Origin of the sequence: Streptomyces sp. MMG1121 (genome assembly GCF_001280015.1) — a bacterium.
In the GTDB taxonomy this organism is placed as follows: Bacteria; Actinomycetota; Actinomycetes; order Streptomycetales; family Streptomycetaceae; genus Streptomyces.
Genome location: NZ_LGDV01000218.1, coordinates 1 through 55,163, shown reverse-complemented (window position 1 = coordinate 55,163; position 55,163 = coordinate 1). Strand labels below are relative to the sequence as shown.

Here is a 55,163-nt window from a genome sequence, read left to right as displayed (position 1 = left end):
TCACGACGGCACCCCGCGTCGGGGTCGTGGACGTCCTCGTGGACCACCACCCAGACCGTCACCTCGCCCCGGACGCCGTCCCGGACGCCCCAGTCGTCGGCGAGAGCCGTGATGATGTTCAGGCCGCGGCCGCCGTGCGCGGTCACCGACGGAGTCGCCGGTGCCGGGCGGGTCGGACCGCCGCCGTCCGTCACCTCGACGAGCAGCCGCCCCCGTGGTTCGACCCGCCACGCGGCGCGCACATCGCCGTCCCCGGCCAGCGCGTCGCCCAGGGGCCGCCCGTGTTTGCAGGCGTTGCTCAACAGTTCGGAAAGAATCAGTACGGCATCGTCGATGACCGACTCCGACACGCCACCGCTGCGCAGCTGCGCGCGCATCCGGTGCCTTGCCTTCCCCACGCCCGCAGGGCCATGGGGTACGGCCATGCTCGACGACGTGGGCACCTCCTGTGCCACCACCAACGCCACCCCCGAGACCTCCTTTGCCCCACGCCACGGTGTGGATGCCCCCTGGACCTGAACCGGAAACCGGCCAATCCCCTTCCGGTGACGCATTCGTAACGCCCCTGTACGGAGCGAACGCGCCGGAGCACACCCTGTGACGGCGGCTCCCTTGTCTGGTCGTCGAGTGGCTGAATTTCATTGGTGCGGCCGAGATCGGAGGATCCAGCAGCCGCACAGCCCGGTCAAGGGATCCGAACAGCTCTTTACCGGCCTCTTGAGGTCACACGGGCATGGCTTCCGGCATCACATGCGGCTCAGCTGTCGCAGCACCGCGCGCGGGCGGTTGGTGATGATCGCGTCGATGCCCAGCTCCACGCAGAGGTCGACGTCCTCGGGTTCGTTCACCGTCCAGACGTGCACCTGGTGACCGGCCCGTTTCAGCCGTTCCACGTACGCGGGGTGGTTGCGCACGATGCGGATCGAGGGCCCCGCGATCCGCACGCCCGCGGGCAGCCGTCCGTCACGCAGCCGGGGCGTGAGGAACTGCACCAGATAGACCGTCGGCAGCGTCGGCGCGGCGGCACGCACGCGGTGCAGGGATCGCGCCGAGAAGCTCATGACCCGCACCGGCGACTCGGCGGCGGAGGCCGGCGCGTCCAGGCCGAACCGCTTCAGCAGCGCCAGCAGCCGCTCCTCGACCTGTCCGGCCCAGCGCGTGGGGTGCTTGGTCTCGATGGCCAGCTCCACCCGTCGCCCGGCGTCCGCGACCAGCTCCAGCAGCCGCTCCAGGGTGAGCACGGAGGTCTCCTCGCGGTCCTCCGGCCGGTGCTCCCAGTCGGGCTCCTCGTCCCGCGCGTGCCAGGCCTCGCGCGTCTTCCAGAAGCCGAAGTCGAGAGCGGCGAGATCGGCCAGCTCCAGGGCGGAGACGGCGCCGCGGCCGTTGGAGGTACGGTTCACCCGCCGGTCGTGGACGCAGACCAGATGGCCGTCGGCGGTCAGTCGTACGTCGCACTCGAGGGCGTCGGCGCCGTCCTCGATCGCCTTCCGGTAGGCGGCCAGGGTGTGTTCGGGCGCGTCGTCGGAGGCGCCCCGGTGGGCGACGACCTGGATGGAGCGCTGTGGTGCGTGGGTCACCGCGACATGGTGTCACCGCCGGGGGGTGCGCGGGGCTGCACAGGTGCCCGTAACGCCCGCTTGTGTAACTCTTGCGCGAAAAGCCCCATGTAAAGACTGGTCATGGACCCACAGCCACCGCTTATGGTGCTCTGACGGCCCATGGGAAAAGCTGACCTCATACAAACGGAACAGTGAGAACTGAGCACAGCACCACGCAGAGCTGCCGAGCGTGACCGAGTGGGACCGAGTGCGACCGACAACAACAGCCGTGGATCGAGGAGAAGAGCTGTGAGCACCGAGAACGAGGGCAACGAGGTACCCCCGGCCCCGTCCGCACCTCCCGTGCCGGTGGCCTCTCCCGCCGCTTCCCCGCAGGGCCCCGCGCCCGAGGGGAACGCGCCGACCACTCCCCTCCCGCAGGTACCCGAGGACGCCCCCGCCACCCCGGCCGGCGCCCCGCAGGCCTCCGGCCCGGCCCCCGACGGCTCCTGGCCGCCCCCGCAGCCGGCCACCCCGCCCCACGCCGAGGCCCCGGCCTATGGCGAGAGCGCGGCGTACGCGGGCGCGGGCGCGGCCGGCGCCGGTGGCTTCGGCGGCACGGGCGGTTACGGCGGTCCGGGCGGCCCGGGTGGTCCGGGCGGCCCCGTCTGGGGAGCGTCGTACCAGCAGCCCGCCCCCAAGCCCCGTGGACGCGGCGGGCTGGTCGCCGCGGTCCTGGTGGCCGCGCTGGTCGCCGGCGGCCTGGGCGGCGGCCTCGGTTACACCCTGGCCAAGGACCACGACGACAGCGGCTCCACCACCGTCTCCGCCTCCGACGGCAACGCCTCGCAGGTCAAGCGCGCGCCCGGCACGATCGCCAACGTGGCCGCCAAGTCGCTGCCCAGCACGGTCACCATCGAGGCCGAGGGCACCAACGGCGACGGCGGCACCGGCACGGGCTTCGTCTTCGACACCCAGGGCCACATCATCACCAACAACCACGTGGTGGCGGACGCCCTCGACGGCGGCAAGCTGACCGCGACGTTCCCGAACGGCCGGAAGTACGACGCCGAGGTCGTCGGCCACGCGCAGGGCTACGACGTCGCCGTCATCAAGCTCAAGAACCCGCCGTCCGACCTCAAGCCGCTCGCCCTCGGCGACTCCGACAAGGTGGCCGTCGGCGACGAGACGATCGCCATCGGCGCCCCCTTCGGCCTGTCCAACACGGTGACGACCGGCATCATCAGCGCCAAGAACCGCCCGGTGGCCTCCAGTGACGGCAGCGCGACCAGCAAGGCGTCGTACATGAGCGCCCTGCAGACCGACGCGTCGATCAACCCGGGCAACTCCGGCGGCCCGCTGCTGGACGCCTCCGGCGCGGTCATCGGCATCAACTCGGCGATCCAGTCGTCCAGCAGCGGCAGCTTCGGCAGCTCCGGGCAGTCCGGCTCGATCGGCCTGGGCTTCGCCATTCCGATCAACCAGGCCAAGTACGTCGCCCAGCAGCTGATCAAGAACGGCAAGCCGGTGTACGCCAAGATCGGCGCGTCCGTCTCGCTGGAGGACTCCTCCGGCGGCGCGAAGATCACCGACCAGGGTGCGGCCGGAGCCGCCGCGGTCGAGTCGGGCGGCCCCGCCGACAAGGCGGGCCTCAAGCCCGGTGACGTGATCACCAAGCTGGACGACATGGTGATCGACAGCGGTCCGACCCTGATCGGCGAGATCTGGACCCACAAGCCCGGCGACAAGGTCACGATCACCTACAAGCGGGGCGGCCAGGAGCACACGGTGGACCTGACCCTGGGCTCCCGGGCGGGCGACAGCTGACCTGGCCGACGGCCACGCGCGCGTAGGGGCGCCCCTTTCGGAGGGGCGCCCCTTTGCCGTACTCGGCGCCCTTTGCCGTACTCGTGGAGGGGGCCGTGCCCCGTCCCCGTCCCGGATCAGCCGCTGCCGAGATACGCGCGCGCCAGCGCACCGACCTCGGCGGCAGGCTCTGCCAGCGAGGGATCCTGTGCGACGGCCGCCCACGCGAGCCGCGCCACGTCGGCGCCCCAGTCGCCGCTCGCCCGGTCCGGCACACCGATCCGCGCGAACCCGCGATCCAGCAGCCCACGGGCCTGCTCCTGCCGCCCCCGGGCGACCGCCTTGACCGCGCCGACGGCGTTGGCCAGCGCACTGGCCGGCCTCGACCACTCGCCCGCGCGGGCCCGCGCGGCCGGGTTCCCGGTGTCGTGGTCCGGGTCGCCGGCGACGGAAGCGCAGCGAATGTCCAGATCCAGCCGCCAGAACAACGGCACGCGCGCGAAGCGCACGAACAGCAGCCGGCGGCGCAGGGACCGGTGGAAGTCCGGGTCGCTGCGCACACTCGTGACCGACCGCACCCGCTCCAGCGCGGCCACGGCACCGGACAGACACGCGGCGAACTCGGCGTCCGGCACGATCCAGAGCAGGTCGATGTCGCTGAACTCGTCGGCGTTCCCGTCCGCCAGCGACCCGACCAGCTCGGTGCGAGACCGGGCACAGCACGCCTGCAACGCCTCCCGCACCTCGGCGGCCAGCGCGTCCCGTCCGGTTCCCGTCCCCATACGGCCCACCGTAGGCCCGCGACATGGCCCACCGTAGGTCCGCGACCGGCTCCCGAGCGCTCCTACCGGACCACGCTGCCCGCCGATCGCGCGATCCCGGTACGCTGTACCCGCTCCGTCCCAGGTGGTCGGGGACCAGGTGGGTTGCCCGAGCGGCCTAAGGGAACGGTCTTGAAAACCGTCGTGGCAGCGATGTCACCGTGGGTTCAAATCCCACACCCACCGCGCGCGTTGGCGGCCCCTGACCAGGTAAACCGGTCAGGGGCCGTCGTGCTACGCCAAGATCAGCCGCCGGTCGGCAGCCAGAACCCGAGACTTCCGTTGCGTTCGTGCTCAAGGACGCCGCCGCGTCCCTTCGACTCGACGCCCGGTTCCGTCGTTACGGCCGGTGTCCCGTCATCCGGGCCGCCGAGGCGATCGTCGCGCGGGCCTCGCGTTCCGTCAGGCCGGTGTTGAGCGCCGCCTCGGTCAGAGGATCGGCCAGGGCGGGGCCGAGGCCGTTCTCGTAGGCGCGGCAGGCCGCCCAGAACAGGCGGGTGTTGCGCTGGCCCTCATGGGCGCACAGGACGAACTGGACCAGGCCTCGACCGTGGTCGCCGGGGGTGGACGGGGCCGGGTGCGGGGTCCGGGGCGGCGGCAGGAGGAGGCGCAGGAGGGATGGCGGGCAGGGGGCCGGAGCCAGGTGCGCGGTGCCCGGGGCGGCCGTGTAGACGCCGTGGTCGGTGCGGGAGCCGGGGCCCACGAGATAGCCGCCGGCGCCCCGGATGTCGATGCCGGGGGCGAGACGGCCGGCCGAGTTCGGTACGACGACGTCCGGCGGGCCGGTGAGCCACACATGGCGGCCGCCGCTCGGGGTGCGGACGACCACCGTCTCCGGGATGGTGAACAGGTGCCGCAGGGCCAGTTCGCGCAGGGCGGCCGAGGAGTCCGTGCCGGACTTGGTGTCGAGGTCGACGCCGATCAGGTGGTACGGCGGCAGCCCGCAGGCGATGCCGTAGCCGGTGGCCCAGGGCGCGGCGGCGAACAGCTCACGGATGCGGACGGGGTCGGTCGAGGCGTCGTACACGCCGTGGCCGAGGCGGCCGCACGCGCCGTGGCAGCGCGGTCCGGCCGGGTCGGGGTCGTCGTGGTGGGGGGAGCGCAGGGCCGGGAGCTTCGTCCGGGACAGGGGGATGACGGCCAGGCCGCGTTCGGCGGCTGACAGCGCGTGTGCGAGGGCCAGCGTCGTGGCCTGCCGGTCGGTGGTGGCCATACCCCCATGTTCGTACGTACGTTCGAAAAAAGAAAGGGGGATGTTTGCGACACGCCGGGAGGCGCGAGCCGGGGCGGGATGTCCGACGGAACGGTTCACCTCTTGTGCCGCTTGAGAGGTGAAAGTACCGGCTCGCGTCCTCTGTGGCGGGAGAGGGCAAAACATGGCGATAAAGGTTTATCGACTTGTCATCACGCTTGCGTGCGAATCAAGGCTTCCAGGCTGGTTCGCCGGGGATTCGGTGGGCAACTCTTGATTCGCGACGTCGTCCACGAGGTCGAGGCGGTCGGCCAACTGCCTTGACATCAGCCGTAGTTCACATACTTCCGGCCCACGGGCCGCTTTCTGGAGGAACAAGATGGCAAGCATCCGTACCGCCCGCGTTGTCGCCGCCGTCGCCGCTCTCCCGCTCGCAGTCGCCCTGTTCAGTGGTGTCGCTGCCGCGGACAACGGCGCCATCGCGGGTCACGGATCGAACGCCGGTGTGGCGAGTGTCGTCGGCAGTGGCGTCGGCGGCGACAACCGCGGAAACTCGTCCACCACGCAGCAGAACGCCGTCGGTGACCGTGCCTCGAACCAGAGCAACACCGCTCAGGTCAACGACTCCGCCTTCACGTCCGTCCAGCAGGGCAACGAGAACACGGCCATCAACTTCATCTGGTGAGCCCAGGGCGAGGCCCCTCCTGGTGAGGGCCCTCGTGGGGTGTGCTTCGGGGTCGTAACACGTCGCGCGGCGGCACTTCGGTGCCGCCGCGCCGGCGTTTTCCGGGCAGGCGCCGGTGCGGCGGCCGACCTTGACACCCCTCGATATCTGACGGACAGTCAGAAACTGTCCTGTCAGGTACGCGAGGCCGGGAGGGCCCGCCGTGCACCTCGCCCCCACGGAGCGACAGCAGCGCCTGCGCACCGAACTGCGCGCCTATTTCCGGACCGTGATGCCCGCACACGGCGCACCGGCCGACGCGCGCGCCCTGCTGCGCCGCATCGGCGCCGACGGCCTGCTGGGGCTCGGCTGGCCCGTCGAGTACGGCGGTCAAGGCCGGGGCGCGGACGAGCAGTTCGTGTTCTTCGACGAGGCCTACCGGGCCGGTGCCCCGGTCTCCATGGTCACGCTCAACACCGTCGGCCCCACCCTCATGCGGTACGGCAGCGAGGCGCAGAAAGCCCGCTTCCTGCCCCGGATCCTCAGCGGGGAGGCCGTCTTCGCGATCGGCTACACCGAGCCCTCGGCCGGCACCGACCTCGCCTCGCTGCGCACCCGCGCCGTCCGGGAGGGCGACGGCTGGCGCATCGACGGGCAGAAGGTGTTCACCTCGGGCGCCCAGCACGCCGACTGGATCTGGCTCGCCTGCCGCACCGACCCGGACGCGCCCAGGCACCGGGGCATCTCGATCCTCCTCGTCCCGACCGACGCGCCGGGCTTCTCCTGGACGCCGATCGAGACGGTGGGCGGGCAGACGACGACGGCCACCTACTACGACGGCGTCCGCGTCCCCGCCGGGAACCTGGTCGGTACGGAGAACGGGGGGTGGTCGCTGATCACCGGCCAGCTCAACCACGAGCGGATCGCGCTCGCCGCCCTCGGTATGCAGGCCGAGGAGTTCCTGGCCGCCGCGCTCACCGCCGCCCGTACACCCGATCCGGTGAATCCGCGCCGCCGGATCGATGAGCCGTGGGTGCGTCTGCGGGCCGCCGAGGCGCATGCCCGGCTGGCGGCAAACCGCCTGCTCAGCTGGCGTTTGGTGGCCGATGTGGCAGCGGGTCGGCTGTCCCCCGGCGAGGCGAGCGGCGTGAAATTCGCGGGAACGGAATCGACTGTCGCGACGTATCGCATGTGTCAGGAGATCGCGGGCGAGGCGGCACTGGTCCGCTCCGGTTCCCCGGGGGTCTTCGGGGACGGCGAGCTGGAGCGGCTGAACAGGGCGGCGCAGATCAACACGTTCGGGGGCGGGGTGAGCGAGGTGCAGCGGGAGATCGTCGCGACGATGCGGCTCGGGATGGCGAGGGCCGAGAGGACGGCGGGGGTGGCGGAGAGGACCGCGACGGCGGGGGCTGCGGGAGCAGCGGGAGTGGCCGGGACGGCGGAGAGGGGGCGGAGGTGAGCGCGAGGGGAGCGGAGCCGGGGGGTGCGGTGCCCGGGGCCGTGGGGGCGGAGGGCCGGATGCGGGGCGGCCCTGGGCCGGGCGGCGCGGAGCCTCGTGCGTCGGGCGGTGCGCAGGCCCGTGCGTCGGCGGTTGCGGAGGCCGGTGGGGCGACAGGCGTGGAGGCCGATCCTCTGGGTGCGCGGCTCAAGGCGTACGAGGGACTGGCGGCCGCCGTCGCCGGAGTCGGGAAGGACCCGGTGAACGCGGCGATGATCCGGCACTGGTGCGAGGCCATGGGCGACACCAACGCGGCGTACACCGGCCCGGACGCCATCGCCCCGCCCACCATGCTCCAGGCCTGGACGATGGGCGGCCTGTCCGGGCACGAGGGCCGCACGGGCGGCTACGACGAACTGCTCGGCCTGCTCGAAGAGTCGGGCTGTACGTCCGTCGTCGCCACCGACTGCGAGCAGGAGTACCGACGGCCCCTGCGCCCGGGCGACGAGGTCACGTTCGACACGGTGATCGAGTCGGTCTCCGGCCGTAAGACGACCAAGCTGGGCACGGGGTACTTCGTCACGACCCGCACGGACATCCAGGTCGGCGGCGACCTGGTGGGCACGCACCGCTTCCGCATCCTCAAATACGCCCCCGCGCAGCGGAAACCGCCGGCCCCGCGCCCCCGGCGCCCGCGCCCGGTGGTCAACCGGGACAACGCGGGTTTCTGGCAGGGCGTGTCCGAGCACCGGCTCCTGATCCAGCGCTGCACGGACTGCGGCACCCTGCGGCACCCCTGGCTGCCGGGCTGCAACGCCTGCGGCTGCCTGGAGTGGGACACGGCCGAGGCGAGCGGCGCGGGCACGGTCTATTCGTACGTGGTCATGCACCACCCGCCCTTCCCTGTCTTCGAACCGCCGTACGCGGTCGGACTGGTCGAACTCGCCGAGGGCGTGCGGATGGTGAGCAACGTGGTCGGGGTGCCGTACGACAAGGTGCGCATCGGGCTGCCGGTCCGGGTGGAGTTCCGGCGGTACGAAGACGACGAGGGCGAGCTGGTCCTGCCGGTCTTCCGGGTCGTCGAGGGCGAGGGCTGACATGGACTTCACGCCCACCGAAGCCCAGGCCGAGGCCCGCGAGCTGGCCGCGCGGATCTTCGGCGACCTGGCCACGCACGAAAGGCTGAAGGCGGCCGGCACCGGCAGCGACCCGGAGCTGTGGAAGGCCCTGTGCGCGGCGGGTCTGGTCGGCGCGGTGACGGACCTGGGGCTGCTCGGGCTGGTGCTGCTCCTGGAGGAACAGGGGCGTACGACGGCCCAGGTGCCGTATGCGGCGAGCTGTGTGTACGGGCTGCTGGCCCTCACCGCGCACGGCAGCGCCGAGCAACGGGACCGGCTGCTCCCGGCGGTCGAGGACGGCTCGGCGGTGGTGGCCGGGGCGTTTCCCGCACAGGGGGGTGTACGGGCGTCGGCGCGGGGTGAGCTGACCGGCACCGTCCCCGTCGTGCCCTGGCTGCGCGAGGCCACCCATGTGCTGGTCGCCGATGCCGATGATGACGCCGGCCGTCGGCTGTGGCTGGCCCCGCTCGGACGGGGCGCCGGCATCACCCCGGTCGAGCTGACGGCCCCCTGGTCGGCGGGCCGGCTCACCCTCGACCGGGCCCCGGCCGAGCCGTTGGGCGGTCCGGACGCCTACGCCGACGTCCTCGCCACCGCCCGTACGGCCTTCGCCGGGCTCCAGGCCGGGGTGTGCGCGGGCTCGCTGGCCCGTGCCGTGGCGCATGTCGGCACGCGGGAGCAGTTCGGTCGCCCGCTGGCCACCCGGCAGGCCGTCCAGCTGCGTGCCGCCGACGCCCACATGGACACCGAGGCGATCCGGGTGACGGCCTACGAGGCCGCCTGGCGCAGAGACGCCGGGCTGCCGTACGCCACGCACGCGCTGACCGCGGCCTGGTGGGCGTCCGAGGCGGGACAGCGGGTCGTGCACAGCGGCCAGCATCTGCACGGCGGGGCGGGAGCCGACCTCGACCATCCGGTGCACCGGCACTTCCTGTGGGGCCGGCAGCTGGACGCGTATCTGGGATGTGGGGCCGAAGTGCTCCAGGAGCTGGGGGAGTTGATCGCGGATGGGGAGTGAGCAGCGGGCCGGGGTGCCGGTGGTGGGCACCGAGCTGCCGCCGTTGGAGATCCCGGTCACGCGGACGCTGATCGTGGCGGGGGCGATCGCGTCCCGGGACTACCAGGACGTGCACCATGACGCGGAGCTGGCCCGGCAGAAGGGCTCGCCGGACGTCTTCATGAACATCCTGACGACGAACGGCCTGGTCGGCAGGTACATCACGGATCACTTCGGCCCAACGGCAGTGCTCCGCAAGGTGGCCATCAGGCTGGGGGCGCCCAACTACCCGGGGGACACGATGGTGTTGTCGGGCTCGATCGAGGCGGTCGACGGCGACACCGCCACCGTGCGCGTCGTCGGCGCCAACGGCATCGGCCGGCACGTGACCGGCACGGTGACCGTCGGCCTCCCGACACCGACACCGACACCGACGCCGGGGGCGGATCGGGAGGGCGTGTCATGAGCGTGCGTACCCGCGAGACACTGAGCGGCCGCGCGGCCGTCGTCGGGATCGGGGCCACCGAGTTCTCCAAGAACTCGGGGCGCAGTGAGCTGCGGCTGGCCGTGGAGGCGGTGCGGGCCGCACTGGACGACGCGGGGCTGGCGCCGGCCGACGTGGACGGCATGGTGACGTTCACGATGGACACCAACCCCGAGATCACTGTGGCCCAGGCCTGCGGGATGGGCGAGCTGACCTACTTCTCCCGGGTCCACTACGGAGGCGGCGCCGCCTGCGGGACCATCCTGCAGGCGGCTATCGCGGTGGCGACGGGCGTGGCGGAGGTGGTGGTCTGCTACCGCGCCTTCAACGAGCGGTCGGGCCGCAGGTTCGGTGCGGGGGTGCAGCACCGGGAGGCTTCGGCGGAGGGCGCGGCGCTCGGCTGGGTGCTGCCGTTCGGGCTGCTCACCCCGGCCTCCTGGGTGGCGATGGCGGCGCGGCGCTATCTGCACACGTACGGGCTCGAGCCGGAGGTGTTCGGGCATGTGGCCGTGGTGGACCGCAGACACGCGGCGACCAACCCGGCGGCGTACTTCCACGGCCGCCCCCTCACCCTGGCCGAGCACGCTGCGTCCCGCTGGATCGTGGAGCCGCTGCGGCTGCTGGACTGCTGCCAGGAGACCGACGGCGGGCAGGCGATCGTCGTCACGTCCGTGGAGCGGGCCCGGGACCTGCCGCATCCCCCAGCCGTGATCGCGGCGGCCGCGCAGGGTGCGGGCCGGGCGCAGGAACAGATGACCAGCTTCTACCGGGACGGTCTGACCGGCCTGCCGGAGATGGGCGTCGTGGCCCGCAGGCTGTGGCGTGCCTGTGGTCTGGGCCCGGCCGACATCGACGTGGGGATCCTGTACGACCACTTCACGCCGTTCGTGCTGATGCAGCTGGAGGAGTTCGGGTTCTGCGGGAGAGGGGAGGCGGCCGGCTTCGTGGCCGAGGAGCGGCTGGCGCTCAACACGCACGGAGGCCAGCTGGGGGAGGCGTATCTGCACGGGATGAACGGCATCGCGGAGGCGGTGCGCCAGCTGCGGGGCACGGCGGTGAACCAGATACCGGGCGCGACCCGGACCCTGGTGACGGCCGGTACCGGGGTGCCCACGTCGGGTCTGGTCCTGACGGCGGACGGCTGAGGGCCCGACGGCGAACGTCTGGGCCAGGGCACGCGGACGCCCGGGCCCGCGAGCCGGCCCTGCCCACGAGCTGGCCCCGCCCGGATCCCGCCCCGCCCGGAGCCCGTCCCGGTCCGCCCTCGGTGTCAGGGTCGGTCGGTCCCCGGATCAAGCCCCACCCCCACTCCGACGCAGGGTCGCCCGATCCCCGACTCGGGGTCGGACCCGCAGACGAGGCGGAGCCGTACTCCACCTCTAGGAGGTGGAGCCTGCCCCACCCCTACAACCTGAGGGGGACGCCGCTTCGGGACCTGCGGGCGATCCGCCGGGGTGGGTGCCGCTCCTAGCGTGGAGCCATGACCACACCCGTCTGCACCAGCGCCTCGGCCGCCGCCGCACCGGCGGGACGGGCCCGCCCCCACACCGGCGTGCGCCCGGGCGGCACTGCCCCCACGTACCCGTCGTTCGCGTCGTACGTCAGGGCCCGTCAGCCGGTCCTGCTGCGCACCGCGCGCTCGCTGACCGCGAACCCCTGCGACGCCGAGGACCTGCTGCAGACCGCGCTGGCCAAGACCTATGTGGCCTGGGACCGGATCGAGGACCAGCGGGCGCTGGACGGCTACGTGCGCCGCGCGCTGCTGAACACCCGGACCTCCCAGTGGCGCAAGCGCAGGGTGGACGAGTTCTCCTGCGACGAGCTGCCCGAGCCGGAGCCCATGCCCGCCGGAGACGACCCGGCCGAGCGGCAGGCGCTGCACGACGCGATGTGGCGGGCGATCATGAAGCTGCCGGCGCGGCAGCGGGCGATGGTCGTCCTGCGGTACTACGAGGACCTCAGCGAGGCCCAGACCGCCGAGGTGCTCGGGGTGTCGGTGGGCACGGTGAAGTCGGCGGTGTCGCGTGCGCTGGGGAAGCTCCGCGAGGATCCTGAGCTGGGCCTCGTCCGCTAGCGGCGAGCCGGTGCGCATCGGGTTTCCCTCGTCTTGGTGACGTACCACCTAGTGACATACCGCGCGGTATGTGAGCAGAATCAGCGCAGCCTCTACTCCCGCGTAGGCAATGTCGCCAGGAGGATCCCGTGCTGAGCACCATGCAGGACGTACCGCTGACCGTCACCCGCATTCTCGTGCACGGGGTGCTGGTGCACGGGCGGTCCCAGATCACCACCTGGACCGGGGAGGCCGAGCCGCAGCGGCGCAGTTTCGCCGAGGCGGGCGTGCGCGCCGTGCAGCTGGCGAACGCTCTGCGGGACGAGCTGGGGGTCCGGGGCGACGACCGGGTGGCGACCCTGATGTGGAACAACGCCGAGCACGTCGAGGCGTACTTCGCGATCCCCTCCATGGGCGCGGTGCTGCACACGCTCAACCTGCGGCTGCCCGCCGAGCAGCTGGTGTGGATCGTCAACCACGCGGCCGACAAGGTCGTCATCGTCAACGGCTCGCTGATCCCGATGCTCGCGCCCCTGCTGCCCAAGCTGCCGACGCTGGAGCACATCGTCGTCTCCGGCCCCGGCGACCGTACGCCGCTGGCGGGTGCGACCGCGCGGGTGCACGAGTACGAGGAGCTGATCGCGGACCGGCCGACGACGTTCGACTGGCCGGAGCTGGACGAGCGCCAGGCCGCCGCCATGTGCTACACCTCCGGCACGACGGGCGACCCCAAGGGCGTGGTGTACAGCCACCGTTCGATCTATCTGCACTCCATGCAGGTCAACATGACCCAGTCGATGGGCCTGACCGACCAGGACACCTCCCTGGTGGTGGTCCCGCAGTTCCACGTCAACGCCTGGGGCCTGCCGCACGCCACCTTCATGACCGGCGTGAACATGCTGATGCCGGACCGCTTCCTGCAGCCCGCGCCGCTCGCCGAGATGATCGAGCGGGAGAAGCCGACCCACGCCGCCGCCGTGCCCACCATCTGGCAGGGGCTCCTCGCCGAGCTGACGGCACGCCCCCGGGACGTCTCCTCCCTCACCCAGGTCACCATCGGCGGCTCCGCCTGCCCGCCGTCCCTCATGGACGCCTTCGACCGGCTCGGCATGCGGGTCTGCCACGCCTGGGGCATGACGGAGACCTCCCCGCTCGGCACGGTGTCCCGCCCACCGGCCCACGCGGTCGGCACCGAGGAGGAGTTCGCCTACCGCCTCACCCAGGGCCGTTTCCCGGCCGGCGTCGAGGCCCGGCTCACCGGCCCCGGCGGCGAACGCCTGCCCTGGGACGGCGAGTCGGCGGGCGAGCTGGAGGTGCGCGGCCCCTGGATCGCGGGCGCCTACTACAACGGTCCGGACGCCGAACCGCTGCGTCCCGTCGACAAGTTCAGCGCGGACGGCTGGCTGAAGACCGGTGACGTCGGGACCATCTCCGCCGACGGTTTCCTCACCCTCACCGACCGCGCGAAGGACGTCATCAAGTCCGGCGGCGAGTGGATCTCCTCGGTGGACCTGGAGAACGCGCTGATGTCCCACCCGGACGTCGCCGAGGCCGCCGTGGTCGCCGTGCCGGACGAGAAGTGGGGCGAGCGTCCGCTGGCCACGGTCGTCCTGCGGGAGGGCGCGGCCGCCGACTTCGCGACGCTGCGCGCCTTCCTCGCCGAGGAGGGCCGCATCGCCAAGTGGCAGCTCCCCGAGCGCTGGACGATCGTCGCGTCGGTACCGAAGACGAGCGTGGGCAAGTTCGACAAGAAGGTGCTGCGCAGGCAGTACGCGGCCGGCGAGCTGGACGTCACCCGCATCTGAACACCGCGTTTCGGGCGCGGACGCCGGGCGGGACCTCCCCGGCCCCTGCCCGGCGTTCCCGCGCTGTCAGCGCAGTCCCCTCCTCGCTCGTCCCCTCCTCGCTCGTCCCCTCCCCACTCGTCCCGTTCCCGCTCGTCCCGTTCCCGCTTGTCCCGTTCCCGTGCGTACCGCCGTGGTCGCCCACCCCAGCACCAGCCACACCTCCGCCACCGCGCACACCCCGGCCCAGCCCCAGTGGCCGTAGGCGGGGCCCGCGGCGGCAGAGGCGAGGGCACCGCCGGCGAAGCCGGAGACGACGTAGGCGGTGTTGGCGGTGTTGGCGGTGGCTGGGGCGGAGGTCGTGGTCAAGGCCAGGGTCTGGTTGGCCGCGTGTGAGGCGACCAGCGCGGCATGGATCGTGACCGCGGCGGCGAGCAGCGCCACGAGGGCATGCCCGCCGAGCCAGAACAGCACCACGAGGGCATGCTTGCCGAGCCGGAACAGCGGCACGGACACGGCCGCCAGTAGATAGGCGGTGCCCGCGACCCGCGCGGCGCCGAACCGGTCCACCAGGCCCCCGGCCAGCGGGGCGACCAGGGTGGAGGTAGCGGCTAGTTGGTGCCGATCCGGGCCAGCAGATCCACGATCCGGCTCTGCACGTCGGTGCTCGTGGACCGCTCCGCGAGGAACAGCACCGTCTCGCCCGAGGCCAGCCGGGGCAGGTCGGCCTGGTCGACGGCGGCGGTGTAGACGACCAGCGGGGTCCGGTTGAGCTGCCCGTTCGCGCGCAGCCAGTCGATGATCCCGGTCTGCCCGGCCTGCCGCCGGTGCACCTGCATCAGGTCCATCACCACGAGGTTCGGCCGGAACTGCCCTGCCAGCGTCACCGCGTCGTCGTCGCTCGCGGCCCGCGCCACCTGCATCCCGCGCCGCTCCAGCGTCGCGGTCAGCGCCAGCGCGATCTCCGCGTGCTCCTCGATGAGCAGCACGCGCGGCGGATGCTGCTCGCTGTCGCGCGGTGCGAGCGCCTTCAGCAGTACGGCGGGGTCGGCGCCGTACGCCGCCTCGCGCGTCGCCTGCCCGAGCCCGGCCGTGACCAGCACCGGCACCTCGGCGGCCACGGCGGCCTGCCGCAGCGACTGCAGGGCCGTACGCGTGATGGGCCCGGTCAGCGGGTCCACGAACAGCGCGGCGGGGAAGGCCGCGATCTGCGCGTCGACCTCCTCACGGGAGTGCACGATCACCGGCCGGTAACCACGGTCGCTCAGCGCCTGCTGGGTCGTCACGTCCGGCGCGGGCCACACCAGCAGCCGACGCGGGTTGTCCAGCGGCTCCGGGGGCAGCTCGTCGTCGAGCGGCTGCGGCAGCGGAGCGTTCGCGATCTCCACGGCCCCGCCGGGACCGTCCAGCGGCTCGGGTCCCTCGGCGGCGTCGGCGTCCGGGGCGCCTATGGCGTACGACCGTCCGGCGCCCTCGGTGACCGGGGCGAGCCGGGACTGCCCGGCGAGCGAGGGCTGCGCCGCGGCCGGCTGCGCGGGCGCCGCCTCGGCCGCAGGGTGCGGCCGGGCCGGCTGCTCCGGCTGCGACTCCGGGCGGTCGGGGGGCGTGCCCAGCTTGCGCCGGCGGCCGGAACCGCCGGGCGCGTGCGGCGGCGGGGTCGCCGTCGGCTGCTGCACCTGCGCGGCCTGGCGCGCGAACGGCACGCCCTGCCCGAGCGTACGGACGCTGATCGCCCGCCCCTGCGTGGAGTTCGGGTCGACCGCGGCCCCCTCGGCGGGCGGCAACGGCTGCGCGGTCCGCTGCGCCGCAGGCAGCGGGGCACCGGCCGGGGCGCTCCGCGGTACGGCCACGGGGGTGCCTGCACCGGAGGTGTCGTCGGCACCGGGCCACTGCTGCGGGACGGTGGCGGCGGGGGTGGGGGCCACGGACTCGGCCTGGGGCGCCTGACCGGCAGCGGCAGCGGCACCGGAACCGGCCTCGGCGGGCAGCGGCTGCGCGGCCGGGGTACCGCCGGGCGGGGTCGCGCCCGGTGCCGCCGGGAGCTGCCGCGCCGGGGCGGGCAGCGGCTGTCCGGGAGCGGCGGGTACGCCCTGGGGCGCGGCCGGTACGGGTCGGCCCGCGGTGCCGCCCCGCGCCGGTGCCGTGGGCGGGGTGCCCGGAGCCACCGGCTGCCCCGGAACCGGCACGGGACCGGCCTGGACGGGGATGCCCTGCCCGGCCGTACCCTGCGCCGGAATGCCGTGAACCGGCGTGCCCTGGCCGGGAGTCGGCGTCCCCGCCGGGTTCGGTACGGGCTGCGCGGGAGTCGGCTGCCCCGCAACGGGCTGGGGCTGGGCGGGAACCGGTTGCGCCGAAGCCGGTTGTGCGGCCTGCGCCGGCGGGGCCACCGCGCGGCGGCGCCGGCCGGTCGGCGCGCTGGTGGGGTGCGGCTGCGGCGGGGTGTGGTCCGCCGCCTGGTCGAGCGGTACGGCGTCGTGCCGGCCGTCGTCACCGGGGGCGGCCTCGGCAGCCGTCGGAAGCTGCGCGGGCAACTGCGCCTGCGGCTGCCCGGTTTCCTGCGGCCGAGCCTGGCTCGCCGAGGCCGCGGACTGCGGTGAGCGGTCCGCCTCGGCCGGCGGCAGGGCGAAGACCGTACGGGGCCCGGCCGCCTCCTGGGCCGCGGCACGCTCGGCCGCGGCGGCCAGCGCCCGCCGGCGCCGCCCGGTCGGCTGCGCACCCTCGCCGGCGGCACCCTCCGTACCCGGACCGCCGTCAGCGGCGGGCGCCGGCTGCCCGGTACCCCCCGCGGGCAGTGCCGGGGGCAGCGCGGCCTGCGGGGCGCCGGAGTCGGGGCGGGCCGGGACGCCCTGGGGCGGCACGGCGGCGCCGAGTCCCGTGGCGGCGGCGGCCGCTCCCGCGGCATGCTCGGCCGCGGTCATCACGGCGCCTTCGCTCACGCCCTCGCCGTCAGCGGCGCCGGGGTCGGCGGGCCGCCCACGGCGCCGCCCGGTGCCGCTGGACGCGCTCTCCGCTTCCTCGGCCGGGACCGCGGCGGCCTGCTCGGCGGGCGCGCCGGCCCGCCGGCGGCGCCGTCCGGTCGGCGCGGGCGCCTCCGCCTCACCGGTCTCGCCCGCGCCGGGCACGTCACTGCCGTCGAGGAAGGCGTCCGTGGAGGCCCGCCGGGCCCGCCGCCGTCCGCCGGCCTGCTCGGCGGCGTCGGCCGCCTCATCTCCGGCCGGCTCCAGCGCGGCCGGAGTCTGCACGGTCTGCACGGTCTGCGCGGCCTGCCCGGCGACCGCCCCCGCACCACCGCCGAGCGGCACCTCGAGGACGTACGCGCTGCCGCTCATGCCCGGCACCTCGTGCGTCTGCAGCACACCGCCGTGGGCGCGCACGATCCCGCGCACGATCGGCTCGTGCACCGGGTCTCCCCCGGCGTACGGCCCGCGCACCTCGATCCGCACGACCTCGCCGCGCTGCGCGGCGGCGACCACGACCGTATTGTCCAGATAACCACCCGCGGAGACGGGGGAGTTGCCGGTGGCGTCGACCCCGGCCACGTCCGCCACGAGGTGCGCGAGCGCGGTGGCGAGCCGCTGTGGGTCGACCTCGGCCTCGATGGGCGGCGCGTGCACGGCGAACTGCACCCGCCCGGGACCGATCAGCTCGACGGCCCCGTCCACACCGGCGGCGACGACGGCGTCCAGCATCACCTTCGTACGGGTGATGTCCTCGGTGCCGGAGTCCAGCGCCTGATAGCCGAGGACGTTGTCGATCAGTGTCGTGATCCGCGCATAGCCGGCCGAGAGGTGGTGCAGCACCTGGTTGGCCTCGGGCCACAGCTGCCCGGCGTCGTCGGCGGCCAGGGCGGACAGCTCGCGCCGCAGCTCGTCCAGCGGACCGCGCAGCGACTGCGCGAGCAGCGTCAGCAACTGCTCGTGCCGGCCCGCCAGAGCCTCGTACCGGTCCTTCTCCCGCTCGGCGAGCGCGGCGTACCGCTCCTCGCCGGCCGCCAGCTCCTCCGCGTGCTTCTCGCGCAGTTCCTCGAGCTCGGCGACGTGCCGCTGGCGCAGCGCGGTCAGATCGGAGGCGTGCTCCTCGGAGAGCCGCTCCACCTCCTGCGTGTGCGCCTTCTCCACCGCGGCCTTCTCCTCGGCCAGGGCGTCGAAGGGCCGCCGGTCGGTGAAGGTCATCACGGCGCCGACGAGCTGGTCTCCGTCGCGCACGGGCGCGGTGGTGAGGTCGACGGCCACCTTCTGGTCGCCCTTGGACCACAGCACCTGCCCGCGTACCCGGTGCTTGCGCCCGGAGCGCAGGGTGTCGGCGAGCGGGGACTCCTCGTACGGGAAGGGGGAACCGTCGCCGCGCGAGTGCAGTACGAGGCCGTGCAGTTCCTTGCCGCCCAGCTCACCGGCCCGGTAGCCCAGTATCTGGGCGGCGGCCGGGTTGACGAGCACGATCCGCCCGTCGGTATCGGTGCCCACCACGCCTTCGGCCGCGGCCCGCAGGATCATCTCGGTCTGCCGCTGCGAGCGCGCCAGCTCCGCCTCGGTGTCCACGGTCCCGGACAGGTCCCGTACGACGATCATCAGCAGCTCGTCGCCGGTGTAGCCGTAACCGTCGTACGCCTGCTGTCCGTTCTCCAGGTTCGCGCTGGTCACCTCGACCGGGAACTCGGCCCCGTCGGTCCGCCGCGCGACCATCCGGGCCGGCTTGGTCCGCCCGTGCGGGTCCATGTGATCGGGCCTGCGCATCGACCCGGGGATGAGCCGCGAGTCGAATTCGGGCAGCAGATCGAGCAGCCCGCGCCCCACCAGTGCCGTACCCGGCGCCTCGAAGGTCTCCAACGCGATGGTGTTCGCGTTGACGACGGTTCCGTTCGCGTTGACCAGGACCAACGCATCCGGCAGCGCGTCGAGTATGGCTGCGAGGCGAGCAGCGCCTCGGGATGGCCTGCTGCTCACGAGACGCCTTCCTCCCTGTTACCGCACCTTGCCGACCGCTCGGGCCATCTTGCCAACCGGCCCGCGACGTGTCACGCGAGGGAGTCTAAGGGCACACGTTGCGCTCGCGACGCCGGATGAGGGGGAGGTCCCACGAGGAAGTGACACCGAACCCGTGACCAGCCCCTGACCACGGGCTTCGGCTCCGCAAGACTTTCGCGGGACCTTTACGGCCGGGGTGATTCGGCCAAGAACGTCCCAGGAGCCCCCTGTGCCACAGATTCGCTACGCCGATCCCAGCCCGGGCAGCAGCGGCACCATCCGGTCCCACCGCCCGATCTCGCACCCGTTGCTGCGGTCGTAGTCGGCGTCGACGGGCCGCCCGGCCCAGGTGCCGGTGACGTGGGCGGTGGCCGGTCCGCCGTAGATCATGGTGCAGACGGAGTCGGGGGGCACCGGGGCGAAGGTGTCCCGCCCCCACTGCGTCTGCCCGTCCAGCGCCCGGCAGGTCCCGGCCGGATCCGGATGACTCCCGCCGTCCGGATGACAGAACAGCTCGTACGTCCCGTCCTTCCCGTCCCCGGCGCGCCGCACGACGACGGTGAGGTGATCGCCGCCCCGGTCCTCGGGCCGCACGGGCGGGGGCACGGCGGACGAGGCGGCGGCGGGTACGGCGGCGAGGGCGACCAGGGCCGGGACGGCGGCGAGGGAGGACCCCCGCCGAAGGAGGGCACTTGCCGGCCCCCGCCGCGGGCGACGGGTCACGCGCTGGAAGAGAAAGACCATGCCCTGCCCAACGCCCCCGCCGGCCGGACGTTGCGCCCGCCGGACGCCGGACCGGACGACGTCGCGCCCCGCCGGACGGAAGCCCTTTGCCCTGCGGGCCGAGTGCCTAGTACCGTGGGGGGCGATTGGTGACAGGGCACTCACCTGTGTCATCATCTGCACGCACCACTCGCGCGCTCGCGTGAGCGGTTGTGCTGGAGGCGTCGCCTAGTCCGGTCTATGGCGCCGCACTGCTAATGCGGTTTGGGCCTTAAAGCCCATCGAGGGTTCAAATCCCTCCGCCTCCGCACCGATCCCGAAGCCCCGGTCCCCAGGACCGGGGCTTCGGCGTTGTGTCCGTCGGTCCCCTCCACCCCGTCCTACGGACGTTTCCGCAGGTCACAAGGGGTGTGCCAATCGGATTTCACATGACGGCGGCAGTCATGTAATGTTCTTCCTGTCGCCGGGACGGGCCGAAAGGAACGAAACGGAGACAAGAACAAAACAAGCACTCGTAGCTTAACGGATAGAGCATCTGACTACGGATCAGAAGGTTGCAGGTTCGAATCCTGCCGAGTGCACATCGGTTGAAGGCCCCGGAGAGATCCGGGGCCTTCGGCGTTTCCGGGTGCTAGTTCAGCTGGAAGGTCGTCTCGACCGGGTAGTGGTCGCTCGGGGCGTTGGTGTCGGTCTGGCCGCTGGTCCAGCCGGACTGGGGGTCGAAGTCGACCTTGACGGCGGACATCGCGGCCGGGACCGGGCGGCCGGAGGCGTTCAGGTAGCCGATGTAGTCGAGGTCGTCCCGGTAGTCCTTCGGGAAGGACTCGACGCCGGACATGTACTGGCACCAGGCGGAGACCGGGCAGTCCATGGTCCGCAGGGTCTGGGAGGAGTCGGTGGCGGGGGTGCCGAGCACGCCGTTCACCGCACTCTGGGCGTTGGCGTAGTCACCGCGCGACTGGCCGCCGTAGTACTCCACGTTCATGTCGCCGCCGATCAGCACCGGGCCGCTGGTGCCGGCGATGCCGTCGGCCCAGGAGCGGATCTCCTTGAGCTGGGCGAGGCGGGTGGCCTGGGTCGTGTCGGTGGAGGTGTCGGACTCGTCGGCCTGCAGGTGGGTGCCGACCACCCAGCTCTTCACCCCGTTCTTGTCGATCTGCGCCAGCGCCGCGCCCTTGTTGGCGTGGTAGTCCCAGGTGCCGTAGGTGGAGTTGCTGAAGACGTGGGCGTACTGGGCGGTGATCGGGTACTTGGAGAGGATCATCGTGCCGCCGTTGATGACGAACGGCGAGTTGGAGCAGTCGCCGCTGATGCCCGTCCAGCCGCCGCCGGAACAGGTCTGGCCGACGACCGGGGTGTGGTACGGGTACAGATCGGCGAGCTTGCCGGTGATGTCGGCGGTCGAGGTGTTGTTGAAGTCCTCGTCCAGCACCACCACGTCCGCGCCGTGCTTGCGGATGATCGACTCGATGGTCGGGGTGCGCTGGGCCGCCTTCTCGTTCTGCGTGCTGTCGACAATCGGGGTGCCGAGGTCGACGTTCCAGGCGAACACCGACAGGTTGGTGCCGGTGGCCGCGCTCGCGGAAGGGGCGGTGTAGCCGCCGGCGCCGAGCAGCAGGGCTGCCGCCGCGGAGGTGAGGGCGGTAGCGGTACGACGCGAGACCATGCGCTCTCCTGGTGGAAGTGGAAGTACTCCCCGACCCGTGCCGGGTTGGCGGGGCGCGTACATGTCAGCGCGACTCTAGATACTCGCCGGTACGGCCGAAAGGCCTGCCGAGAGAACATCGATGGATCGGTCCGTGGAGAAAAGGTGTCTGTACAAGTTCACCTGGAGGCGGGCTGATCCAACGGGTCGGTTCAAGGCCCGCTGCCCGCGGCCTGTGCACAGCGTGAGCGCGCTCTCAGCACTCCTCGTCGGGGTCGTTCCGGTTCAGCTTCTCCAGGTACTCGTGCGCCAGGTCGGTGGCCCGGGTGAACCAGTCGGTGATCACCGCCAGCTCCTCGGGGGAGTAGTCGGAGAACAGGTCCGTCAGACGTTTGTAGTGGCCCACGTACACCGCCTCGACGCGGGTGACGGCTTCCGGTACGGCGGCCACGCGGACCCGGCGGCGGTCCGTGGGGTCGGGGCGGCGGGTGACGTAGCCCGCGCGTTCGAGGCGGTTGAGGATGCCGGTCACCGCGCCGGTGGTGACGTGGGCCCGGGCGGCCAGGTCGCCGGCCGTCAGCAGATCGTCGCCGGCCTCCAGGACGAAGCCGAAACAGGTCAGGTCGGTGACGTTCAGGCCCAGCCGCCGGGCCAGCTCCTGCTGTCCGATCACATGGGCGGCGATGAGGTGATCCATCGCCGACAGCGCCCGGGCCGGGGTGGCGGGCGGTCGCGGCGTGCCGTGCATCTTTCGCAATCCCTTAGCTCGTGAGATATTCGTGGAGGTAACTTCTTAGCTCGTGAGGGAATCTCGTCCCTGGAGGTGACGGTATGAGTCTGTACGACGAGGGTCACACGATCGCCGGCTGGACCGGCTTCGCCATCGCGACCGCGGGCGGCGCCGTGGCGGGACTGGGGGTGTGCACGGCCTCCCTGCCGGTGGTCACGGTCGGCCTCGCCGTCGTGGCCGTGAGCGTCCTGGTGACCTGGCTCCTGCACCTGTCCGGCTGGGGCAAGCCGCCGGGGGTACGGCCGCGGGGGCAGTGGGGGATGCGGGTCCGGGACCCGCAGGCCCGGCGGGGGCATGCCGGGTGTGTCAGTTGCCGGCTGGCGGGGCGGGGGGTGCCGCGGGTCTCTGGGGTCGTTTCCGCTGAACCGACACCTCTGTCACCTGCCGAGTGACGTGCGTCGTGTGCACGGCGGTTGGTGATCGTCGTCTCTGGCTTCGGGGGCGGAGGTGATGCCCGACGCGCGAGCGGAACGAGCCTCCGCCGGGCGGTCGCGCGGATGTGCACGGTACCGCCGTCGGCCGCCCCACCCCGCTGTCGGACCCGCCCCCTACCCTCAAGAGTGATGCCACACGGATGGAAGTGCTCAGGTCTGCGCTGGTCGCCGGAAGGTCCCGTGCTGGTGTGGGACGGCGGGCGGCGCAGTGGGCTGTCCTGGGGGAAGCGGGTTGCCTTCGGCGTGCCGGAGGGGGGCGTGCGCGGGTGTGCGGGGGCGCGGGGGAACGCCTGTCCGGTGCGGGCCGTGGTGGCGGGGCGTAGTACGGGGGGCCGGTGCGAGGAGTGTGCGCGGCTGGACCGGGCGCACTCCGTGGCCGCCGACACCCTCGCCGATGATCCGCGGCCCTATCGGGTGTATCTCGCGTGGTTCGGGCCCGGGATGGTCAAGGTCGGGATCACCGCCGTCGAGCGGGGCAGCGCGCGGCTGCTCGAACAGGGCGCCGTCTGTTTCAGCTGGCTCGGCGCCGGTCCGCTGATGGCCGCCCGGCGCACCGAGGAGCTGCTGCGGGCCGCGCTCCGGGTGCCGGACCGGATTCCGTACGCCGAGAAGCGGGCGGTGCGGGCGGCGCTGCCCCGGACCGCGGCCGAGCGTGCCGCGGAGGTGCGGGAGCTTCATGCGCGGGCCGTGGCGCTCCGGACGTGGCCGGAGTCGCTGCGGCCCGCCGAGTGCCGGATCGTCGATCACGTCACCGCGTTCGGGCTCGACCGGGCGCCGGCCGCGTGCGGTGACGTCGTGGAACTGGTGCCGGGCGGCGCCGTGAGCGGGGAGCTGGTCGCGGCCGCCGGGCCCGACCTTCATCTGGCGGTCGGAGGGCGCGGGGTGGTCGTGCTCGACACCCGGCTGATGGCCGGGTGGGAGCTGGCGCCGCGGGAGCCGGGTGGCAGTGGACTCACCTTTCCCGTGCGGGAGTTCCGGGGTGAGCAGGGCGGGCTGTTCTGAGGCGATCGTGAACGCGATCGTAAAGAGATGGATCCCGGACGGGTCCCTTTCGGCAAGGTCCATGGACGACCGAGGGCACCGTCGCCGACCGTAGGTGTCATGAGCGTTCACGCGAGCGAGCCTGTCGCCCCCGTCCCCGTACCTGCCCATGAACCCCCTTACTACGCGGTCGTGTTCACCTCCGTCCGCCGCTTCGACAAAGCCTCCGAGCTGGATTCCGGCCAGGATTCCGACAAAGACGCCGGCGATTACCAGCGCACCGCCGCCCGCCTCTCCCGCCTGGTGCGGGACATCCCCGGCTTCCTCGGTGAGGACTTCGCCCACAGCCCGGGCGGGCTCGCCATCAGCGTCGCCTACTTCCGGGATCTCGACGGCATCGAGCGGTGGCGGCGGCACCCCGAGCACCTCGGCGCCAAGAGGCTCGGCCGGGACCGGTGGTTCGAGCAGTACGTCCTGCACATCGCCAAGGTCGAGCAGGCGCACGGCTTCGCGGGGCAGTGAGCGCTTCCCAGGTGCTGCCTGAGAGGTGCCTGTGTGTTTCTCAGGGAAATCACAGATTGCGGAAAGCCTCTTCTCAGAGGGCCCCGACAAGGTGTCCACCATGACCACGACCTCGCCCCGGGGGCGCACCGAACTGCTGAGGCCGGACGGGAGCCCCGTCCGAGTGCTTGTGGTGGACGACGAGCTGTCGATCACCGAACTGCTGAGCATGGCCCTTCGTTACGAGGGCTGGCAGATCAGGAGTGCGGGGGACGGGCAGGGGGCGATACAGACGGCCCGGGAGTTCCGGCCCGACGCCGTCGTGCTCGACATGATGCTGCCCGACATGGACGGGCTCGCCGTGCTGGGGCGGCTGCGGCGTGAACTGCCCGACGTGCCGGTCCTCTTCCTGACCGCCAAGGACGCCGTCGAGGACCGTATCGCCGGGCTCACCGCGGGCGGGGACGACTACGTCACCAAGCCGTTCAGCCTGGAGGAGGTCGTGGCGCGGCTGCGCGGGCTCATCCGCAGGTCCGGTGCCGCCGACCGGCGGTCCGACTCCGTGCTCGTCGTGGGGGATCTGACCCTCGACGAAGACAGTCACGAGGTGTCGCGGGCCGGGGAGAACATCCATCTCACCGCCACCGAGTTCGAGCTGCTGCGCTTCCTCATGCGCAATCCGCGGCGCGTGCTCAGCAAGGCGCAGATCCTGGACCGCGTGTGGTCGTACGACTTCGGCGGGCAGGCCAATGTCGTCGAGCTCTACATCTCCTACCTGCGGCGGAAGATCGACGCCGGGCGCGAGCCGATGATCCACACGCGGCGTGGGGCCGGTTATCTGATCAAGCCTGCCGTGTCATGAGCGGGCGACGGCGGACGGATCCGCGGGGGCGGCAGAAGCGACGAGTGGGCCAGCCGCGCACCCTGCGGACCCGGCTCGTCGTCGCGTCGGTGGTGCTGATCGCGGTGGTGTGCGCGGTGATCGGCACGGTCACCACACTCGCGCTGCGCTTGCACCTGTACGACCAGCTGGAAGGCAAGGTGAACGAGACCGCCGCGCGGGCGGTCGGTCACATGCTGGCTCCGGGCGGGGCGAACCCGGGTGGGGGCCCGCGGAATCCGGACCCCGCGGAGTCGGCCACCGCCACACCGAGCGACAAGGTCGTCACCCTGCTCACCAAGGGCCCGACCCAGCCCAACACCGTCGCCGCGTACGTGAAGAACGGCTCGATCGTCTCCGCCGCCGTCGCCCAGCAGCAGAACGACGACTACGGCCTCTTCAAGCGGATGCGGGCCGGCGATCTCAGCGCCGCGCAGAAGAAGGCGCTGAACGCCGTCTCGAAGGACAACAAGGCCCACAGCGTGGAGATCCCGGGGCTCGGGGACTACCTCGTCAAGTACGTGACGAGCCAGGACAGCAGCGACGTCTTCTACATCGCGCTGCCGACCAAGGACATCGACGACAACATCGACACCCTGATCCTCGTCGAAGTCAGCGTCACCGTCGCCGGCCTCATCGCCGCCACCCTCGCCGGGACCGTCATCGTCGGCGTCGCCACCCGCCCCCTGCGCAAGGTCGCCAACACCGCCACCCGTGTCTCCGAACTCCCGTTGCACTCCGGCGAGGTGAACCTCAGCGAGCGCGTCCCCGAGTCGGAGACCGACCCGCACACCGAGGTCGGCCAGGTCGGTGCCGCGCTCAACCGGATGCTCGACCATGTGCACGGCGCCCTGCACGCCCGGCAGCAGAGCGAGATGCGGGTACGGCAGTTCGTCGCGGACGCCAGTCATGAGCTGCGCACGCCGCTCGCCTCCATCCGCGGGTATGCCGAGCTGACCCGGCGCGGGCGCGAGCAGGTCGGGCCCGACACCCGGCATGCGCTGGGCCGGATCGAGTCCGAGGCGGGCCGGATGACCCTCCTCGTCGAGGATCTCCTCCTGCTCGCCCGGCTGGATGCCGGACGGCCCCTGCAGTTCGGGCAGACCGATCTCATTCCGCTCGTCGTGGACACCGTCAGCGACTCCCGCGCGGCCGGCATGGAGCACAACTGGCGGCTCGAGCTGCCCGATGAACCCGCCACGGTGTCCGCCGACGCGGCCCGCATCCAGCAGGTGCTCGTCAACCTGCTGGGCAACGCCCGCAAGCACACGCCACCCGGTACGACCGTCACCGCGCGCGTGCAGCGGCGCGGGCCGTGGATGTGCGTCGACGTCGAGGACAACGGGCAGGGGATTCCCCCCGAGTTGCTGCCGCACGTCTTCGAGCGGTTCGCGCGCGGCGACTCCGCGCGCTCGCGCTCCACCGGGTCGACCGGGCTCGGGCTCGCCATCGTGCAGGCCGTCGCGACCGCGCACGGCGGCGCCGTGACCGTCGACAGCGTTCCCGGGCGGACCGTGTTCACCGTGCATCTGCCCGCGCTTGCCCCGGCCGTCCGCCGGCCGGCCCCCGAAACGGACCGGCAATCGCACTCACAGGCACAGCACAGTGCCACCACATCGGTGCAACAGGGGGTTTGACGAGAGTCGTTCGCATGCGAACCGACTCTTCTCCCGGCACCCTGCCGGCGCGGGAGCACCTCCCGGCCGCAGCCGCCGGTACGCCTGTCCTGGACGTAGTGATCCCCGTCTACAACGAGGAGAAGGACCTCCAGCCGTGCGTCCGCAGACTGCACGAGCACCTCACGCGTACCTTCCCGTACGCGTTCCGCATCACCATCGCGGACAACGCGTCCACGGACACCACTCCTCAGGTGGCCGCGTGGCTGGAGCAGGAGATCCCCGAGGTCACCAACTTCCGGCTGGAGCAGAAGGGGCGCGGCCGGGCCCTGAGGACCGTGTGGTCGGCGTCGAACGCGCCGATCCTCGCCTACATGGACGTCGACCTGTCCACCGACCTCAACGCCCTGCTGCCGCTGGTCGCCCCGCTGATCTCCGGCCACTCGGACCTTGCCATCGGCTCCCGGCTCGCCCGCACCTCGCGCGTCGTGCGTGGCCCCAAGCGGGAGTTCATCAGCCGTGCCTACAACATGATCCTGCGCGGCTCGCTGCAGGCCCGCTTCTCGGACGCGCAGTGCGGCTTCAAGGCGATCCGGCGCGATGTGGCCCAGGTCCTGCTGCCGCTGGTGGAGGACACCGGCTGGTTCTTCGACACCGAGATGCTGGTGCTCGCCGAGCGGGCCGGGCTGCGGATCCACGAGGTGCCGGTCGACTGGGTGGACGACCCCGACTCCACCGTGCACATCGTGAGGACCGCGACCGACGACCTCAAGGGCGTCTGGCGGGTCGGCAAGGCCCTGGCCACCGGTTCGCTGTCGCTGGACCGCCTCACCCGGCCCTTCGGCGACGACCCGCGCGACCGCGACCTGACCAACGTGCCCACGGGACTTGCCCGTCAGCTCGTCGGATTCTGTGTGGTCGGCGCCCTGTCGACCCTCTTCTACCTGGTCCTCTACAGCCTCTTCCGGCAGTTCTCCGGCTCCCAGACCGCCAACGCGCTCGCCCTGCTGGTCTCGGCGGTCGCCAACACGGCCGCCAACCGCCGGCTCACCTTCGGGGTGCGCGGCCGGGGCGGCGCCGTACGGCACCAGGCGCAGGGCCTGGTCGTCTTCGGCATCGGTCTCGTCCTGACCAGCGGCTCCCTGGCCGCCCTCGACGCGGCCGGTTCCAGCCCGGCGCACTCCACCGAGCTGGCGGTGCTCATCGCCGCCAACCTCGCCGCGACCGTGCTGCGTTTCCTGCTCTTCCGCGCCTGGGTCTTCCCGGACCGCGGTGAGTCCGACACCTGTGCGTCGACCGTGGTCGCCGCCCACACCCCGGCCCCGCCGGTCCACGGCACGAGCACGACATCGCCGTACGGCACGACCGCTGCGTACCCGACCGCTCCGTACGCGCCGCTGCCGCAGCGTGCGGTTCCGCACCCGACCACCCAGGTCCGCGCCGGTGAAGCCGCGGACGGCAGCTGGAGGGACGCCACCATGCGACTGCAGCCGGTGCGCCCTCACGACACCGATCCGAGGGACCCCCGATGACCACCCGGTACGAAGCGTCGACCAGCGAGCACAGCGGTACGGCGACGTGGGGACCGCCCACGACCGCTCCCCCGCACCCGGCGGCCGACGCGCCCAGGCAGCCGTTCGTCCGCAGAGTGTGGCGCGGCCGGCCCGAGGACCCGCGCTGGGCACGCCCGGCCTTCCTCGGCCTGCTGGCCGCCACCCTCCTGCTCTATCTGTACGACCTCAGCGCCTCCGGCTACTCCAACTCCTTCTACTCGGCGGCCGTACAGGCGGGCAGCAAGTCCTGGAAGGCGTTCTTCTTCGGCTCGCTGGACGCGGGCAACGCCATCACCGTCGACAAGCCGTCGGCCTTCCTGTGGCCCATGGAGCTGTCGGTCCGGATCTTCGGCCTGAACTCGTGGGCGATCCTCACGCCCGAGGTGCTGATGGGCGTGGGCGCGGTGGCCGTCGTGTACGCGGGCGTACGGCGCCGGTTCAGCCCGGTGGCGGGTCTGGTCGCGGGCGCGGTGCTCGCGCTCACCCCCGTCGCCGCGCTGATGTTCCGGTTCAACAACCCGGACGCGATGCTGGCCCTGCTGATGGCGCTGGCCTGCTACTTCGTCGTACGGGCGGTGGAGGACGGCCGGACGAGGTGGCTGGTGTGGGCCGGGGCGGCGATCGGCTTCGCCTTCCTCGCCAAGACGCTCCAGGCGTTCCTGATCCTGCCGCCGCTGGCGATCGTCTACGCCGTCTGCGGTCCGGTGAAGCTGCGGAAGCGGCTCGGCCAACTGGCCCTCGCCGCCGTCGCGCTGGTCGTCTCCGGCGGCTGGTGGGTCGCGGTCGTCGAGCTGTGGCCGGCCTCGTCCCGCCCCTACATCGGCGGTTCGCAGAACAACAGCTTCCTGGAGCTGACCTTCGGCTACAACGGCCTCGGCCGGATCAACGGTGACGAGACCGGCAGTGTCGGCGGCGGCGGTGGCGCGGGCGGGACCGGCCAGTGGGGCGAGACCGGGTGGGACCGGATGTTCAACTCCGAGATCGGCAGCCAGATCTCCTGGCTGCTCCCGGCCGCGCTGATCCTGCTGGTCGCGGGCCTGGTGGCCACCCTCCCCCACTCTCGGCTTCGCTCGAGCGGGGGGACCCCCACGCTCAAGCGGACGTCCGTCACCCGGGCCTCGTTCCTGGTGTGGGGTGGGTCGCTGCTGAGCACCCTGGTGGTCTTCAGCTACATGGCGGGCATCTTCCACCAGTACTACACGGTGGCCCTCGCCCCCTACCTCGCGGCCGTGACCGGCATGGGCGCCGGGCTGCTGTGGGAGAAGCGGCGGGAGCTGTGGGCGTCGATCACCCTCGCCGCCTCCGTGGTCGCGGCCGCGGCCTGGGGTTACGTCCTGCTCAACCGCACCTCCACCTACCTTCCCTGGCTGAAGTGGCTGGTGCTGATCGGCGGTCTGGCGGCAGCGCTGGGCCTGGTCTTCGCCGGCCGGATCCCCCGGCGGCTCGCCCTCGGGGCGGCGGCGGTGGGCCTGGTGGCCGCGCTCGCCGGTCCGACGGCGTACACGCTCAGCACGGTGGACTCCGCGCACACCGGCTCCATCCCGACGGCGGGTCCGGCGGGCGCGAGCATGATGGGCTTCGGCGGCGGTGGCGGCCCGGGCGGCGGCAAGGGCGGCGGCTTCGGCGGCGGGATGCCCGGCCAGAACGGCCAGAACGGCCAGAACCAGCCGGGGCGGAACGGCACCGGGAACACGCAGGGCCAGGGCCGGAACGGGAACGGCGGCCCGGGCGGTGGCTTCGGCGGCGGCACGCCGGGCCGGAACGGCCGGACCGGCCAGAACCAGCAGAACGGCAACGGCTTCCCCGGCGGCGGCAGGGCGGGCGAGGGCGGCATGGGCGGCGGCGGTGGCGCCGGCGGCCTGCTGAACGGCGCGAACGTCACCTCCGCGGCCAAGGAGCTGCTGGAGAAGAACGCGTCCCGGTACACCTGGGTCGCCGCGTCCATCGGATCCCAGAACGCGGCCAGCTACCAGCTCGCCACCGGTGACCCGGTGATGGCGATCGGCGGCTTCAACGGCACCGACCCGTCCCCGACGCTCGCGCAGTTCAAGAAGTACGTGGCGGACGGGAAGATCCACTACTTCATCGCGGGCGGCGGCTTCGGCGGCGGGGGCGGCAGCAGCAGCGGTGCGGCGTCCCGGATCAGCTCGTGGGTCCAGAGCAACTTCAAGAAGGTGACGGTCGGTTCGGCCACCTTCTACGACCTCACGCAGAAGAAGAGCGGCTGACCGAACGGCCGCCCGGCCGCACCGGCATCGTGTTGTACACCGTATAGCGACAGCTATACGGTGTACAGCATGTCCAGCTCCCAAGGCCACCCCCAGCGGTGGCTGATCCTCGGCGTCATCTGTCTGGCACAGCTCACCGTGCTGCTCGACAACACCGTCCTGAACGTGGCCGTCCCCTCGCTGACCCGTGAGCTGCACGCGGCCACCTCGGACATCCAGTGGATGATCAACGCCTACTCCCTGGTGCAGTCCGGTCTGCTGCTCACCGCGGGCAGCGCCGCCGACCGCTACGGCCGCAAGAAGATGCTGATGGCCGGTCTCGTGCTGTTCGGCATCGGCTCGCTCGCGGCCGGACTCGCCCACTCCACCGGCCAGTTGATCGCCGCCCGGGCCGGCATGGGCATAGGCGGCGCGCTGCTGGTGACCACCACGCTGGCGGTGGCGATGCAGATCTTCCCGCCCGAGGAGCAGCAGAAGGCGATCGGCATCTGGGCCGCGGTCAACGCGCTGGGCTTCGCGACCGGTCCGCTGATCGGCGGCTTCCTGCTGGGCCACTTCTGGTGGGGCTCGATGTTCCTGATCAACATCCCGGTGGCGGCGCTGGCCCTGGTCGCGGTCGTGGCGCTCGTACCGGAGTCGAAGAACCCACGGGGCGAGCGTCCGGACCTGTTCGGCGCGCTGCTGTCCACCATCGGCATGGCGGCGGTCGTCTTCGCGATCATCTCCGGCCCCCACCACGGCTGGACGTCGGCGCGGGTGCTCGTCACGGCGGCCGTGGCGGTGCTCGTTCTCGGGGCCTTCGCCTGGTGGGAGAGCCGGGTGGACGAGCCGATGCTCGACCTCCACTTCTTCCGGAACCGGCGGTTCACGGGTGCGGTCGCCGGGGCCGTGCTCATCGCCTTCGGCATGACCGGCTCGCTGTTCCTGCTCACCCAGCATCTGCAGTTCGTGCTCGGCTACGGGCCGTTGGAGGCCGGAGTGCGGACCGCTCCGCTGGCGCTGACCGTGGTGGTGCTCAACTTCACCGGTATCGCGGCGAAGTGGTCCACGAAGATGGGCACGCCGGTGTCGATCGCGCTCGGCATGGTGCTGATGTCGGCGGGCCTGGTGACCATCGCCGAGATCGACACCGACGGCTACGCCGGCACGCTGCTGGGCCTTCTGCTCATCGGTGCCGGGTGCGCGATAGCCAACCCGGCCATGGCCCACGCCATCATGAGCGCGATCCCTCCGGAGAAGGCGGGGGCGGGGGCCGGGATCAACGGCACGCTCGCCGAGTTCGGCAACGGACTGGGGGTGGCCGTTCTCGGTGCCGTGCTCAGCTCTTCGGTCGCCGCGGGAGGGTCGCTGTCCGCCGGTCTCGGCGCCGGTCAGTTGGTGGGGGCGGTCGCCGTGCTGGTCGGGGGGTTCGTGGCGGCGGGGCTGCTGCGCAGGGCCGAGCGGGTGGCCGCCTAGGGGTTCGGCGGGCCCGCGCCCCTAAGGTTGGACCACTTGTCCGGAGTTTCGGGAGGATGCGCCGATGGTGAAGGAATCTGCGCGGTCGGCGCGGGACAGCGTCTGGCTCGAGGAGAAGGCCCCGCGCAGTGGGCGCAGTGGCCAGCCCTCCGGGCTCGACCGGGAGCGGATCACCGCGGTGTCCGTGCGGCTGCTGGACGCCGAGGGGCTGGCGAAGTTCTCCATGCGGCGGCTGGCGGCCGAGCTGAACGTCACCGCGATGTCCCTGTACTGGTACGTCGACACCAAGGACCATCTGCTCGAACTCGCCCTGGACGCGGCCTACGGCGAGCTGCTGCTGCCCACCGCCGAGGACGACGCCGACTGGCGGGAGCAGCTGCGGTCGCTCGCGGCGGAGTACCGGTCCCTCCTCGTGCGCCACCCCTGGCTGTCCCCGCTGGAGGGCCGGTATCTCAACATCGGCCCCCGGTCGCTGGCCTTCTCACGCACCGTGCAGCGCGTCATCCGCAGCACCGGGCTGCCGGCCCACCGGCTGATGAGCGCCGTCTCGGCCGTCTTCCAGTTCGTGTACGGCTACGGCACGGTCGAGGCCACGTTCATGTCCCGGATCGCGGACTCCGGTCTGACCCCGGACGCCTACCACCAACAGGTCCTGGACTCGGTCCAGCAGGACGCCCGGGCCGCCCACTACCTCCGGGACGCCAAGGAGATCATGGAGGCCCGCGGCGGCGACACGGTCGCCGAGATCCTGAACCGGGACTTCAGCTACGCCCTGGACCTGCTGGTGGCGGGCATCGAGGCGATGGTCGAACGCGGCTGACGCCGCCGCTACCCCTCGTCCGCCACCAGCCGCGCCGGAAACCCCCCGGTGGCGATCGGGCCCCACCGCTCGGGTGTCACCCGGATGATGGACTTGCCCTGCTTGACCATCGCCGCCCGGTATTCGTCCCAGTCGGGATGTTCACCGGCGATGTTGCGGTAGTACTCGACCAGCGGTTCCACGGAGTCGGGGGTGTCGATGACCTCGGCCGTGCCGTCGATCTGCACCCAGGGGCCGTTCCACTCGTCGCTCAGCACGAGCAGGGCCACCCGCGTGTCCCGCTTGGCGTTGCGGGTCTTGGCCCGCTCCGGGTAGGTCGAGACGACGATCCGTCCCGCGTCGTCGACCCCGCAGGTCAGCGGGGAGGCCTGCGGCCCGCCATCGGCGCGCCGCGTGATGAGCAGGGCGCGATGGCGGGGCCGTACGAAGTCCAGCAGCTCGTCCAGCGATACACGGGTGTTGGTAGCGATGTTCGGTGCCATGGGGGCAGCCTAGGGGCAACTCGTGCCCCGGTGGCTGACCCTGCTGTGCCTACGCCTGGGGCAGCGAGTCGCCCTGCACCGCCTGGATGTCCAGCTCGACCTTCAGGGTCGTGCCGATGGCGGCGATACCGGCCTGGAGCACCTGGTTGTAGTTCATCGCGAAGTCCTCGCGGCGCAGCTCGGCCGTCGCGCGGAACGCCGCCCGCGTGCCGCCCCACGGGTCCGCGCCGGTGCCCAGGTACGCCAGGTCCAGGTCGACGGGTCGTACCACCCCGTGCATGGACAGCTCGCCCTGGACGGTCCAGCGGTCGGAGCCGGCCAGCGTCAGACCGGTGGACCGGTAGGTGATCTCCGGATGCCGCTCTACGTCCAGGAAGTCCGCGGACTTCAGGTGCGTGTCGCGCATGCCGTTGCCCGTGTCGACGGACGCGGCCTTGATCACCGCCTCCACGCGGGACTTGGCGACGTCGTCGGGCGCGATCTCGATCGTGCCGCCGAACTCCGTGAACCGGCCGTGCACGCTGGAGATGCCCAGGTGCTGGGCGACCGCGGCCACGGAGGAGTGCACCGGGTCGATCGTCCAGGGGCCGGGCGGCGGCAGCTCGGTGCCGCCCTGCCGGGTCAGTGTCACCGTGCCGACCTCGGCCCGGCCGCTCGCGGTGACGATCGCGGAGGAGGCGGCGGGTGCGTATCCCACGGCTGTCACGATGACCGTGTACGCCCCCGGAGCCAGCTCGGTGGTGTCCCGTACGGCCCCCTCGGCATCCGTCTCGGCGCGCAGCACCTGCGCACCGGTCATGTCGGTCACCGTGACGACCGCGTGCGACACGGCCCACCCGTCACGCGTGCGGATCTTCGCGGTCAGTCCCATCCCGTTTTCTCCCTGCAAAGCCTTACAAAATGGTCTCAACGAACCGGCCCGTGGCACACACACGACGGTACGTGTGCCACGGGCCGGGGGTGAACTACTCGCCGGGGTGGGCGAGTTCGATCTCGTGGCCGTCGACCCCGGTACCGGCGACGGTCAGCGCGGTGGCCACCGGCGGGTAGCCCGTCGCGATGACGGTGTACTCACCACTGTCCAGATCGGTGAAGGCGTACGCGCCGTCCGTGCCGGTGGTGGCCGTGCCGACCACGTTGCCCGCCTGGTCGACCAGGGTCACCCGGGCGTCGGCCAGCGGACCGTGCGGGGCCCGGACGACACCCTGGAGCTGGGCCCCGGCGTCCAGGTCGATCTCGATCCGGGTGACCCCGGTGGCGCCGACCTCGACGGGCAGCGCGCGCGGCCGGAACCCGCTCGCGTTGACCGCCATGGTCACCATGCCGGGCACCAGGTCGGTGAAGGCGAACTCGCCCTGTTCGCCGGTGGCGGCGGTGGCCAGCAGATCACCGCGCACATCGGTGACGATCACCATGGCGTCCTTGACCGGCAGCGCGCTCCCGGCGGCCCGGACCACACCGGTCAGCCCGCTGGTGCCGCTGAGCAGGATGTCGTACGACAGCGGCTCGCCGCCCACCACGATGGTGGAGGCCTGCGGCTGGTAGCCGTCGGCGGAGGCGATCAGGACGTAGGAGCCGGTGCCGGGGGCGTCCACGGCGTAGGAACCGTCCCCCTGGGCGACCGCGCGGCCCAGCTGGCGGCCGGACAGCGAGATCAGGGTGATCGCGGCCTGCGGGACCGGGGCGCTCTCGGCGCCACGGACGAAGCCGTGCACCGGGGTGCCGCCGCCGGTGCCGGGCTCGGCGATCGTCGCGACGGCCGTCATCACCTGGGTGGCGGTGGCGCCGGCCGTGGCCGGCGTCTCGGTGAAGGTGTCCGACACGACGGGCGCGGCCCAGCTGGGCACCTTCTGCTGCGCGGGTTCCTGCACGATGTTCTCCACAGTCGTCTCTACGGGAGCGGCGGCTTCCGCGACCGCCCCGGCCTTCTCCTGCGCGGCCTGGGCCAGCGCACCGGACGTCCGCAGCGGGACCTCCTTGATGAACAGCACGGTGATGAACGCGATCAGCGCGAAGGGGGCGGCGTAGAGGAAGACGTCCGCGATGCCGTGGCCGTAGGCGGCCTCCAGCCAGCCCCGCACCGGAGCCGGCAGCGCGTTCATGTCGGGCAGCTCGCCGCCGCCCATGGCCTTGGCCGCGCCGGCCTGCGCCTTCGGGCTCAGTTCGGTGATGCTGTTCGTGGCGTAGTGGGTGATCCGGTCCGACATCACCGAGCCGAGCACGCCGACGCCGACCGCACCGCCCAGGGAGCGGAAGAAGCTCACGGTGGAGGAGGCGACGCCCAGGTCCTTCGGGGTGACCTGGTTCTGCGTGGACAGCACCAGGTTCTGCATCATCATGCCGACGCCGATGCCGAGCAGCGCCATGTAGATCGACAGCTCCCAGTACGGGGTGTCGTAGCGCATCAGGCCGAGCAGGGCCAGGCCGGCCGTGAGGGAGACACCGCCGGCGACCAGCCAGCCCTTCCAGCGGCCGGTGCTGGTGATGAAGCGGCCGGAGACCATGGAGGCGACGAACAGACCGCCGATCATCGGGATGGTCATGACGCCGGACATCGTCGGCGACTTGTCGCGGGCCAGCTGGAAGTACTGCGAGAAGAACACGGTGCCCGCGTACATGCCGACACCGACGAACAGGGAGGCCAGCGAGGCCAGCGTGATGGTGCGGTTGCGGAACAGGCGCAGCGGGATGATCGGCTCGGACGCCCGGGTCTCGGTGAACACGAAGAGCAGCGCGAGCACGATCGTGCCGCCCACCATCGTGTACGTCTGCCAGGACAGCCAGTCGTACTTGTCGTTGGCGAAGGTGACCCACACCAGCAGCAGCGAGGCGGCGGCGGTGATGAAGAAGGCGCCGGTCCAGTCGACCTTGACCTTCCGCTTGACGACCGGCAGGTGCAGCGTCTTCTGCAGGACGACCAGCGCGATCAGCGCGAAGGGGATACCGACGAAGAGGCAGTAGCGCCAGCCGAGCCAGGAGGTGTCGGTGATGACGCCGCCGAGCAGCGGGCCGCCGACGGTGGCGACGGCGAAGGTGGCGCCGGTGTAGCCGGAGTAACGGCCGCGCTCGCGCGGGGAGATCATCGCGGCCATGATGACCTGCACCAGGGCGGACAGACCGCCGGCGCCGAGGCCCTGCACCACGCGGGCGCTGATCAGCATCGCCGGGTTCTGCGAGAGACCGGCTATGACCGAGCCGGCGATGTAGATGACCAGGGATATCTGGACGAGCGCCTTCTTGCTGACCAGGTCGGCGAGCTTGCCCCACAGCGGCACGGAGGCCGTCATGGCGAGCAGCGCCGCCGTGACGACCCAGGTGTAGGCGGACTGGCCGCCGCCGATGCTCTTGATGATCGTCGGCAGTGCGTTGGTGACGATCGTCGAGGAGAGGATGGCGGCGAACAGGCCCAGGAGCAGGCCGGACAGCGCCTCCATGATCTGCCGGTGCGTCATCGGGGCGTCGCCCGCCGAGGGGCCTCCCCCGTGCTTGGCGTGAGCCCGCACACCGGCTGGTGTGGTCGTTGCCATGGGCTTCCTTTTCTTACGTGTTTGCGGGTGTACGGGTGGTCTCTTCGAACACGGGGGCGGGGAGCCGCATCGAGGCGGACCGGCAGTCGCCGAACGAGTCGCGCAGCCGGGTCATCAGCCGGATGAGCTGGCCGACCTCGTCGTCGGTCCAGTCGGCGAGCCGCTCGGCGAGCAGACGCGTGGTCCGCCGGGACAGCTCGTCGAGCTGCTCCAGCCCCGAGGGCGTCAGGCGCAGGATGCGCGAGCGCTTGTCGGCGGGGTCCGGCAGCCGCTCGATCCAGCCGCGTGCGGCGACGTGCGCGACATGCCGGCTGGTGACCGACATGTCCACGGCGAGCAGCTCGGCGAGCTTGCTCATGCGCATGTCGCCGTGGCGGCCCAGCAGGGTCAGCACGGCGGCCGAGCCGGTCGGGCAGTCGGGCGGCAGGATCCGGCCCAGGTCCCTTTTCACGGCTCCGACGGCACTGAGCTGACGCGCCAGCTCTTCGAACTGCGCCTGCTCGGCCATCACACCTCCTGTATTCGTTGCTTGGGGCAACCATAGGGGTGTTTGGTTGCTCCAAGCAAACAAATCGGAGTTCGGTGACGCAAAAACTTGGCAAAGGCAAGTATTGCGAACGTAAATGTGCAGGTGAGTGCGGGTGAGGTGCCCCCCTCTGTCCCGGTGGCCCCGCACTTGGGTCGGACACGTGGATTCGCTAGTGTCTCGGGCCATGGCTAACACCCAGGGCCCCCAGGGCAATTACGACCCCGCCGGCAACACCCAGATGTTCCGCGCGTTCGTCGACGAGGCCCCCCAGGGGCGCCAGGCGCAGGCGGCCGCATCCTCCTCAGGTCCCCGCGTCGGCCTGATCATCGGCGTCATCGTGGCCCTCGTCGTGGTGGCGGGCGTGGCCTGGCTGGCGCTCAAGTAGGACGCGCGCCGGCGTTCACTTCCACTGGACGGACACGTCCCGCGTCTCGATGTGCATACCGAGTGGTACGCGCCAGGCGTCGACGCACACCGTCCAGGTAGGGCTCGTGCGCGCACCCGGCGCGATCGGCACCGGCAGGTCCGCGGTCGAGGAGAGCGTCCCCCAGTCGATGCCGAGCGCGCCGATGACATGCGTCCCGAACGTCACCGAGCCCGAACGCACCGCCGTACCGCCCGAGTTGTGGAAGGTGACGGTCACCTTCTGGCACCAGCGCTGATCCGCCGCCTTCGTCGTGGGGGCGCCCCAGGAGAGGTCGGCGGGGCCGGCGGGCGTGCCGCTGCCTGGAGTTGGGGCGGGCGACGTCGGTGCGGGCGGAGCGGATGCCGTGGCACCGGAGGTCCCGCGGGCGCTGCCGGAAGGGCCGGGCGTGCCCGGCGAGGGCGTGATCCGCTCCGGGCCGCCGGTGCCGGACGAGCCGCTCGGCCGGACCGAACCGGAGGAGCCCGCAGGAGAGTTGCCGCCTGGCGGACTGCCTTGCGCGCTTGCGCCGTCCAGCGGCACGAGCGTCACCGAACCCGTGGGTGCAGCGGATGCGGGACCGGACCGTCCGGAGCCGCCCACCGCACCGACGGCGACGTATCCGCCGCCCGGGCCGTGTCCCCCGCACGCGGCCAGCACTCCGCCCAGAACGACGACGGCCGCCGACGCTGCCGTAACGGCGCCTCGGCGGCCACGCGTCCAGGGTGCACGTGTCGCACGTGTCGTTCGCGCTGTCCCGTCCGGCCCTGTCGCTCGCAGCATCGGGCCAGTGTCGCTGACGGATCGTCAGAATTGAACCCTCAGTCGGAGATCAGGCCTTCCCGCAACTGCGCCAGCGTCCGGGTCAGCAGCCGGGAGACGTGCATCTGGGAGATGCCGACCTCCTCGCCGATCTGCGACTGCGTCATGTTGGCGAAGAAGCGCAGCATGATGATCCGGCGCTCCCGGGGCGGGAGTTTGGCCAGCAGAGGCTTGAGGGACTCGCGGTATTCCACGCCCTCCAGCGCCGTGTCCTCGTAGCCGAGGCGGTCGGCCAGGGAGCCCTCGCCGCCGTCGTCCTCGGGGGCCGGGGAGTCGAGCGAGGAAGCCGTGTAGGCGTTGCCGACCGCGAGGCCGTCGACCACGTCCTCCTCGGAGACACCGAGCACGGCGGCCAGTTCCGTCACCGTCGGGGAGCGGTCCAGCTTCTGGGACAGCTCGTCGCTGGCCTTGGTCAGCGCCAGGCGCAGCTCCTGCAGGCGGCGCGGGACGCGGACCGACCAGGAGGTGTCGCGGAAGAACCGCTTGATCTCGCCGACCACCGTCGGCATCGCGAACGTCGGGAACTCCACGCCCCGTTCGCAGTCGAAGCGGTCGATCGCCTTGATCAGGCCGATGGTGCCGACCTGGACGATGTCCTCCATCGGTTCGTTGCGCGAGCGGAAGCGCGCTGCCGCGTAGCGGACCAGCGGGAGGTTCAGCTCGATCAGCGTGTCCCGGACGTAGGCCCGCTCGGGGCTGTCCTCGCCGAGGGCGGCGAGCCGCAGGAACAGCGAGCGGGACAGAGTGCGGGTGTCGATGTCCCCGGCGGCCGGCGGGGCCGGGACATGGGCGGCCGCCTGGGCGGGCGGGGTCGGCACGGCATCGAGGGCCGTGACGCCCTCGATGCCGTCGAGGACGTCGAGAGCGTCGAGCTCCTTGGGCGCTGCCTCGCTCGTCGTGGGCGTCAGCACCTTCGAGCTGCCCTGGTCTGCGGACATGCCACCCCCTTTGGGTCGCGGGACGGTCGCGGCGGCGTCTGACTTTCGAGCAACGCAGCCTTCACCTGAATACCGGAGCCGAAGCCCCGGCAAACGCGCTTCCCGCAGAATGTCACATGTCGGCAACGCGCTGTAGTGACATGTCGACACACCAGAAGTGAATCGGCCCTGGAAAGAAGGGGCCTGACGCTTATTCGGATCGCAACTGTCGGCATCGACGCAGGTGAGCGATTCGCTCGTGCCGGTTACCGCTCGCTCGGGTATGCGATGCAGAACCGCTCAAGGCGTGCTTCCGTGCGCCCGCTATGCATCGGCCGAACGCCCGCTGTGCATCGGTCCGTGCCGGTCCGGGCCGGTTCTTGACCGGAGATCCCTGAGCGGTGGTGTAAAGGGGGTCTTAGGCGTCGATCCGATTCGCGGAGCGCAGCCGCTGGAAGCTGCGGGCGAGGAGACGCGAGACGTGCATCTGGGAGACGCCGAGTTCCGCGCTGATCTGTGACTGGGTGAGATTGCTGTAGTAGCGCAGCAGGAGGATGCGCTGCTCGCGCTCGGGGAGTTGGACGAGCAGATGCCGGACCAGGTCGCGGTGTTCCACGCCGGCCAGCGCCGGATCCTCGTAGCCGATCCGGTCCAGCAGGCCCGGCAGCCCGTCGCCCTCCTGCGCGGCCTCCAGGGAGGTGGCGTGGTACGAGCGGCCCGCCTCGATGCAGCTCAGCACCTCGTCCTCGCCGATCCGGAGCCGCTCGGCGATCTCGGCGGTGGACGGCGAGCGCCCGAAGGCCGTGGTCAGGTCCTCGGTCGCGCTGTTCACCTGTACCCACAGCTCGTGCAGCCGGCGCGGTACGTGCACCGTGCGGACGTTGTCCCGGAAGTAGCGCTTGATCTCGCCGACCACGGTCGGCATCGCGAAGGTGGGGAACTGTACGCCCCGGTCCGGGTCGAAGCGGTCGATGGCGTTGATCAGGCCGATGGTGCCGACCTGGACGACGTCCTCCATCGGCTCGTTGCGGGAGCGGAAGCGGGCGGCCGCGTAGCGCACGAGCGGGAGGTTCGCCTCGATCAGCGCCCCGCGTACCCGGTCGTGCTCCGGCGTGCCCGGGGTGAGCTGCTTCAGCTCGGCGAAGAGCACCTGGGTGAGGGCGCGGGTGTCGGCGCTGCGCCGCTTCTCGGGGCCCATGGGGGCAGGGGCGGGGGCAGGAGCGGCCGCCTCCTCCTGGGGCGGCGCAGTACTGGCCGACACGGTCAACGCCACCTATCACAACACATGTGCCCCGTGTGCAACCACCTGATAACCCGGTGTTGTTTTCAAACTTCAACAAGTTGGGGTCCGCAACGCCCAAAACCCCCCCGCCGTCACGGCGGGGGGCTTTCGTCAGGGGTCGCTCAGAATTCGTAGTCGGCGATCACCCACGTGGCGAACTCGCGCCACAGCGCGACGCCCGCCTGGTGAGCCGGGTGCTCCAGGTAGCGCTTGAGGGCGTCGGTGTCCTCGACCGCCGAGTTGATCGCGAAGTCGTAGGCGATCGGCCGGTCGCTGATGTTCCAGGCGCACTCCCAGAAGCGCAGCTCCTCGATCTGGCCGCCGAGCGCCCGGAAGGCCTCCACGCCGGCCGCGACCCGCGGATCGTCGCGCTCGACGCCCTCGTTGAGCCTGAAGAGGACCAGATGGCGGATCATGGGATGTACCTCAGCTCTTTCCTCCGTTGGCGACCCATGTCATGAAGTCGCCTATGGCCTTCGCCGCGTCCGATATGCCCTCGAAGCCTATCTGGACGTAGTCGGCCGCCTTGGCCGGGTCCGTGATGATCACGTACAGCGCGAAGACCACGAGCACGTACACGGCGATCTTCTTGGCGTTCACCGCCACCGCGGCCTCCCTGTGCTGTGTGCCTTGTGGGCCCTGCTGCCGGGCGCGAGTGTAACCTTCACGCTTCTCTCCAGGACCAACGGCCCGCCGCCCGGGGTCTTTTGCGGGGCCCGCGCAGGTGGCGCGGGGCGCAGGATGGATGGTGAGCCCGGCGGGTCCGGCAGGTATCCGCGGGCCGGGGACGGACCCCACTGCGGGGTGCGGGCCGCGGTATCCCCCCGGTGGCGGCGCGCACTTGAGGGTCCGTTCCCCCGTGCGTCCCGACCTCAGGACGCACGAAGGGCCCCGTCGATCCGACGGGGCCCTTCTTCAAGCGGTAGCGGAGGGATTTGAACCCTCGGTGACTTGCGCCACACTCGCTTTCGAGGCGAGCTCCTTCGGCCGCTCGGACACGCTACCGAGAGAGACCCTACAACACAGGTGGGCGTGGTCTGAAATCGGATTTCAGCGGCCCCGGAAAAACTCCGTGAGCAGTTGGGCGCACTCCGCCGCGAGCACGCCCTCGATGACCTCGGGTCGGTGGTTGAGCCGCCGGTCGCGGATCACGTCCCACAGCGAGCCCGCCGCGCCGGCCTTCTCGTCCCGGGCGCCGTAGACGACCCGGTCGACCCGGGACTGGACGAGGGCGCCCGCGCACATCGTGCACGGCTCCAGCGTGACGACGAGCGTGCAGCCGGTCAGCCGCCAGTCCCCGAGCCGGGCCGCGGCCCGCCGGATCGCGAGGACCTCCGCGTGGGCCGTGGGATCGCCGGTCGCCTCGCGCTCGTTGTGCCCGGCGCCGAGCACCGTCGTACCGTCCGGGGACAGCACGACGGCGCCGACGGGGACGTCCCCGCCCCGGACGGCCTGTCCGGCCTCGTCCAGGGCGAGCCGCATCGCGGCCCGCCAGCGGTCGCGTACCGGGTCCACCGGGTCCGTGGAGCCCTGTGCGTCCTGTGCGTCCTGTGGAGCGCTCAGCGGACGGTCTCCAGGACCTCCGAGGCGCCCAGTGCCTCGGCGATCGAGCTCAGCGCGTCCTCGGCGTCCAGGGCGCGCAGTTCCTTCTCGCCGATGCCCAGGTCGTCGAGGATCTCGCTGTCGCCCACCGGGCTGTGCGAGACCGCGTCGGAGCTGTCGCTCTCCTCGTCGTCGTCCTCGGACTCACCGTCCTCCGTGCCGTCGAGGTCCAGGGCGTCCAGGTCGGGGCCGTCGTCGGCACCGGGCTCCCGGCCGAGCAGCTCGTCGGTGAGCAGCAGCTCGCCGTACGCGCTGCGCTGCGCGGCGGCCGCGTCCGAGACGTAGATGCGAGGGTCGTCCTCGCCGTCGATGCGGACGACGCCGAACCAGGCGTCCTCCTGCTCGATCAGGACGAGCACCGTGTCCTCGTCGGGAGAGGACTCTCGGGCCAGGTCGGCCAGATCGGACAGGGTCTCCACATTGTCGAGCTCCGTGTCGCTCGCTTCCCACCCGTCTTCGGTGCGCGCGAGCAGTGCGGCGAAGTACACCGTGACTCTCCCACTGGTCATAGGTGTGCCGGTTGGGGGTCCCCCCGGCGGAGGTACGTGGGCGGGAAGAGCCTGGGCTCCGAGCCCCACCCACTCGGAATCGTGGCAGAAACAAGGCCTCCAGGGGACGTCTTCGGCTCCCTGTGTCTTGCTGCCGCCTTGCGGATCGTACGCGGCTTTTCCAAGCGCTCACGCACGCCCACCGCGCAAACACCGCCACAGGCGTGGATCTTCCTCACCGAGAATTTTCTTACCCGGCCCGGCTCCAGGAGCTTCCTCCCCACAGGCGGCCTACCAGCGGAATGTCCGCATACGCAGCGCGTGGCGCAGCCGCTCCGCCTTGGCGCGCCGCGGCTGGACCCGGGCACGCAGCTCGCGCGCCTCGGCGAGATCGCGCAAGAACCGGGCGCGTCGCCGCCGGCGCTCGGTGTCGCTCTCGGGCGCGTCGGAACGGCGTATCGCACGCTCACCCGTCTCGCTCGTGTCGCTCGTGTCGCCGGTGTCCGCGCCGCGTCCGGTGCCGGCGGGCGCGTCCTCCGGGAGATCGGGAATGTCAGGCAGGTCAGGCATGTCGCACCACCCCAGTCCGTCCCTCCCACCTTCCCCCGGACGGGCGGTTTGACGCCAGCACCGGGGGGTGCGAGGCGCGGGTACCGTTATGGGCATGCGTCTCCACGTCGTCGACCACCCCCTGGTCGCCCACAAGCTCACCACGCTGCGCGACCAGCGCACCGACTCCGCGACCTTCCGCCGGCTCGCCGACGAACTGGTCACCCTGCTGGCCTACGAGGCCACCCGGGACGTGCGTACCGAGGCTGTCGACCTGCACACCCCGGTCGCCCACACCACCGGCGTCAAGCTCGCCCGCCCCCGCCCGCTGGTCGTGCCGATCCTGCGCGCCGGCCTCGGCATGCTGGACGGCATGGTCCGGCTGCTGCCGACCGCCGAGGTGGGCTTCCTGGGCATGATCCGCAACGAGGAGACCCTCCAGGCCTCCACGTACGCCTCGCGCATGCCGGAGGACCTCTCGGGCCGTCAGGTGTACGTCCTGGACCCGATGCTGGCCACGGGCGGGACGCTGGTCGCGGCCATCCAGGAGCTGATCAAGCGCGGTGCCGACGACGTGACCGCCGTGGTCCTCCTCGCCGCGCCCGAGGGCGTCGAGCTGATGGAGCGCGAGCTGGCGGGCACGCCGGTGACGGTCGTGACGGCAGCGGTGGACGACCACCTCAACGAGCAGGGGTACATCGTGCCGGGGCTCGGGGACGCGGGGGATCGCCTTTACGGCGCGGCCGAGTAGTTTCCGCGCCTGCCGGGGTGCGGCTCCAGCGCCGTTCGCGGGTGCGGGTGGTCCGGTGCGGCTGGTCGCGCTCGCGCGGCGAAGCCGCATGTCGATACGGCCCCGCGCCCCTTTCGGCGCTTCTCAGCAGCCCTTCTTCGGGGATGCCGTCGGCTGCGGTGCGCTCAGCTGTGCCAGCGCCTGGCTCGCGTCCCCCTGCTTGGCCAGCCCCTTGAACGCGTCGCCGAGGATGAGATCGAGGTCGGCCCCCTTGCGGCCGGCCTCGCCCTGCTGTTGGGCGTCCGCCAGCTGCGTGCCGAGCACCGGCAGCGAGCTGTGCAGTGCGGCTGCGGGGCCGAGGAGTATGCCGGTGCCCTTGACCTTCTTGTCGAACTGCCCTGGCGCGTTGCCCACGTTGCCGATCCGGAAGCCCCGTTTCTTCAGCTCGTCGGCGGTGGTCTTGGCGAGCCCGGTGCGCTCGGTGGCGTTGTAGACGTTCACGGTGATCTGGCCCGGCTTCGGCACGTCCGTCAGCCGAACGGCCGTAGCGGCCTTGGCGTGGCAGTCGGCCCGGGACCGGGCGGCCACGCTCTTCTTGCCGCCGCCGGAGAAGACGTCGATGAGCTGCAGGGTGCCCCAGCCGATCAGGCCGAGCGCGCACACCGACGCCACCAGGGCGGCCACGAGCCTGCCACGTCGGCGCGGCGGACGCATCCGAGGGTATTTGTCCCCCGTGATCCGGTATTGGCCGCCCATGCCCGGGGGAGTCAGCATGCTCATGAGCGCAGCGTAGTGCGCCCGGGCGACGATGCCTATTAGATGATCAGTCGATGCCGCTCAGCGGAACCCGAAAGGGTCAACGGCCGCGTCGCGCCGGGTCAGTCCAGCTCCAGCACGCGGGCGTGCAGCACCTGGCGCTGCTGGAGGGCGGCGCGGACCGCGCGGTGGAGGCCGTCCTCCAGATAGAGGTCGCCCTGCCACTTCACGACGTGCGCGAAGAGGTCGCCGTAGAACGTCGAGTCCTCCGCCAGCAGGGTCTCGAGGTCGAGCTGCTGCTTGGTGGTCACGAGCTGATCGAGGCGGACCGGGCGCGGCGCGACGTCCGCCCACTGCCGGGTGCTTTCCCGGCCGTGGTCGGGGTACGGCCGGCCGTTTCCGATGCGCTTGAAGATCACACGGAAAGCCTACCGGTCGAGACGTTCCGGGCGCAGCCATGGCGATGGAGTGCGGGCCTTGGAAAGCCTTGAAAAGATGGAGCAAAACAGGCAAATGGGCTACTACCGGGAACAGGGGCCGGCGATGAGTGGCAGCGGGACCGTGCCGCCCGCCACCCTCGAGGGCGCCCCCGCGCTCCCCGGCGAGGCGCGCGGGATCGCCGCCGGACACGCCTTCACCGGCCCCGCCCTCGACCTCGGCGCCCTGCTCTGGGACGGCGCCCGCCGTCCGGACGCCCCCGTCCGCATCCCGCTGTCCGTGCTCAACCGGCACGGCCTGGTCGCCGGCGCCACGGGCACCGGCAAGACCAAGACCCTTCAGCTGATCGCCGAGCAGTTCTCCGCGCAGGGCGTGCCGGTGTTCCTCGCGGACATCAAGGGCGACCTGTCCGGGGTCGCACGGCCGGGCGCGTCGAACGACCGGGTGCGCACCCGGGCCGCCGACGTGGGCCGGGAGTGGCCCCCGGCGGGCTTCCCGGCGGAGTTCTTCGCCCTCGGCGGCCTCGGCCACGGCATCCCGTACGCGCCGTGATCACCAGTTTCGGACCGGTGCTGCTGGCCAAGGTGCTCCAGCTCAACCAGACCCAGGAGCAGTCCCTCGGCCTGATCTTCCACTACGCCGACACCAAGGGCCTGGAGCTGATCGACCTCAAGGACCTCCGGGCGGTGGTCGCCTTCCTCACCCGCGACGAGGGCAAGGCCGAGCCGAAGAACATCGGCGGGCTGTCGACGGCCACGGCCGGGGGAAGTCCGCCGTGTCGAACTCCGGCTCGCCGAAGAAGTCCGCCATGCCCTGCGCCTCGAAGGTGGTGAGGGCACGCAGGATCAGCTGTTCGACGACGCCTCCAAGGCGTTTCTGGACTCCCTCACCCAGACCGTGCGGCTGATCCGCTCCAAGGGCGTCGGCGTCTTCTTCGTCACCCAGACCCCCAAGGACGTACCGGCCGACGTCCTCGGCCGGCTCGGCAACCGCGTCCAGCACTCCCTGCGCGCCTTCACCCCCGACGACCACAAGGCCCTGACGGCCACCGTGCAGACCTTCCCGAGGTCGGCGTACGACCTGGCGGAGCTCCTCACCGGGCTCGGCACCGGCGAGGCCGTGGTGACGGTGCTCAGTGAGACCGGCGCCCCGGCCCCGGTCGCCGCCACCCGGCTGCGCGCCCCCGAGTCCCTGATGGGCCCGGTGGACTCGGACGGACTGGACCGGGCGGTGCGCGGGTCCGTGCTCCACGGCCGTTATGCACAGGCTGTGGACCGCGAGTCGGCGTACGAGAAGCTGACTGCCCGGCCGCAGGCGGAGGCTGCCCCCAGGGCGAAGCCCGCGAAGGAGGAACCCTCGCTGGTCGAACAGGTCGTGAGCAGCGGGATGTTCAGGTCCCTGGCCCGCTCGGTGGGCACCCGGCTCGGCCGTGAGATCACCCGCTCCCTGTTCGGCACGGCCCGGCGGAGACGGTAGCGGACCGCCTCCGCCGGGGCCGGTTCAGCGGTCCCGTTCCTCGGGCCGCCGCTGCGGTTCCGGGCGGCGTTCGTCGGGCCTGGGCGCCGCGGCGCGCCTGGCCTCCGCGCGCAACAGGGCGCGCAGCACGGCGTACGGATCCTGGGGCATGGCTGTGCTCCTCGCGTCGAGCCGACTGACCTTGCGTGGGGACGCGGGTCCGTCAGCAGCGCAGGACCACCGTGCGCAGCAGGGGAGCGGTGTACGGCGCCCGCGGCGTGGCGGGGCACGGGCGGACCGCCGGCGGGGGGGGGGGGCGGGGTGCGGGGCGTTCGGCGACGTCGGCCCGGTGGACGGCGGGGGCGGGCGGCTGGACGAGCGTGTCGAAGACATCGGTGATGTCGTGCTCGAAGCTCTCGGCCGCCGCGCCGAGCACGGGCGCCGTCCGGGCCTGCGCATGAGCGACGGGCACCCACAGGGCGAGGAGCAGCACGAGCACGCGCGGCCAGGTACGGCTCCGCAGCCGGGTACGGCTGCGAGGGCTGCGTGCGGTGCTGCTCACGACTGCTGTCTCCCCAGGGCGGGCGGTACGTGCGACACACCTGGCGGGAGTTCCGCTCGCACGGAGTAGGGGAGGGGCATGGGGTTGACGGCGCCGGCTGGTCAGGCGGTCTTCGGGATCTGCTTGGCCCGGCTGCGGATGCTGAACGCGGTGATGATCTCCGTGATCCCCACCACGACCAGCCAGATGCCGCCGACGAGGGTCAGCACGGCGACCGACCTGAACGGCGAGTCGATGAGCACGATGCCGGCGATGAAGGTGAGGATCCCGAGGCAGACCTGCCAGCCCCGGGCGGGCATCTGCGGGTCGGAGGCGGCGGCCAGGGTCTGCGTGATGCCGCGGATCAGCCAGCCGATGCCGATCCACAGGGCGAGCAGCAGGATCGACTGCATCGGCCCGCGGAAGCAGAACAGGCCGAGCACGATCGACAGGGCGCCGCTGATGAAGGCCAGTACGCGCAGCGAGGTCGCCCTGTGCGTGCCGAACGCGGCGACCAGCTGGAAGATGCCGCTGATCACGAGGTAGAGACCGAACAGGACGCCGGCCGCGAGGAGGGAGGCGCCCGGCCAGACCAGGACCAGGATCCCGAGGATCAGCGAGGCGATCCCGGTGATCAGGACCACCTGCCAGGCGGCCTTCGACAGGGCGTGCAAGGGCCCCTCGAACGGCGGCTCGGCCTCGGGCCGGCCCCTCGCGGCCTGGGTCGCGTGGACGTTCCGGTCGTCGTACTCACGCTCACGGCCCTGGTCCGGGCCGCTGCTGGGTGACTCGGTCATAGACCATGCTGTGACCGGGGTGGCGGGGCCTGCCATTGGGGTGGGCCGGTCGGGTGAAGCGCCTCGATCCCGCCCTCACGTCGGCCCTACTTGCCGGAGGCCTTCGCCGCCGCCTTCATCTCCTGCTTGTGCGCGCGCACCTTCGCCAGTGACTCGGGCCCGGTGATGTCGGCGACGGACCGGAAGGACTCCGGCTCGCCGTACGCGCCCGCCGCCTCCCGCCAGCCCTTGGGCGTGACCCCGAGCTGCTTGCCGAGCAGCGCGAGGAAGATCTGGGCCTTCTGCTTGCCGAACCCGGGCAGTTCCTCCAGCCGCTTCCGCAGCTCGGCACCGGTCGGGACGCCCCGCCAGACCGCCTCGGCGTCCCCGTCGTAGTGCTCGACGAGGTACTGGCACAGCTGCTGGATCCGCTTGGCCATCGAGCCCGGGTAGCGGTGTACGGCCGGCTTGTCGGAGAGCAGCGCGGCGAAGGCCTCCGGGTCCATCGCGGCGATGTCGTGCGCGTCGAGATCTCCGGCGTCCCCGGCGCCGAGCCGGTCGGCGATGGTGCGGGGGCCCTTGAAGGCCCACTCCATCGGAACCTGCTGGTCGAGCAGCATGCCCACCAGCGCGGCGAGCGGGGAGCGCCCGAGCAGCGCGTCGGCCTCGGGGTCCTGGGCGAGATGCAGGGTGACGTCCATGCGTCGATGATCGCCCTCGCGTGCGCCCGGCGCAGTTCAGGGTGGTGCCGCACGCCCTCCTCGTCGTAGCCGGACACCGGAGGCGGCCCGATGGCCGGATCCCGTGGAAGGACGCCCAACTCGCGCTCCCGGAAAGAGCCGTCGCCTCCCGAGATCACTAGCCTTCTGCGAGTGACGACATCGCAAGAGCCGACACCGCAAGAGCCGACACCGGAAAAGCTGATCGCCCACTACGGGTTCGAACCGATGCCCCGCGAAGGCGGCCTGTTCCGGAACACCTGGACGGGCCCCGACCGCCCGGACGGCCACCCCGTGGGCACCGCCATCGTCGCCCTGCTCACCGCCGCCGACTACGCCGCCCTGCACCGCCTGCCCACCGACGAGATCTGGCACTTCTACCTCGGCGCCCCGTTGCACCTTCTGCTCCTCGCACCTGACGGCACCGTCCGCACCGTCGTCCTCGGTCCCGCCCCGCTGTCCGGCCAGCACGTCCAGTTCACCGTGCCGGCCCGCACCTGGATGGGTGCACGGGTGGCCCCGGGCGGCGCCTGGTCGCTCTTCGGGACCACGATGGCCCCCGGATTCACCGCGGCGGACTACGAGCACGGCGACGCGGCCGACCTGACGGCGCGTTACCCCTCCGAGGCCGCCCTGATCACCGAGCTGTGCCGCCCGTGAACCTGCTCGACGGACAGACCGCCCTGGTGACCGGCGCGGGCGGCGGCATCGGCCGCGCCCTCGCCCTGCGCTTCGCGCAGCAGGGCGCGGCGGTGGCCCTCCACTGCCGCACTGCGGTGGACGCGGCCGGTGAAGTGGCGGCCGGGATCCGGGAGGCGGGCGGCGAGGCCGTCGTACTCCAGGCGGACCTGACGGACGAGGACGCCTGTCACCGTCTGGTCCGGGACGTGACCGACTGGTCCGGCGGCAGGCTCACCGCGCTCGTCAACAACGCAGCCGTCCAACCGGTCAAGCCGCTGCCCGGCATGACGGCGGCCGAGTGGCGCGCGGTCGTCGACACCAACCTCACCAGCGTCTTCGCCTGCACCCAGGCCGCGGCCGCGCACATGCGGGCGCACGGCGGCGGCACCGTCACCCACATCGCCTCCATCGAGGCCGCCCAACCCGCCCCCGGTCACGCGCACTACAGCGCGGCCAAGGCGGCGGTGGTCATGCACGCCCGCGCGGCAGCCCTGGAGTACGGCCCCGAGGGGATCCGCGTCAACACGGTCTCGCCCGGCCTCATCGACCGTGAGGGTCTGGCGCAGGCCTGGCCGGACGGCGTGCACCGCTGGCTCGCCGCCGCCCCCACCGGCCGCCTGGGCCGCCCCGAGGACGTGGCCGACGCGTGCGTGTTCCTGGCCTCGGCGCTCGCGACCTGGATCACCGGACACGACCTCGTCGTCGACGGAGGCATCTCGGCCCGCCCGACCTGGTGAGCAACGCGGCCGATCTCTCCGTACCTGTATCGAGGCCCGACGAGGCACAGGGAGGGGACGAGGTGCCGCTGCGCGACCGACACCCATGGCTACGACGGCTACGAAGGCCGCGACAGCTACGGCCGCTACGGCAGCCGTGGCAGCTGCGACGGCTGACCCTGCTCTGCGCGGGCCTGTTCCTGCTCCTGCTCGGCACGGCGGCGCCCGCGTCGGCCCACGCGGCCCTGCGCGCGACCGACCCCGCCGACGGGACCGTCCTCAGGACGGCCCCCCGGCAGGTGACCCTGACGTTCTCCGAGTCGGTCGGTCTGCTCACCGACTCCTTCCGCGTCTACGACCCCACCAACCACCGCCTGCGCACCGGCCCCGCCGGCCACGCCCCCGGCCGCTCGGACACCGCCCGCCTCTCCCTGCCCGCCAAGCTCGCCACGGGCACGTACACGGTCACCTGGCGGGTGGTGTCGGCGGACAGTCACCCGGTGTCCGGCGCGCTGACCTTCTCCGTCGGCGAACGGACGGCGACGACGGCGAGCCCGGCCCCCGACGACGCGGAGAACCCGGCCACCGCGGGCCTGTACAACATCGCGCGCTACCTCGCCTATCTCTCCGTGGCCCTCCTGCTGGGCACGGCGGCGTTCGTGGCGTACTGCCGCCCGCCGAAGGCGGCCCCCCTGCGCACCCCGGTCCTGACGGCCGCCTGGACCCTCGTCGCGTCGACGGTCGCCCTGTTCGTCCTGCGGGCGCCGTACGAGGAGGGCACGTCCCCCGCGCGGGCCCTCTCCGCCGGCTCCCTCGCCCGCACGGCGACGACCCGCCCCGGCGAACTCCTGCTGGCCCGCCTGGCGTTGCTGCTGCTGGCCGCGGTGGTCGTGACGGTGCTGCGGGCCCGCCGCAGAAGGCTCCCCCGCCGCGCCACCCTGGCGGTGGCCGCGGCCGTCTCGGTCCCCCTCGCCCTGACCTGGGCGGCGGCCGAGCACGCCTCGGCGGGCATCCAGGTCCCCCTGGCGATCACCTCGGCCACGCTGCACCTGCTGGCCATGGGCACCTGGCTGGGCGGCCTGGCCGCGCTCCTGCGGACGCTGTCCCGCACCCCGGCGCTCCCGCTCTCGGTACCGGCCCGTTTCTCCCGCCTGGCCCTCGCCTCCGTGACGGTCCTGGCCGTGACCGGCGTCTACCAGTCCTGGCGCGGGCTCGGTTCCTGGCAGGCGCTCACGGACACGGCGTACGGCCGCACCCTGCTGGCCAAACTGGCCGCGGTCGCCGCACTCCTGCTGGCAGCGGCCTGTTCCCGCGCCTGGACGACCCGTCTGACCCGGGTCCGGGCACGTACGGGCACACCGGCCCCCACCCGGGTCCCCGAACCGGCAACGGGCCCCCCGCTCCCCGAGGAACCGCCCCCCGCGCCCCCGCCCCTCCCCTTGCACCTCCTGCGCCGCTCGGTGCTGGCGGAGGCGGCCGTGGCGGCGGTGGTCCTGGCCCTGACGACCCTTCTGACGAGCACCGTGCCCGGCCGCACGGCCACCGAGGCGGCGCGGTCCGGCGACCCGGTGGCCGGCATCGCGACGGCGTCCGTCACGACGATCCCCTTCGACGTCGGCACCCCCGGCGGCCACGGCAAGGTCCAGATCACCCTGGACCCGGGCCGGGTGGGCACGTCCTCCGTCCAGGCGGTGGTCTACGGCCCTGACGGCGGCCTGTCCACGGTCCCCGAACTCCACATCACCCTCACCCTCCCCGCCCAGCGGATCGGCCCCCTGGACACCAGGGTCACCGACCGCGGCGGCTACTGGGGCGCCGACACCTTCGACCTCCCCATCCCGGGGACCTGGACGATGAAGGTGACGGTACGGGTGTCGGAACTGGACCAGGTGACGGTGTCGGCGCCGCTGCGGGTGATGCGGTAGCGCGTCGGCGGCGGGGAGGGGTCGAGTGAGGCGACCGTCACGTCCCGCGCGAATCCCGGGGCAACGGCGGTCCGGACACGTCGAAGGGCCCCACCGCAAGCGGTGGGGCCCTTCGACGTGTCCGGTGAGGCACTGGCGGAGGATACGAGATTCGAACTCGTGAGGGGTTGCCCCCAACACGCTTTCCAAATGTTCGTCTGGGGGTTCGGGGTGGGACGGGAGCGTTCTGACCTGCGGTGGAGCGGGTGATGGCGGAGGTTTCGGACGACGCTGGACGGGGGTGAATGAGACCAGAACTGAGACCAGCGCGGGTCGGGTCAGACCTTCCTGACGACGATCGAGTTCGGGACCAGCTTCTCCAGGTCGTCCACGTCCGAGGTGAAGACGGTGACCTGCCCTTTCTGCTGTCGGGCGATGACGGCGAGCACCGCGTCGATCGCGTACTTGTGGCCGTGGAGCTTGGCGTCGGACAGGAGCCGACGGGCCTGGCGGGCCTCGTCCTTCCCGATGTCGGCGACTTTGAGTCGCGACAGCACCCAGTCCCAGCGCTGCTCGGTGGTTCTGCCGTCGTACGCCTCGACCAGCGTCATGGGGGACGTGACTACCTCGGCTTCGTCCCGGGCCGCGAGGTCGAGCCAGGCGATCATCTTCCGGTCGCCGCGCACAGCGAGAGACAGAGCCTCACAGTCGAGTACGAAGACGCGCGGTGGCCGCTGCCCGTAATCACCGGCACGCTTCTTCACGCGGCCTCTCCGGCGTTGTGTCCTCCGGCGGTGCTGCGGCGCTCGTGCTCGGCGTCGAGATCTTCCAGTTCCGCGAATGCTGCCGCGCGCTCGTCCTCGGTGACCGGGCCGTGCTCCTCCTGCAGCCAGTCGACCAGTTCCAGCAGACGGTCCCGGTCGCGCTTGAATCGCAGTGCTTCGGCGACATACGCCGAAAGTCCCCGTTCAGCCGCCTCGGCGCGGATCTCGTCCAGGAGGTCTTCGGGGATCGTCACCGTTACTTTCCTCGTTGCCATACAAGGGACCATACTCTTGGTGTAAACGCCCTTACCAGTGGTGCTGAATCGGTCAGGCGCAGGAGGCCAATGGTCAATCCACGAGCCTTCCCCACGCATGACTGCTGGCGTACCGCTTCACTCGGTCACCTCGTGCCGTTCACTCCCACCAGCGCATGCAGCGGTGGGTGCGGATAGTTGCCCTTCGCGGCGGTGAGCCTCCAGCCGTTGGCGGAACTGTCAGGAGGAGAGTCCGTGTCCTTGGTGCCTTCGGCAGACGTCTTCAGGTCGATCGAGCTCAAGGTCTCGCAGTTGCTCAGCGGACAGCTGGTCCGTCCACATGCGCCCGGGGAGAGATGTTCGGTGGGTGAGCACCTCACGCTCTCGGAGGCGAAGGAAGCGGCGGCGCGAGATGCCGCTGACATTGCTCTGCGGGATGCATTGTGGCGGTGCGTGGGACGACATGCCCGCAGCGATGCGCCGCATTTGGCTCAGCGCAGCCGAGGACAACGTCGAAGGGCCCCCTGTTTCCAGGGGGCCCTTCGACATCGTGCCCGGTGAGGCACTGGCGGAGGATACGAGATTCGAACTCGTGAGGGGTTGCCCCCAACACGCTTTCCAAGCGTGCGCCCTAGGCCTCTAGGCGAATCCTCCGCCGCAAACATTACATGACCGATGGGGGTGCTCGTGAACTCGTTCCCGCAGGCCCGGATCGGGGGCGGCGGCGGGCGGTGATCGGGTACTGACCGCGGGCCGCGATCGGGTACTGTGGGCGCAGCCCCTCACGCGGCGCTATCTGACTGAACTCCCCCAGGGCCGGAAGGCAGCAAGGGTAGGTCGGCTCTGGCGGGTGCGTGGGGGGCCCTTGTGTTTCCGGGTGCGGGCCGGGCCGCCAGAGGGCCGCGAGCATTCGCGGGGCTGGTTGTCAGTGGGCGCCTATAACCTCGTATGCGTGTCGTCTCTCGCGCTGTACCGCCGCTATCGCCCGGAGACCTTTGCCGAGGTCATCGGGCAGGAGCATGTCACCGACCCGCTGCAGCAGGCGCTGCGGAACAACCGGGTCAATCACGCGTACCTGTTCAGCGGGCCGCGTGGATGCGGGAAGACGACCAGCGCGCGCATCCTCGCCCGTTGTCTGAACTGTGAGCAAGGTCCCACCCCGACGCCCTGCGGCGAGTGCCAGTCGTGCCAGGACCTGGCCAGGAACGGGCCGGGTTCGATCGACGTCATCGAGATCGACGCGGCGTCGCACGGTGGCGTGGACGACGCCCGTGAGCTGCGCGAGAAGGCGTTCTTCGGCCCCGCGAGCAGCCGGTACAAGATCTACATCATCGACGAGGCCCACATGGTCACGTCGGCCGGCTTCAACGCGCTGCTGAAGGTCGTCGAGGAGCCGCCGGAGCATCTGAAGTTCATCTTCGCCACGACCGAGCCCGAGAAGGTCATCGGGACGATCCGGTCACGGACCCACCACTACCCCTTCCGGCTCGTGCCGCCGGGCACCCTGCGGGACTACCTCGCCGAGGTGTGCGGCCGGGAGGACATCCCGGTGGAAGAGGGAGTGCTGCCGCTCGTCGTGCGCGCCGGTGCGGGCTCCGTGCGTGACTCCATGTCCGTCATGGACCAGCTCCTCGCCGGCGCCGGGGCCGAGGGTGTGACGTACGCCATGGCCACCTCCCTCCTCGGCTACACCGACGGGTCCCTTCTCGACTCCGTGGTCGAGGCCTTCGCCACCGGTGACGGGGCCGCCGCCTTCGAGGTCGTGGACCGTGTCATCGAGGGCGGCAACGACCCGCGCCGCTTCGTCGCCGACCTGCTGGAGCGGCTGCGCGACCTGGTGATCCTCGCCGCCGTTCCGGACGCGGTGGACAAGGGGCTCATCGACGCCCCCGCCGACGTCCTGGAGCGGATGCAGGCCCAGGCCGCCACGTTCGGCGCCGCCGAGCTGAGCCGCGCCGCCGACCTGGTCAACGAGGGCCTGACCGAGATGCGCGGCGCCACCTCGCCCCGCCTCCAGCTGGAACTGATCTGCGCGCGCGTGATGCTCCCGGCCGCCTACGGCGACGAGCGTTCGGTGATGGCCCGCCTCGACCGCCTTGAGCGCGGAGTCAACTTCTCGGGCGGAGGCGGAGCGCCCGCCATGGGCTACGTCCCCGGTCCCGAGGCCCACGGCCACGGCCTCGGCGGCGGTGCGCCGGTACCTCCCGGTGGCGGCCCCGCGGCGGCTCGGGCGGCCGTCCGCGCGGGCGGCGCTCCTGCTCCGGCCGACGCGGGCGGGGCCCCGCCCGCGCCGCAGCCCGCCCCGGTTCCGGAGCCCACCCCCACCCCTGCCCCCGCCGCAGC

52 protein-coding genes, 5 tRNA genes, 1 other RNA gene and 2 pseudogenes (1 of these 60 running past the window's edge) are annotated in these 55,163 nt (G+C 71.9%); 29 read left to right on the top strand and 31 right to left on the bottom strand.

What is annotated here, in order from left to right; genetic code table 11:
• Together ADK64_RS32165 and ADK64_RS32160 are read right to left on the bottom strand one after the other, a co-directional pair.
• Positions 1-554 carry the 5' portion of an ATP-binding protein gene (locus tag ADK64_RS32165; protein WP_053664831.1) on the bottom strand. The gene continues 85 nt to the left of window position 1, outside the view, so the window shows 554 of its 639 coding nt (coding positions 1-554); it begins with the start codon at positions 552-554; its stop codon lies beyond the left edge, outside the window.
• Between the two features lie 192 nt (positions 555-746).
• Entirely contained in the window at positions 747-1,577 is an 831-nt protein-coding gene (locus ADK64_RS32160; protein ID WP_053664828.1) for a glycerophosphodiester phosphodiesterase, read from the bottom strand.
• 270 nt (positions 1,578-1,847) lie between these two features.
• Here ADK64_RS32160 and ADK64_RS32155 point away from each other — a divergent pair, with 270 nt between their 5' ends.
• Positions 1,848-3,365, top strand: a complete 1,518-nt coding sequence (locus ADK64_RS32155) for a S1C family serine protease (RefSeq protein ID WP_053664826.1) — start codon at positions 1,848-1,850, stop codon at positions 3,363-3,365.
• A gap of 116 nt (positions 3,366-3,481) precedes the next feature.
• On the opposite strand, the gene ADK64_RS32150 is transcribed toward ADK64_RS32155, so the two are convergent.
• Entirely contained in the window at positions 3,482-4,126 is a 645-nt protein-coding gene (locus ADK64_RS32150; protein WP_234384781.1) for a nucleotidyltransferase domain-containing protein, read from the bottom strand.
• Positions 4,127-4,264: 138 nt separating this feature from the next.
• Here ADK64_RS32150 and ADK64_RS32145 point away from each other — a divergent pair.
• Positions 4,265-4,351 (top strand) — tRNA-Ser (locus ADK64_RS32145).
• A gap of 154 nt (positions 4,352-4,505) precedes the next feature.
• On the opposite strand, the gene ADK64_RS32140 is transcribed toward ADK64_RS32145, so the two are convergent.
• A complete protein-coding gene (locus tag ADK64_RS32140; RefSeq protein WP_053664824.1) occupies positions 4,506-5,378 on the bottom strand; it encodes a bifunctional DNA primase/polymerase in 873 nt (290 codons plus the stop codon).
• Positions 5,379-5,736: 358 nt separating this feature from the next.
• Between ADK64_RS32140 and ADK64_RS32135 the strand changes: the two genes are divergently transcribed.
• From ADK64_RS32135 to ADK64_RS32100, 8 genes are all read left to right on the top strand, one after another.
• Positions 5,737-6,042: a hypothetical protein gene (locus ADK64_RS32135; RefSeq protein ID WP_053664822.1), complete on the top strand. Its 306-nt coding sequence runs from the start codon at positions 5,737-5,739 to the stop codon at positions 6,040-6,042.
• 202 nt (positions 6,043-6,244) lie between these two features.
• Complete coding sequence (locus tag ADK64_RS32130; protein WP_078992973.1) at positions 6,245-7,480, top strand: acyl-CoA dehydrogenase family protein; 1,236 nt, start codon at positions 6,245-6,247, stop codon at positions 7,478-7,480.
• 59 nt (positions 7,481-7,539) lie between these two features.
• Positions 7,540-8,556 (top strand): bifunctional MaoC family dehydratase N-terminal/OB-fold nucleic acid binding domain-containing protein, encoded by a 1,017-nt coding sequence (locus tag ADK64_RS32125; RefSeq protein ID WP_078992972.1) that lies wholly within the window; start codon positions 7,540-7,542, stop codon positions 8,554-8,556.
• Position 8,557: 1 nt separating this feature from the next.
• On the top strand, positions 8,558-9,595 hold the full coding sequence (locus ADK64_RS32120) for an acyl-CoA dehydrogenase family protein (protein WP_053664818.1): 1,038 nt from the start codon (positions 8,558-8,560) through the stop codon (positions 9,593-9,595).
• A complete protein-coding gene (locus ADK64_RS32115) occupies positions 9,585-10,040 on the top strand; it encodes a MaoC family dehydratase (protein ID WP_053664816.1) in 456 nt (151 codons plus the stop codon). The genes ADK64_RS32120 and ADK64_RS32115 overlap by 11 nt, the downstream gene beginning before the upstream one ends.
• Positions 10,037-11,203: a lipid-transfer protein gene (locus ADK64_RS32110; RefSeq protein ID WP_053664814.1), complete on the top strand. Its 1,167-nt coding sequence runs from the start codon at positions 10,037-10,039 to the stop codon at positions 11,201-11,203. Before ADK64_RS32115 ends, ADK64_RS32110 begins: the two co-directional genes overlap by 4 nt.
• Before the next feature lie 335 nt (positions 11,204-11,538).
• The gene (locus ADK64_RS32105; protein ID WP_053664812.1) at positions 11,539-12,132 is read left to right on the top strand and encodes a SigE family RNA polymerase sigma factor; all 594 of its coding nucleotides are present in this window, start codon (positions 11,539-11,541) and stop codon (positions 12,130-12,132) included.
• A 128-nt stretch (positions 12,133-12,260) separates the two neighbouring features.
• On the top strand, positions 12,261-13,916 hold the full coding sequence (locus ADK64_RS32100; RefSeq protein ID WP_053664810.1) for a long-chain fatty acid--CoA ligase: 1,656 nt from the start codon (positions 12,261-12,263) through the stop codon (positions 13,914-13,916).
• Positions 13,917-13,982: 66 nt separating this feature from the next.
• On the opposite strand, the pseudogene ADK64_RS32095 reads toward ADK64_RS32100, so the two are convergent.
• From ADK64_RS32095 to ADK64_RS32085, 3 genes and pseudogenes are all read right to left on the bottom strand, one after another.
• Positions 13,983-14,498, bottom strand: a pseudogene (locus ADK64_RS32095) (hypothetical protein); the annotation flags it as partial.
• A gap of 8 nt (positions 14,499-14,506) precedes the next feature.
• Positions 14,507-18,838 (bottom strand): PAS domain-containing protein, encoded by a 4,332-nt coding sequence (locus tag ADK64_RS32090; protein ID WP_078992970.1) that lies wholly within the window; start codon positions 18,836-18,838, stop codon positions 14,507-14,509.
• 264 nt (positions 18,839-19,102) lie between these two features.
• Positions 19,103-19,603: an SSI family serine proteinase inhibitor gene (locus ADK64_RS32085; RefSeq protein ID WP_078992969.1), complete on the bottom strand. Its 501-nt coding sequence runs from the start codon at positions 19,601-19,603 to the stop codon at positions 19,103-19,105.
• Positions 19,604-19,799: 196 nt separating this feature from the next.
• Between ADK64_RS32085 and ADK64_RS32080 the strand changes: the two genes are divergently transcribed.
• Positions 19,800-19,890, top strand: a tRNA-Ser gene (locus ADK64_RS32080).
• Between the two features lie 200 nt (positions 19,891-20,090).
• A tRNA-Arg gene (locus ADK64_RS32075) sits at positions 20,091-20,163 on the top strand.
• A 50-nt stretch (positions 20,164-20,213) separates the two neighbouring features.
• On the opposite strand, the gene ADK64_RS32070 is transcribed toward ADK64_RS32075, so the two are convergent.
• A complete protein-coding gene (locus tag ADK64_RS32070) occupies positions 20,214-21,248 on the bottom strand; it encodes a sphingomyelin phosphodiesterase (RefSeq protein WP_053664804.1) in 1,035 nt (344 codons plus the stop codon).
• Positions 21,249-21,483: 235 nt separating this feature from the next.
• Entirely contained in the window at positions 21,484-21,975 is a 492-nt protein-coding gene (locus ADK64_RS32065; protein ID WP_053664802.1) for a MarR family winged helix-turn-helix transcriptional regulator, read from the bottom strand.
• 83 nt (positions 21,976-22,058) lie between these two features.
• Between ADK64_RS32065 and ADK64_RS32060 the strand changes: the two genes are divergently transcribed.
• The 9 genes from ADK64_RS32060 (at position 22,059) to ADK64_RS32020 (ending at position 32,485) form a co-directional block, all read left to right on the top strand.
• On the top strand, positions 22,059-22,409 hold the full coding sequence (locus ADK64_RS32060) for an HGxxPAAW family protein (protein WP_053664800.1): 351 nt from the start codon (positions 22,059-22,061) through the stop codon (positions 22,407-22,409).
• A gap of 171 nt (positions 22,410-22,580) precedes the next feature.
• The gene (locus tag ADK64_RS32055) at positions 22,581-23,453 is read left to right on the top strand and encodes a DUF2797 domain-containing protein (protein ID WP_078992968.1); all 873 of its coding nucleotides are present in this window, start codon (positions 22,581-22,583) and stop codon (positions 23,451-23,453) included.
• A gap of 99 nt (positions 23,454-23,552) precedes the next feature.
• On the top strand, positions 23,553-23,954 hold the full coding sequence (locus ADK64_RS32050; protein WP_053664796.1) for an antibiotic biosynthesis monooxygenase family protein: 402 nt from the start codon (positions 23,553-23,555) through the stop codon (positions 23,952-23,954).
• A gap of 100 nt (positions 23,955-24,054) precedes the next feature.
• The gene (locus ADK64_RS32045; protein ID WP_053664794.1) at positions 24,055-24,795 is read left to right on the top strand and encodes a response regulator transcription factor; all 741 of its coding nucleotides are present in this window, start codon (positions 24,055-24,057) and stop codon (positions 24,793-24,795) included.
• Positions 24,792-26,450: a sensor histidine kinase gene (locus tag ADK64_RS32040; protein ID WP_078992967.1), complete on the top strand. Its 1,659-nt coding sequence runs from the start codon at positions 24,792-24,794 to the stop codon at positions 26,448-26,450. The genes ADK64_RS32045 and ADK64_RS32040 overlap by 4 nt, the downstream gene beginning before the upstream one ends.
• A gap of 14 nt (positions 26,451-26,464) precedes the next feature.
• Positions 26,465-27,961, top strand: coding sequence for a bifunctional glycosyltransferase family 2/GtrA family protein (locus ADK64_RS32035; RefSeq protein WP_053664792.1), 1,497 nt, complete (start codon positions 26,465-26,467; stop codon positions 27,959-27,961).
• Positions 27,958-30,210: a glycosyltransferase family 39 protein gene (locus ADK64_RS32030; protein ID WP_078992966.1), complete on the top strand. Its 2,253-nt coding sequence runs from the start codon at positions 27,958-27,960 to the stop codon at positions 30,208-30,210. The genes ADK64_RS32035 and ADK64_RS32030 overlap by 4 nt, the downstream gene beginning before the upstream one ends.
• A gap of 69 nt (positions 30,211-30,279) precedes the next feature.
• Positions 30,280-31,665: an MFS transporter gene (locus ADK64_RS32025; protein WP_199829763.1), complete on the top strand. Its 1,386-nt coding sequence runs from the start codon at positions 30,280-30,282 to the stop codon at positions 31,663-31,665.
• A gap of 64 nt (positions 31,666-31,729) precedes the next feature.
• Positions 31,730-32,485: a TetR/AcrR family transcriptional regulator gene (locus ADK64_RS32020; protein WP_053664788.1), complete on the top strand. Its 756-nt coding sequence runs from the start codon at positions 31,730-31,732 to the stop codon at positions 32,483-32,485.
• An 8-nt stretch (positions 32,486-32,493) separates the two neighbouring features.
• Here ADK64_RS32020 and ADK64_RS32015 read toward each other — a convergent pair whose 3' ends face one another.
• The 4 genes from ADK64_RS32015 to ADK64_RS32000 all read right to left on the bottom strand — a co-directional run bounded on the left by ADK64_RS32015 (position 32,494) and on the right by ADK64_RS32000 (position 37,002).
• A complete protein-coding gene (locus ADK64_RS32015) occupies positions 32,494-32,967 on the bottom strand; it encodes a PPOX class F420-dependent oxidoreductase (protein WP_053664785.1) in 474 nt (157 codons plus the stop codon).
• Positions 32,968-33,016: 49 nt separating this feature from the next.
• A complete protein-coding gene (locus tag ADK64_RS32010; RefSeq protein WP_053664783.1) occupies positions 33,017-33,838 on the bottom strand; it encodes a YceI family protein in 822 nt (273 codons plus the stop codon).
• A gap of 94 nt (positions 33,839-33,932) precedes the next feature.
• On the bottom strand, positions 33,933-36,494 hold the full coding sequence (locus tag ADK64_RS32005; RefSeq protein ID WP_107093147.1) for an MFS transporter: 2,562 nt from the start codon (positions 36,492-36,494) through the stop codon (positions 33,933-33,935).
• A 13-nt stretch (positions 36,495-36,507) separates the two neighbouring features.
• Complete coding sequence (locus tag ADK64_RS32000; RefSeq protein WP_053664780.1) at positions 36,508-37,002, bottom strand: MarR family winged helix-turn-helix transcriptional regulator; 495 nt, start codon at positions 37,000-37,002, stop codon at positions 36,508-36,510.
• 205 nt (positions 37,003-37,207) lie between these two features.
• On the opposite strand from ADK64_RS32000, the gene ADK64_RS31995 reads away from it, so the two are divergent.
• Positions 37,208-37,408, top strand: coding sequence for a hypothetical protein (locus tag ADK64_RS31995; protein ID WP_053664778.1), 201 nt, complete (start codon positions 37,208-37,210; stop codon positions 37,406-37,408).
• Positions 37,409-37,423: 15 nt separating this feature from the next.
• On the opposite strand, the gene ADK64_RS43775 is transcribed toward ADK64_RS31995, so the two are convergent.
• The 9 genes from ADK64_RS43775 to ADK64_RS31950 form a co-directional block, all read right to left on the bottom strand.
• Entirely contained in the window at positions 37,424-37,978 is a 555-nt protein-coding gene (locus ADK64_RS43775; RefSeq protein ID WP_324614466.1) for a hypothetical protein, read from the bottom strand.
• A gap of 269 nt (positions 37,979-38,247) precedes the next feature.
• The gene (locus ADK64_RS31985) at positions 38,248-39,186 is read right to left on the bottom strand and encodes an RNA polymerase sigma factor SigF (protein WP_053664774.1); all 939 of its coding nucleotides are present in this window, start codon (positions 39,184-39,186) and stop codon (positions 38,248-38,250) included.
• A 397-nt stretch (positions 39,187-39,583) separates the two neighbouring features.
• Positions 39,584-40,432 carry an RNA polymerase sigma factor SigF gene (locus ADK64_RS31980; RefSeq protein ID WP_234384784.1) on the bottom strand — a complete coding sequence of 283 codons (849 nt, stop codon included), beginning with the start codon at positions 40,430-40,432 and terminating at the stop codon, positions 39,584-39,586.
• Between the two features lie 137 nt (positions 40,433-40,569).
• The gene (locus ADK64_RS31975; RefSeq protein WP_053664770.1) at positions 40,570-40,863 is read right to left on the bottom strand and encodes a Dabb family protein; all 294 of its coding nucleotides are present in this window, start codon (positions 40,861-40,863) and stop codon (positions 40,570-40,572) included.
• 10 nt (positions 40,864-40,873) lie between these two features.
• Positions 40,874-41,053, bottom strand: coding sequence for a hypothetical protein (locus ADK64_RS31970; protein ID WP_031164587.1), 180 nt, complete (start codon positions 41,051-41,053; stop codon positions 40,874-40,876).
• A gap of 314 nt (positions 41,054-41,367) precedes the next feature.
• Positions 41,368-41,452, bottom strand: a tRNA-Ser gene (locus tag ADK64_RS31965).
• A gap of 45 nt (positions 41,453-41,497) precedes the next feature.
• Entirely contained in the window at positions 41,498-41,929 is a 432-nt protein-coding gene (gene tadA, locus ADK64_RS31960; protein ID WP_234384783.1) for a tRNA adenosine(34) deaminase TadA, read from the bottom strand.
• A 77-nt stretch (positions 41,930-42,006) separates the two neighbouring features.
• The gene (locus tag ADK64_RS31955) at positions 42,007-42,537 is read right to left on the bottom strand and encodes a hypothetical protein (protein WP_053664766.1); all 531 of its coding nucleotides are present in this window, start codon (positions 42,535-42,537) and stop codon (positions 42,007-42,009) included.
• Between the two features lie 291 nt (positions 42,538-42,828).
• Positions 42,829-43,107: a hypothetical protein gene (locus ADK64_RS31950; RefSeq protein WP_199829767.1), complete on the bottom strand. Its 279-nt coding sequence runs from the start codon at positions 43,105-43,107 to the stop codon at positions 42,829-42,831.
• A 94-nt stretch (positions 43,108-43,201) separates the two neighbouring features.
• Between ADK64_RS31950 and upp the strand changes: the two genes are divergently transcribed.
• Complete coding sequence (gene upp, locus ADK64_RS31945; RefSeq protein WP_053664843.1) at positions 43,202-43,837, top strand: uracil phosphoribosyltransferase; 636 nt, start codon at positions 43,202-43,204, stop codon at positions 43,835-43,837.
• A 123-nt stretch (positions 43,838-43,960) separates the two neighbouring features.
• Here upp and ADK64_RS31940 read toward each other — a convergent pair whose 3' ends face one another.
• Both ADK64_RS31940 and ADK64_RS31935 read right to left on the bottom strand, forming a co-directional pair.
• Positions 43,961-44,596 carry a LytR C-terminal domain-containing protein gene (locus ADK64_RS31940; RefSeq protein WP_234384780.1) on the bottom strand — a complete coding sequence of 212 codons (636 nt, stop codon included), beginning with the start codon at positions 44,594-44,596 and terminating at the stop codon, positions 43,961-43,963.
• A 98-nt stretch (positions 44,597-44,694) separates the two neighbouring features.
• Positions 44,695-44,991 (bottom strand): type II toxin-antitoxin system VapB family antitoxin, encoded by a 297-nt coding sequence (locus tag ADK64_RS31935; protein ID WP_004943146.1) that lies wholly within the window; start codon positions 44,989-44,991, stop codon positions 44,695-44,697.
• A 124-nt stretch (positions 44,992-45,115) separates the two neighbouring features.
• Between ADK64_RS31935 and ADK64_RS49220 the strand changes: the two are divergent.
• Positions 45,116-46,486 (top strand): annotated as a pseudogene (locus ADK64_RS49220) (helicase HerA-like domain-containing protein).
• 24 nt (positions 46,487-46,510) lie between these two features.
• Here the strand turns inward: ADK64_RS49220 and ADK64_RS48525 are convergent.
• From ADK64_RS48525 to ADK64_RS31915, 4 genes are all read right to left on the bottom strand, one after another.
• Complete coding sequence (locus ADK64_RS48525) at positions 46,511-46,636, bottom strand: hypothetical protein (RefSeq protein WP_267888582.1); 126 nt, start codon at positions 46,634-46,636, stop codon at positions 46,511-46,513.
• Positions 46,637-46,688: 52 nt separating this feature from the next.
• On the bottom strand, positions 46,689-47,027 hold the full coding sequence (locus ADK64_RS46775) for a hypothetical protein (RefSeq protein WP_199829762.1): 339 nt from the start codon (positions 47,025-47,027) through the stop codon (positions 46,689-46,691).
• Between the two features lie 101 nt (positions 47,028-47,128).
• A complete protein-coding gene (locus tag ADK64_RS31920; RefSeq protein ID WP_053664762.1) occupies positions 47,129-47,803 on the bottom strand; it encodes an HdeD family acid-resistance protein in 675 nt (224 codons plus the stop codon).
• Between the two features lie 86 nt (positions 47,804-47,889).
• Positions 47,890-48,483, bottom strand: a complete 594-nt coding sequence (locus ADK64_RS31915) for an HhH-GPD-type base excision DNA repair protein (protein WP_053664760.1) — start codon at positions 48,481-48,483, stop codon at positions 47,890-47,892.
• 171 nt (positions 48,484-48,654) lie between these two features.
• On the opposite strand from ADK64_RS31915, the gene ADK64_RS31910 reads away from it, so the two are divergent.
• The 3 genes from ADK64_RS31910 to ADK64_RS31900 all read left to right on the top strand — a co-directional run bounded on the left by ADK64_RS31910 (position 48,655) and on the right by ADK64_RS31900 (position 51,823).
• Complete coding sequence (locus ADK64_RS31910; protein ID WP_053664759.1) at positions 48,655-49,161, top strand: cupin domain-containing protein; 507 nt, start codon at positions 48,655-48,657, stop codon at positions 49,159-49,161.
• Complete coding sequence (locus tag ADK64_RS31905; protein WP_199829761.1) at positions 49,149-49,919, top strand: SDR family NAD(P)-dependent oxidoreductase; 771 nt, start codon at positions 49,149-49,151, stop codon at positions 49,917-49,919. Before ADK64_RS31910 ends, ADK64_RS31905 begins: the two co-directional genes overlap by 13 nt.
• A 143-nt stretch (positions 49,920-50,062) precedes the next feature.
• A complete protein-coding gene (locus ADK64_RS31900; RefSeq protein WP_420713069.1) occupies positions 50,063-51,823 on the top strand; it encodes a copper resistance protein CopC in 1,761 nt (586 codons plus the stop codon).
• Between the two features lie 317 nt (positions 51,824-52,140).
• Here ADK64_RS31900 and ADK64_RS31895 read toward each other — a convergent pair whose 3' ends face one another.
• The 3 genes from ADK64_RS31895 to ADK64_RS31885 form a co-directional block, all read right to left on the bottom strand.
• Entirely contained in the window at positions 52,141-52,566 is a 426-nt protein-coding gene (locus tag ADK64_RS31895; RefSeq protein ID WP_053664755.1) for a PIN domain-containing protein, read from the bottom strand.
• Positions 52,563-52,841, bottom strand: coding sequence for a CopG family transcriptional regulator (locus ADK64_RS31890; protein WP_053664753.1), 279 nt, complete (start codon positions 52,839-52,841; stop codon positions 52,563-52,565). Before ADK64_RS31890 ends, ADK64_RS31895 begins: the two co-directional genes overlap by 4 nt.
• Before the next feature lie 545 nt (positions 52,842-53,386).
• Positions 53,387-53,474, bottom strand: a tRNA-Ser gene (locus tag ADK64_RS31885).
• Positions 53,475-53,593: 119 nt separating this feature from the next.
• Between ADK64_RS31885 and ffs the strand changes: the two genes are divergently transcribed.
• An RNA gene (ffs, locus tag ADK64_RS42275) (signal recognition particle sRNA small type) lies at positions 53,594-53,690 on the top strand.
• An 82-nt stretch (positions 53,691-53,772) separates the two neighbouring features.
• The coding region (locus ADK64_RS31880; RefSeq protein ID WP_159046378.1) for a DNA polymerase III subunit gamma and tau at positions 53,773-55,163 on the top strand (1,391 nt) is incomplete at its 3' end.

What these genes read in the sequence shown, in the direction of transcription:
- ADK64_RS32150 (WP_234384781.1), bottom strand. Translation starts at nt 4,126, where the DNA reads ATGGGGACGGGAACCGGACGGGACGCGCTGGCCGCCGAGGTGCGGGAG.
- ADK64_RS32140 (WP_053664824.1), bottom strand. Translation starts at nt 5,378, where the DNA reads ATGGCCACCACCGACCGGCAGGCCACGACGCTGGCCCTCGCACACGCG.
- ADK64_RS32135 (WP_053664822.1), top strand. Translation starts at nt 5,737, where the DNA reads ATGGCAAGCATCCGTACCGCCCGCGTTGTCGCCGCCGTCGCCGCTCTC.
- ADK64_RS32125 (WP_078992972.1), top strand. Translation starts at nt 7,540, where the DNA reads ATGCGGGGCGGCCCTGGGCCGGGCGGCGCGGAGCCTCGTGCGTCGGGC.
- ADK64_RS32120 (WP_053664818.1), top strand. Translation starts at nt 8,558, where the DNA reads ATGGACTTCACGCCCACCGAAGCCCAGGCCGAGGCCCGCGAGCTGGCC.
- ADK64_RS32115 (WP_053664816.1), top strand. Translation starts at nt 9,585, where the DNA reads ATGGGGAGTGAGCAGCGGGCCGGGGTGCCGGTGGTGGGCACCGAGCTG.
- ADK64_RS32110 (WP_053664814.1), top strand. Translation starts at nt 10,037, where the DNA reads ATGAGCGTGCGTACCCGCGAGACACTGAGCGGCCGCGCGGCCGTCGTC.
- ADK64_RS32105 (WP_053664812.1), top strand. Translation starts at nt 11,539, where the DNA reads ATGACCACACCCGTCTGCACCAGCGCCTCGGCCGCCGCCGCACCGGCG.
- ADK64_RS32085 (WP_078992969.1), bottom strand. Translation starts at nt 19,603, where the DNA reads ATGGTCTTTCTCTTCCAGCGCGTGACCCGTCGCCCGCGGCGGGGGCCG.
- ADK64_RS32070 (WP_053664804.1), bottom strand. Translation starts at nt 21,248, where the DNA reads ATGGTCTCGCGTCGTACCGCTACCGCCCTCACCTCCGCGGCGGCAGCC.
- ADK64_RS32065 (WP_053664802.1), bottom strand. Translation starts at nt 21,975, where the DNA reads ATGCACGGCACGCCGCGACCGCCCGCCACCCCGGCCCGGGCGCTGTCG.
- ADK64_RS32060 (WP_053664800.1), top strand. Translation starts at nt 22,059, where the DNA reads ATGAGTCTGTACGACGAGGGTCACACGATCGCCGGCTGGACCGGCTTC.
- ADK64_RS32055 (WP_078992968.1), top strand. Translation starts at nt 22,581, where the DNA reads ATGCCACACGGATGGAAGTGCTCAGGTCTGCGCTGGTCGCCGGAAGGT.
- ADK64_RS32050 (WP_053664796.1), top strand. Translation starts at nt 23,553, where the DNA reads ATGAGCGTTCACGCGAGCGAGCCTGTCGCCCCCGTCCCCGTACCTGCC.
- ADK64_RS32045 (WP_053664794.1), top strand. Translation starts at nt 24,055, where the DNA reads ATGACCACGACCTCGCCCCGGGGGCGCACCGAACTGCTGAGGCCGGAC.
- ADK64_RS32040 (WP_078992967.1), top strand. Translation starts at nt 24,792, where the DNA reads ATGAGCGGGCGACGGCGGACGGATCCGCGGGGGCGGCAGAAGCGACGA.
- ADK64_RS32035 (WP_053664792.1), top strand. Translation starts at nt 26,465, where the DNA reads ATGCGAACCGACTCTTCTCCCGGCACCCTGCCGGCGCGGGAGCACCTC.
- ADK64_RS32030 (WP_078992966.1), top strand. Translation starts at nt 27,958, where the DNA reads ATGACCACCCGGTACGAAGCGTCGACCAGCGAGCACAGCGGTACGGCG.
- ADK64_RS32025 (WP_199829763.1), top strand. Translation starts at nt 30,280, where the DNA reads ATGTCCAGCTCCCAAGGCCACCCCCAGCGGTGGCTGATCCTCGGCGTC.
- ADK64_RS32020 (WP_053664788.1), top strand. Translation starts at nt 31,730, where the DNA reads ATGGTGAAGGAATCTGCGCGGTCGGCGCGGGACAGCGTCTGGCTCGAG.
- ADK64_RS32015 (WP_053664785.1), bottom strand. Translation starts at nt 32,967, where the DNA reads ATGGCACCGAACATCGCTACCAACACCCGTGTATCGCTGGACGAGCTG.
- ADK64_RS32010 (WP_053664783.1), bottom strand. Translation starts at nt 33,838, where the DNA reads ATGGGACTGACCGCGAAGATCCGCACGCGTGACGGGTGGGCCGTGTCG.
- ADK64_RS32005 (WP_107093147.1), bottom strand. Translation starts at nt 36,494, where the DNA reads ATGGCAACGACCACACCAGCCGGTGTGCGGGCTCACGCCAAGCACGGG.
- ADK64_RS32000 (WP_053664780.1), bottom strand. Translation starts at nt 37,002, where the DNA reads ATGGCCGAGCAGGCGCAGTTCGAAGAGCTGGCGCGTCAGCTCAGTGCC.
- ADK64_RS31995 (WP_053664778.1), top strand. Translation starts at nt 37,208, where the DNA reads ATGGCTAACACCCAGGGCCCCCAGGGCAATTACGACCCCGCCGGCAAC.
- ADK64_RS31985 (WP_053664774.1), bottom strand. Translation starts at nt 39,186, where the DNA reads ATGTCCGCAGACCAGGGCAGCTCGAAGGTGCTGACGCCCACGACGAGC.
- ADK64_RS31975 (WP_053664770.1), bottom strand. Translation starts at nt 40,863, where the DNA reads ATGATCCGCCATCTGGTCCTCTTCAGGCTCAACGAGGGCGTCGAGCGC.
- tadA (WP_234384783.1), bottom strand. Translation starts at nt 41,929, where the DNA reads ATGCGGCTCGCCCTGGACGAGGCCGGACAGGCCGTCCGGGGCGGGGAC.
- ADK64_RS31950 (WP_199829767.1), bottom strand. Translation starts at nt 43,107, where the DNA reads ATGCCTGACCTGCCTGACATTCCCGATCTCCCGGAGGACGCGCCCGCC.
- upp (WP_053664843.1), top strand. Translation starts at nt 43,202, where the DNA reads ATGCGTCTCCACGTCGTCGACCACCCCCTGGTCGCCCACAAGCTCACC.
- ADK64_RS31940 (WP_234384780.1), bottom strand. Translation starts at nt 44,596, where the DNA reads ATGAGCATGCTGACTCCCCCGGGCATGGGCGGCCAATACCGGATCACG.
- ADK64_RS48525 (WP_267888582.1), bottom strand. Translation starts at nt 46,636, where the DNA reads ATGCCCCAGGATCCGTACGCCGTGCTGCGCGCCCTGTTGCGCGCGGAG.
- ADK64_RS31920 (WP_053664762.1), bottom strand. Translation starts at nt 47,803, where the DNA reads ATGACCGAGTCACCCAGCAGCGGCCCGGACCAGGGCCGTGAGCGTGAG.
- ADK64_RS31915 (WP_053664760.1), bottom strand. Translation starts at nt 48,483, where the DNA reads ATGGACGTCACCCTGCATCTCGCCCAGGACCCCGAGGCCGACGCGCTG.
- ADK64_RS31890 (WP_053664753.1), bottom strand. Translation starts at nt 52,841, where the DNA reads ATGGCAACGAGGAAAGTAACGGTGACGATCCCCGAAGACCTCCTGGAC.